Below are 56,274 nucleotides of genomic sequence, written 5' to 3'. Positions count from 1 at the left end.
GGAGCACGTCCTCTACGTCTGGATCGACGCGCTGCTGAACTACGTGACGGCGGCCGGCTACGGCACCGACCCGGAGCGGTTCGAGGAGCTGTGGCCGGTCGACGTGCACCTGGTCGGCAAGGACATCCTCCGGTTCCACGCGGTGATCTGGCCGGCGATGCTGATGGCCGCCGAGGTCGCGACGCCGAAGCAGGTCTTCGCGCACGGCTGGCTGCTGGTCGGCGGCGAGAAGATGAGCAAGTCGAAGCTGACCGCGATCCCGCCGCACGAGATCACCGACCACTTCGGTTCGGACGCCTTCCGCTACTACTTCCTGCGGACGATCCAGTTCGGCTCGGACGGCTCCTTCTCCTGGGAGCACCTGAGCGCGGTCTACACCTCCGAGCTGGCGAACGGCCTGGGCAACCTGGCCAGCCGGATCGCGGCCATGGTCGGCAAGTACTTCGACGGCGCGCTGCCGGAGGCCACGGACCACGGACCGGCCGAGCAGGCTCTGGCAGACAAGCTGGCCCAGACGGTCGCCACGGCTGAGCAGGCGATCGAGACCCTCGCGTTCCAGGACGCGCTGGCCGCGATCAACGAGCTGGTCGGCGCTGTGAACGGCTACGTCTCCGAGCAGGAGCCGTGGAAGGTGGCCAAGGACGACTCCCAGCGGGAGCGCCTGGCCACGATCCTGTACTCGGCCGCCGAGGTGCTGCGGGCGGTCGCCGTACTGCACAACCCGACGATGCCGAAGGCTGCCGCCAAGCTCTGGGAGCTGCTCGGGGCCGAGGCCAAGCTCGGCTCGCTCACCGACCAGCGCATCCAGGACGCCGGCACCTGGGGCCAGCTCCCGGCCGGCGCCGTCCTGGTGAAGGGCGACGCGCTGTTCCCGCGGCTGGCCGAGGTCGAGGCGTAAGTTTTTTCGGCAACCGGGAATACCCCGCTGGGCGAGACGGTTGATGCTTCAAGTACCACAAACTTGAAGCATCAACTCAATTGTCGGTGGAGGTTGTCATGCAGGCGGTCGTGTACGAAGAGTTCGGTGGTCCCGAGGTTCTGCAGGTGCGCGAGTTCGACGAGCCGCACGCGGGGCCGGGCGAGGTCCGGATCGCGGTGCGCGCGGCCGGCGTGAACCCGTTCGACTTCAAGGTGCGCCGGGGTTACATGCAGCCGAACCTGCCCGCGGCGCTCCCCGCCGTACCGGGTTATGAGGTTGCCGGTGTCGTGGACGAGGTCGGCGAGGGTGTCACGGACTTCGTCGTCGGTGACGAGGTCGTCGGCTGGTCGAAGACCGGCGGGTACGCCGCGCACGCGGTGGCCGGTGCGATCGCCAAGAAGCCGGCCGAGGTGTCCTTCGAAGAGGCCGTGACGCTGCCCGTCGCCGGTGAGACTTCGGTTCGGGCGCTCCGCGAGCTCGGCCTGAAGGAAGGCGAGACGCTCCTCGTCCACGGTGCCGCTGGTGGGGTCGGCGTAGTCGGCGTCCAGCTGGCCGTCGCCCTTGGCGCGACCGTGATCGGCACCGCCTCCGAGGCGAACCACGAGTACCTCCGCTCCCTCGGCGTCATCCCGGTCCTGTACGGCGAAGGCCTCGTCGACCGCGTCCGCGCAGTCGCACCGCAGGGCATCGACGCCGTCTACGACGTCGCGGGCAAGGGTGCGCTGCCGGACTCCATCGAGCTCCGCGGCGGCACCGACCGCGTCCTCACCGTCGCCGACCCGACTGCGGCCGACCATGGGATCCCGTTCTCCATGGGCACCGGCGACCCCGTCGAGCAGGCCGCGGACCTCCGCGCCCAGCTCCAGCTCGCCGCCGAAGGCAAGCTCCAGCTGAAGGTCGCCGAGACCTTCGCCCTCACCGACGTCGTCAAGGCGGTCGAGATCTCCGAGGGCGGCCACGTCTCCGGCAAGCTCGTCCTGAAGCCGTAGGCCTGTACCTGCCGGCAATACTTCCACCAGCGATAGTATCTCTGGTGGAAGTATTGGTTGGCGGCGTGGTGAAATCCCATCGCTCGCGGCAGTCCTGACGATTTACAGTCAGCCGCATGACCAATGTTCTGTCTGCTGTTGCCTGGCCGTATGCGAACGGCCCTCGGCATATCGGCCATGTCTCCGGGTTCGGTGTGCCCTCCGACGTGTTCAGCCGGTACTCGCGGATGGCCGGTCACGACGTACTGATGGTGTCCGGGACGGACGAGCACGGTACGCCGATTCTGGTGCAGGCGGAGCAGGAGGGCGTGAGCCCGCAGGAGCTCGCGGATCGGTACAACCGGATCATCGTGGAGGACCTGCAGGGGCTCGGGTTGTCGTACGACCTGTTCACCCGGACGACCACTCGCAACCACTATGCCGTTGCCCAGGAACTGTTCAAAGTCGTTCACCGCAACGGATATCTCGTTCCGCGGACCACGCAGGGCGCCATCTCACCGTCTACCGGACGTACGTTGCCGGACCGGTATATCGAGGGCACCTGCCCGATTTGCGGGTACGACGGCGCACGGGGTGACCAGTGCGACAACTGCGGCAATCAGCTGGATGCGATTGACCTGCGCAATCCGCGGAGCCGGATCAATGGCGAGACGCCGGTGTTCGTGGAGACCGAGCATCTGTTCCTGGATCTGCCGGCATTGGCTGATCAGCTGGGCGGCTGGTTGCAGACTCGGAGCGGCTGGCGGCCGAACGTACTGAAGTTCGCCTTGAACCTGCTGGACGACGTCCGGCCGCGGGCGATGACTCGCGACATCGACTGGGGGATCCCGGTGCCGCTGCCGGGGTGGGACGGCAAGCGGTTGTACGTCTGGTTCGATGCGGTCATCGGGTATCTGTCGGCCAGCATCGAGTGGGCCCGGCGGACCGGTGATCCGGATGCCTGGCGGCGCTGGTGGTGCGATCCGGCGGCCGAGTCCTACTACTTCATGGGCAAGGAGAACATCACCTTCCACGCCCAGATCTGGCCGGCCGAGCTGCTTGCTCACAACGCGGCTCCCGGGGCGTACGGCGTACTGAATCTGCCGACCGAGGTGGTCAGCAGCGAGTTCCTCACGCAGGAGGGGCGGAAGTTCTCGTCGTCGCGGTCGGTGGTGATCTACGTCCGCGATGTGCTGGAGCGGTATGGGCCGGACGCGCTGCGCTACTTCCTGTCGGTGGCCGGTCCGGAGACTCAGGACACGGATTTCACGTGGTCCGAGTTCGTCCGCCGCAACAACGACGAGCTGGTCGGCACCTGGGGCAACCTGGTGAACCGCACGGCCTCGATGATCAACCGCAACTTCGGCGCCCTTCCGCCGGCTGTTTCGTTGCTGGATGCCGACCGGGATTTGCTTGCCAAGAGCAACCAGGCGTTCGGTGCCGTCGGCGAGCTGCTCCGGCAGCATCGGGTGAAGCAGGCGCTCGGTACGGCGATGGGCAACGCGGCCGACGCCAACCAGTACCTCTCCCAACAGGCCCCGTGGAAGGAAACGGACCTGGCTCGTCGTGGAACCGTCCTGCACGTGGCAGCCCAGGTGGTCGCCGACACCAACCGCCTCCTCGCGCCGTTCCTTCCGCACTCGGCGGAACGTGTCCACCAGACGCTGGGCGGGGTCGGCGCCTTCGCGCCCAGCCCCGAGATCCGCGAGGTGGACGACCTGGACGGCGGGTCGCCGTACCCGATCATCACCGGCGACTACGGCACCCAGCCCAGCTGGGCCTCGGTGCCGATCGTCCCCGGTACGCCGATCGCCCCGCCCACCCCGATCTTCACCAAGCTCGCTCCTTCGGTCGTCGACGAGGAGCTGGCCCGGCTGCAAAGCGTCGCCAAGGACACGTAGTAGTCACCAGCTCGGCCGGGCTCGGGCGTGGCTTTGGCTCCGCCCGAGCGCGAGGGGGCGACTACTACGTGTTCTTACCGACGCAGTTGACGCGTTTGTACAAGCGTGATGGGGACGGCAGGCCTACGGTCGGGGGATGGCTGACTATCTGGCGAGTGCTGAGATCGACATCGAGGCGACCCCCGAGCAGGTGTGGGAGGTGCTGACCAACCCGCCTGCGGAGTTGTGGTTCGGGGCGGAGGTCTCGAGCGACTGGCGGGTGGGCAGCCCGATCACCTGGAACGGCGAGTGGGAGGGCAAGCCGTATGAGGACAAGGGCGAGGTCCTTGAGATCGACCCCGGGCGGCTGCTGCGGTTCACCCACTTCAGCCCGCTGACCGGCAAGGACGACGTACCGGAGAACTACCACACACTGACCTGGACCTTGTCCGGGTCGACGCATCTGACGCTGACACAGGACAACAACGCAAGCGCCGAAGAGGCCGAGCACTCGACCGGCATGTGGACCCAACTGCTCGGCAAGGTGAAGAGCGCCGCCGAAGTAATCTAGACGCCATGGGTTCTGAGGGTGTCGAGGTCGAACGGCCGACGCGGGAGCGGGCTGCGATTGGCGAGGACGGGCGGTCGCGGGACCGGACCAGGCCGGTGGTGCCGGATCCGTTGCCGATGAGCGTGGTCGACGCGCACTGCCATCTGGATATCGCCGATGGTGAGGACGGGGCTTGGTTGAGCCCGGCCGAGGCGATCAAGCTCGCCGCGTCGGTGGGTGTCACGCGGATCGTGCAGATCGGTTGTGACCTGCCGGGGTCGGCGTGGGCTGTTGAAGCGGCCACCCAGTACCCGAATCTGATCGCCGGCGTATCGCTGCACCCGAACGAGGCTCCGAAGCTCAAGGCGGCGGGGGAGCTCGACAGTGCGCTGGCCGAGATCGAGCGGCTGGCGCAGAGCTCACCGAAGGTCCGGGTGATCGGTGAGACCGGTCTCGACTACTTCCGCACCGGCGAGGACGGCCGCGACGCGCAGCACGAATCGTTCGCCGCGCACATCGAACTGGCCAAGCGTCTCGACAAGACGCTGATGATCCACGACCGCGACGCGCACGACGACATTCTCAAGATCCTCGACCGCGAAGGTGTCCCGGATCGCCTTGTCATGCACTGCTTTTCGGGTGATACCGAGTTCGCGCGCGAGTGTGTCAACCGCGGTGCGTTCCTCAGTTTCGCCGGTGTGATCACCTTCAAGAACGCCAACTCGCTGCGCAACGCGCTCGCCGTCACACCGCTCGACCGCGTGCTCGTCGAGACCGATGCGCCGTACCTGACGCCGTCTCCGCATCGCGGGCAGCCGAACGCGTCGTACCTGATCCCGCACACGGTCCGGAAGATGGCCGGCACCCTGAACATCTCGGTCGCCGAGCTGTGCGAGGCCCTCAACCGGAACGCCGATCGGGCGTTCGGAGGGACCTGGTAGATGGAGTTCGGTGAGGTTGTCCGCAAGCGCCGGATGGTCCGCAACTACGACCCCGACCGGCCGATCCCCGACGAAATCCGGGAACGGATCCTGGAAAACGGTCTCCGAGCGCCTTCCGGCGGGTTCACGCAGGGCTGGGCGTTCCTGACGCTGGAGGGCTCCGACCGCGAGCGGTACTGGGAAATCGCGGCCGCGGACCCCGATCCGAAGTATGTGGAATGGATCACAGGGCTGCGCCGGGCGCCGCTGCTGATTCTGGCCTTCGCGCACAAGGCCGCGTACCTCGATCGGTACACCGAATCCGACAAGGGCTGGACCGACCGCGACGAGGCGCGCTGGACCGCGCCGTACTGGTACGTCGACACCGGGATGGCGTCGCTGCTGATGCTGCAGACGGTGGTCGACGAAGGCTTGGGAGCCTGCTTTTTCGGGCCGCCGGCGGACAAAGTGCCGGCCCTGCTGGCCGAGTTCGGCGTACCGGCCGGGTTCGACCTGATCGGCCTGATGTCGGTCGGCTACCGGGCCCCGGACAAGCGGTCGCCGTCGCTGCGAAGAGGGCGTCGTACGACGGCCGAGGTGGTGCATCGGGGGCAGTGGGGGAATCACCAGGTGTAGTTGGTCCACTACACCTTTTTGCGACTCGCCGACTAGAGGATTGGCGCTAGCGCGACTTCTTCGTTATGGTCCCGTGATGTTGGCCGGGATCGGGGAAGATCACGGACAGCACGCCCCTCGGCGCCGATCTTGGTCGCCGGACCACCGGTCCGGAGATTGTGACCGCTGCCAGTGCTGTCCCACCTCGTGCCCGGGTAGACCTACCTGGGAGCTTTAGTGCGTAAGTCCATCATCGCCGCTGTCGGTCTGACAGCCGCGATCGCCGTCGTGGGTGGCTCCGTGGCCTACGCCACGAAGAGCAAGACGGTCAGCCTCTCCATCGACGGCCAGGTGCAGAAGGTCCACACCTTCGGCTCCACCGTCTCCGACGCCCTCAAGGCCGAGAAGGTTCAGGTCGGTGACCACGACGTGGTCGCACCGGCGCTGGACTCGAAGCTGCAGGACAACCAGGAGATCGCGGTGCAGTACGGCCGCCAGCTGACCGTGAACGCCGACGGCGTCAAGAAGGCCTTCTGGACCACGGCCGACACCGTGTCCGAGGCGCTCGCCGATCTTGGTCTGCGGTACGACAGCTCGGCGTTCTTCTCCACCAGCCGGAGTGCACCCCTCGGGCGCGAAGGGCTGGACCTCACGGTCAAGACCCCGAAGACGGTCTCGATCGTCCGGCAGGGCAAGGCCGTCACCTCCAAGCTGATGGTCACGACCGTCGGTGAGGCCCTGACCGCCGCGAAGATCGCGTGGGACAAGGACGACAAGATCACCCCGGCGCCGGCCACCGTGCTGAAGACGGGCGTGAACACGATCGGCTTCGTCAAGGTCGACCTCAAGGAGGTCACCCGGACCGAGAAGGTTGCCCACGGCACCGACAAGACCGAGTCGGCCGTGCTGACCGAAGGCACCAAGAACGTCACCGCCCCGGGCAAGGACGGATCCAAGTCCGTCACCTACCTGTACACGTACCTCGACGGCAAGCTCAGCACCACCAAGGTCGTGACCACCAAGGTCCTGACCGAGGCTGTCGACGAGGAGGTCACGGTCGGCACCAAGCCGAAGCCCGAGGCCCCGGAGCCGCCCGCGAGCGGTAACACCGGCGCCTGGGACCGGATCGCCGCCTGTGAGTCGGGCGGTAACTGGGCGGCCAACACCCGCAACGGGTACTACGGCGGCCTGCAGTTCAGCAGCGGCACCTGGGCCGCCAACGGTGGCCGGGCGTACGCGCCCAACGCCCACCAGGCGACCAAGGCCCAGCAGATCGCGATCGCCGAGAAGGTTCGCGCGGCCCGCGGCAGCTACGCCGACTGGCCGGTCTGCGGCAAGAAGGCCTGAGCTGCAACACTGACGAGGTGACCTCGTCTGATTCATCCACTTCAGCCGGACCGAGACTCCTCGGTCCGGCTGAAGTGCGTTCACTGGCCGCCGCGCTCGGCGTCCGCCCGACCAAGCAGCGCGGCCAGAACTTCGTGATCGACCCGAACACGGTACGGCGGATCGTCCGGGCCGCCGAGCTGTCCGACGACGGCGAGACCGTGCTCGAGGTCGGGCCGGGGCTCGGGTCGCTGACGCTGGCATTGCTTGCCGAGGGCCACCGGGTGACCGCGGTCGAGATCGACCCCGTGCTGGCCGGCGCGCTGCCGGACACGATCGCGACGTACGCGCCTGGTCAGGCTGCCGCCTTCACCGTGGTGGAGGCGGACGCGATGACGGTCACGCCGGCCGACATCGGCGAGCCGACCGCGTGTGTGGCCAACCTGCCGTACAACGTCGCCGTACCGGTCCTCCTGCACCTCCTGCGGGTGTCGCCGTCGCTGCGGCACGGGCTGGTGATGGTCCAGTCCGAGGTCGCCGACCGGCTCGCGGCCGGTCCCGGTTCGCGGACGTACGGCGTACCGTCCGCCAAAGCCGCCTGGTACGCCGACGTGCGGCGCGCCGGACCGGTCGGGCGGAACGTGTTCTGGCCGGCACCGAACGTCGACTCCGGGCTGGTCGCCTTCTCGCGCCGGGAGCCACCGGCCACCGAAGCCACCCGCGAAGAGGTGTTCGCGGTCATCGAGGGCGCCTTCTCCCAGCGCCGCAAGACCGTCCGCTCGGCCCTGGCCCGCTGGATGCCGGACCGCGCCCAGCTCGACGAGGTGTTCCGGATCACAGGCATCGACCCGGGCCTGCGGGGCGAGATGCTGGGAATCGCCGAGTTCGCCGCCCTCGCAGGCGCAGCCCACTCCGTATCGCCTGCCTGATGCCCTAGCCTGTGCCCGTGTCCCCTTCTGCTGAGGTCACGGTGCGGGCGCCGGCCAAGATCAACCTGGGTCTGTCGGTCGGTCCGCCGTTGCCGGACGGCTTCCACCCGGTGGCCACGGTCTACCAGGCCGTGGCGCTGTACGACGACGTGACCGCCGTACTGCGGGAGGACGACGCCACGATCTCGGTCGAGGTGCTCGGCGACTTCGCGGCCGAGGTACCGACCGACGACACCAACCTCGCGGTCCGGGCGGCCCGCCTGCTGCAGGCGGAGTACGACGTCGAGGAAGGCGTCGACCTCACCATCCGCAAGACCATCCCGGTCGCGGGCGGCATGGCCGGCGGCTCGACCGACGCTGCGGCGACGCTCGTCGCGTGCAACCGGTTGTGGGGTCTGCAGCTGTCCCAGACCGAGCTGCAGGGCCTCGCGGCCGAGCTCGGCAGCGACGTACCGTTCTGCCTGGTCGGCCACACCGCCCTCGGCCGCGGCCGCGGCGAGCAGGTCACCGAGGTGATGTCCCGCGGCGTCTTCCACTGGGTCTTCGCGATCGCCGACGGCGGCCTGTCCACCCCCGCCGTCTATCAGGAGCTCGACCGCCTCCGCCCGCTCCGCCGCGTCGAACCCCCGCAGGTCCGCCCCGAGCTGATGTCCGCCCTGCTCTCCGGCCGCCCCGAAGCACTCGCCATTGCCGTCAGCAACGACCTCCAGGCCGCCGCCCTGTCGCTGCGCCCCGAGCTCGGCGACACCCTCCAGTTCGGCCTCGACCAGGGCGCCCTCGCCGCGATGATCTCCGGCTCCGGCCCCACCTGCCTCTTCCTCGCCGCCGACTCCCGCTCAGCCGTCGACCTCGCCGTGGAACTCGCCGAGTCCGGCCTCTGCCGCATGGTCCGCCAAGCCGAGGCCCCCGTCCCCGGCGCCCGAATCCTCCCCGCCTCCGTCTCCCGGTAGTACACTTAGCTAATCGGACTAAGGAGGGGTGATGGGCGAACCTGCGCAGTACAACATCCACGAGGCGAAGACCCAGTTGTCTCGCATCATCGAGCGGGTGGAGCACGGCGAGGAAGTGATCCTCAGTAGGGCCGGCCATCCCGTCGCCAAGGTTGTTCCACTCTCGGCGCACCGTGCCCGGCGGACCGGAGGCGGGTCGTTGGCCGGCCGGATCGACTGGTCGGACGGATGGGATTCACCGGAACTCAATGAGGAGATCGCAGACGACTTCGGTATTCCGTCGTGACCAATGTTCGTGGAGTGGCACGCCTTCTGTTGGACACTCATGTCCTGATCTGGTGGTTGCAGGGCAGCTCTGAATTGTCAGGAGAGCTCAAGGAACGCATCGAGACCGAGCTTGAGGTGTACGTCAGCGCCGCGTCCGTCTGGGAGCTTTCGATCAAGATGGCATCGGGGAAACTGCCTGCGCCGGACGACCTTCTCGAGTGGGTGCGCCGCAGTGGTGTCAGCGAATTGCCGATCAGCTTGGAGCACGGAGATGTTGCCGGGCGGCTGCCTGCGATCCATCGTGATCCGTTTGACCGGATGCTGATCGCGCAGGCCCTGGTCGAGCGGTTGACCCTCGTGACACGCGACGGCTTCATCCAGCAGTACGACGTACCGGTCCTGAAGGCCTGACCGGAAAATCGGTCGCCTGAGGTTGGCCGCGGTGTTACATTGCGAATGATCCATCGGACGGAGAAGGAGAACGGGATGCGGTGCTCAGTGATCTGCCTGACCAGGACTGATCACTTCGAAGCATTCGCGAGGACCGTTGAACTCTTTGACGATGGGTATTGTGGCGCATGTCGACGCCGGTAAGACCAGCCTGACCGAGCGGCTGCTGTATGCCGCCGGCATCATCGACCACGTCGGCCGGGTCGACGACGGGGACACCCAGACCGATTCCATGGAGCTGGAACGCCGCCGCGGCATCACGATCCGCTCGGCCGTGGTCTCGTTCGCCCTGGGCGACCTGCCGGTCAACCTGATCGACACCCCGGGACACTCGGACTTCATCGCCGAGGTCGAACGGGCGCTGTCCGTGCTGGACGGCGCCGTACTGGTGCTGTCCGCGGTCGAGGGCGTCCAGGCGCAGACCCGCCTGCTGATGCGGACGCTGACCCGGCTGCGCATTCCGACACTGCTGTTCGTAAACAAGATCGACCGCGTCGGTGCTCGTTACGACTCACTCCTTGCCGACATCCGGCGGCTGCTGACGCCGGATGCGCTGCCGATGAGTGTGGTGGAGGGCCTGGGTACTCGCGCGGCCGTTGTCGGGAGCCTCGTCGACTTCGGCGAGTTCCTTGCTGAGCGCAACGATGTCTTCTTGCGGCGCTACCTCGAGGATGAGCTTCTCGACTACTCGCATGAGCTTCGCGAGCAGGTCGCCGCGGGGCGCGCTCACCCCGTGTACTTCGGTTCCGCGATGACGGGGATCGGCGTACCGGAATTGATCGCCGGGATTCGTGCTTGGTTGCCTGTTGCAACCTCGTCTCCTGAGAAGCCCTTGCAGGCCAAGGTTTTCAAGGTCGAACGCGGTGCTGCTGGTCAAAAGGTCGCCTCCGCGCGGATCTTCGACGGCACCCTCACCGCCCGCGCGTACGTCGACGTGCACCCCGCCGGCGGACCGCCGTACCAGGTCCGTCCGAGCGCGATCGACCTGTACGACGCCGGCTCTCGTCGTACCGTCTCGTCCGCGGAGGCCGGGCAGATCGTGGCGCTGCGCGGGTTGAAGGACATCCGGATCGGCGACCAGCTCGGCGTGCCGTCCGTTGCCGTCGGCCAGCTCTTCGCCCGCCCCACCTTGGAAACCGTCGTCACTGCCCGCGACCGCGTCAAACTCTTCCAGGCCCTCACCCAGCTCGCCGAACAGGACCCGCTCATCCAGGTCCACCAGGCTGCCGACATCACGGTCCGCCTGTACGGCGAGGTGCAGAAGGAAGTCATCGCGTCGTTGCTGGAGTCCGAGTACGGGCTCGACGTGACCTTCAGTGAGACCAGCCCGATCTACATCGAACGCCTCAACGGCACCGGTACCGCCCACCGCGAGATCAGTGCCCCCGGCAACCATTGGACCGCCGGCCTGGGCTTCCGCGTCTCGCCGTACGAGGAAGGCATCCTCTACCACCTGGACGTCGAACTAGGCGGCCTCCCCAGAGCCTTCCACACCGCCATCGAAGAAGCAGTCCGCCAAACCCTCCACCAAGGCCTCTACGGCTGGGAGATCCCCAACATTCGTGTAGACCTCACCCACACCGCCTACTTCAGCCCCGTCACAGTCGCCGCCGACTTCCGCCGACTCGTCCCACCCCTGTTGCTCCAGGCAATCGCCGAGGCGGGCACCACAGTCCTGGAGCCCATCAACCACTTCGACCTCGACATTCCACCAGACACCCTCTCCCGAGTCCTGGCCCTCCTCTCCGAACACCAAGGCACCCTCACCTCCACAACCCTCGGTTCAACCTCTGCCCATCTGACCGGCACCCTCCCCGCCGCCACCACCCACACCTTCGAGTCCCACCTCCCCACCCACACCCACGGCGAGGCCCTCCTCACCACGACCTCCACCACGCACGCACCCACGTCGCCCCCTTACCCCGCCCGCCTCCGCACCGACGGCAACCCCCTCAACGAGAACGAGTACCTGACCCACCTGAACGGAGCCCGATGACCACCGGCTGGACGCAGGAGTGGCCGTACCACGTCTTCACCGACCCTGCCTTCGTCCTCAGCCTCCTCCTGGATCCTGACGAGCCCCTCGACCAGGTCTGCAACTGCGACGCCTTCCTCGACATCCCCGGCGAAGGCCGTTGGACCGCGACGATCTTCTCCGTCGACGAAGTACGCCGCCTGCTGGACCGCTGGCGCATCACCGGCGAAAGCTCGTACTTCACGGGCGTCGACAACGTCATCGTCCGCGAACCGGGGATCGATTCGATCGCCACCGCCGTACGGGAGCTTGTGGAGGACGGCTCGTACGACCTCGTCCTGGTCAAGTGCGATGACGACGACTCCCCGGATCCCCTGGAAACACTGGCCGAATTCGCCGAGATGCCGGGGGCGGAGATCACCGACGAGCACGTCCGCTGGGCGATCTATCAACATGCCATTCAGAACCCCGAGGTCCACCGCGAACTGCGCATCGCCGTCACCAAGGAACCGGTGCACAGCCTGGCAGCCGCTGTCGTCACCGCCCTCTTCGACCACGTCCCACCGAGCGACCGTCCGTCCTGGATCCGCGCCTTGCCCCGCCGCATGCGTGGCTTCCCAACCCGCAGGGCCGAGGAGATGGCTGTAGTCGAGGCCCACATCTCCGGACCGCCACCTATCGACATCTCCACCTGGTCCGACTGGCTCCTCCGCCGGGTAGCCGAATCCACCGCAACAGAAGCAACCCTCACCAAACTAACCACCGAAGCCCGCACCAAACGCTCCCGCAACCTAGCCACCCAACGCCTAACCACCCTCCGCCAACCACCCTCCTGACGATCTGGTTGAGGCAAACGCGGATCCCCGGCGGTCCGCGATCTCCACCTTCTTCGTCGGCGGGTGGCCGACGACGGCTGCTCACGACAAGATGGAGCAATGGCTGGGGAGACTTTGTGGTTGTGGGCAGTCAATCGACGGGGCGCACCAAAATGTGCGGTTCACGTTGCCGGATCCGGTGCTGGAGCTGCCGGCCGCCGAGGCGACGCCGGGGACCTGGATGAGCCACGGGACGGCGCGGGAGTCGGTGATGATGCAAGTGCCTGGCGCTGGGCCGTTTGTCCGGGTGTTGCTGCCGATCCAGCTGGATCAGGGACACACGCTCACCTATGGCGTTTGGCTGGCGGTGAGCCCGGACGACCTGCAGCGGACGTTCGCCACGTGGTGGGAACCCGAGTACGCCGACCTCCGGCTCAACGGCCTGCTGGCAAACTCGATCCACCCCTGGGACCTCCTCTACACCCCAGCAACCGCCACAGTCCGCAACCCCAACGAAACGCCATACCTGACCACCTCCCCAGACCCGTCGCTGACCACTGTGCTGACAACCACCTGGCCCCACGAGAAGACCCTGCGGTGACGGTCCGCCGAACCTGGCTGATCGACCAGCTGGATGCGCGCCCGACGATGGTCGGCGTTGACGGGACGTTCGCCGCCTACTCCGCCTTCTTCCGCGGTTGGCAGTACGGCGGGGGAGCGGAGTGGCTGCAGTCGTTCCAGGGCTGGTTGGCGGACGGGATGGACACGGGCTGGAATCTGGGCTGGGAAGGGCTGATTCTGCGGCTCGCACTCCCGGATCGGCCGGGGACCTGGTCGGTTTCGGCTGAACGTAGCCGCGAAGACGAGGCTGTGGTCCGACCTGTCTGGAAAATGAGGGGATCTCCCCTCAACTCGCTGGTTCTCCCCTCAATATTTGACCAGAGAAGGGCCCATTTGAAGGGATATCCGGTCAAATAGCGCAGGCCGGCAGACCCCGGAACGCAGTCCTTCGCCGTCGCGACGGGTCAGCCGCCAGGCCTCCTGATCGTCGGGAGCAAGCACAGCCCGTCAGCCATAGGCGAGGGAATCGCGGTCACCGACCGAACCGTCCGGCCCAGCTGAAGACCGCGCCAGCCACACTGCTTCAGTAGAACCGGCCGCGGCGGCGAGGCCACTGCGTACCTCGCCGGCCGGATCCGGGCGCTCGGATGGGACGGGCGCCTTCGGGGCGGAGGGGTTACTGGTCAGGCGAAGTGCCCAGCCACGGCGTACGCCGCCCGAATCCGACCTGCGGGACCACCGGCGACGCGCCACAACCTGGGGGTGTGAACAAGAACCGGTGGGCTTGAACAAGGTATGACCTGTTCACAGCCCCCACGGGGTATGCGAACCCCCGGGAGGTGGCGGGATCGGAATGTGCTTGTCGGCCGACCACTACCCGTCCTTCGGTACGGCTTGCCGTGGCGGTCGGTTAGGCTAAGGCGGTTATGGCTGCCGCTAATTTGGTCAACTTGGAAGCTGTGTCTAAGGGCTTCGGGACTCGTGTGTTGCTGGATGCCGTGAGTCTGGGGGTGGGGCGGGGCGACCGGGTTGGGGTGGTGGGGCGCAACGGGGACGGGAAGTCGACGTTGCTGTCGGTGCTGGCTCGGCGTGAGGAGCCGGACAGCGGGCGGATCACGCATATGCGGGATCTGCGGCTGGGGTATCTGGGGCAGACGGACGAGCTGGACCCGGACGAGACGGTGCTGCACGCGGTGCTGGGGGATGTGGAGACCTATACGTGGGCCGCGGATCCGCGGGCACGGTCGGTGATGAAGCACTTGCTGGGTGAGGTCGATCTCGAGGCCAAGATCGGCACGTTGTCCGGTGGGGAGCGGCGGCGGGCTTCGCTGGCGAAGCTGCTGATGACCGAGGTCGATCTGCTGGTGCTGGACGAGCCGACGAACCACCTGGACATCGAGGCGGTCAACTGGCTGGCCCAGCATGTGGTCGACCGGGCGGGTGCGCTGATCGTGGTGACCCACGACCGGTGGTTCCTCGACGAGGTGTGCACCAATACCTGGGAGGTCCAGGGCGGGAACATCGCCTCGTACGAGGGCGGGTACGCCGCTTACGTCCTCGCCAAGGCCGAACGCTCGCGGAGCGCCCAGGTCAGTGAGGTCAAGCGGCAGAACCTCCTGAAGAAGGAGCTGGCCTGGTTGCGGCGCGGTGCGCCCGCGCGGACGAGCAAGCCGAAGTTCCGGATCGACGCGGCGAACGCCCTGATCGAGAACGAGCCCGAGCCGCGGGACAAGCTGGCGTTGTCGAAGCTGGCGACCGCGCGGCTGGGCAAGGACGTGTTCGACGCCGAGGACGTGAGCCTGAAGTTCGGTGATCGGGTGATGCTCGATCACGTGACGTTCCGGCTCGGCCCGGCGGATCGGATCGGGCTGCTGGGGCCGAACGGCGCCGGCAAGACGACGTTCCTCAAGGTGCTGACCGGCCTGTTGCCGCCGGACCACGGCCTGGTCAAGCAGGGCAAGACGGTTCGCGTCGCCAACCTGTCGCAGCATCTCGAAGAGGTCGACGGGTCGGTGACGGTCCTCGACCACATCAGTGCCATCAAGAATACGGCGGCGCTCGCGGGGCACGGCGGTGAGATGACCTCGTCGCAGCTGCTGGAGCGCTTCGGGTTCACCGGCGACCGGTTGACGACGCGCATCTCGGATCTGTCCGGTGGTGAGCGCCGGCGGTTGCAGCTGCTGCGGATCCTGCTCGACGAGCCGAACGTGCTGATCCTCGACGAGCCGACCAACGATCTGGACGTCGAGACGCTGACGGTGCTGGAGGACTTCCTCGACAGCTGGCCGGGCGTCGTCGTCACCGTGACCCACGACCGGTACTTCCTGGAGCGGGTCAGCGACATGGTCTACGCGATCATGGGCGACGGCCGGGTCCGGCATCTGCCGCGCGGCGTCGACCAGTACATCGAAGACCTCGACGCGGGCGTCACCCGCCGTACGGATCCCAAGCCGGTCGAGACCGCGGAGCCGGTGCAGCTGGAGGCGCCGGTGGACGCGGCCGCGGTCCGGGCGGCGAAGAAGGACCTGAACCGGCTCGAGCGGCAGATCGCGAAGCTCACCCAGTCCGAGACGAAGCTGCACGACCAGATCGCCACGAACGCGAGCAACTACGAGCGCCTCGCCGAACTGGACGCGGAACTGCGCAAACTCGGGGACGAGCGCGCCGAGCTGGAAACGCTGTGGTTCGAAGCCGCCGAACGGGCCGAATAAACCCCGCGCAATAAATTCCGATCTGATCAAATCCATAGAGCTTGATCAAATCCGGAGCGCCGAGGAATGAGGCGGCGCGCCCTCCGATCCCCTGTGATTCGGAGGGCACGCCACCAAGGGTGAGCGGGCCCCGTGCCGGTCGTCGTTGTCCGGGCCCCGAGCCCCGGACACCAGCCGACCGCTTTCGGCGAACCACCTCTAGCCGCCGAAGTCACCGTGTATCTCAACGTTGTGTAGTCGATTCACCACCGACAGTAAGGACCCTAGTGGTCTCGGTCACTCAGTGTCGATAGTGCTCGGCTACAGCAGCCTCTCGATCTCGTTGCAACTAGCAACGATTCGGGAGATGCGAAGTGACGGGGTGTGATTGTGCAGAATGGCGACGCAATTCTGCGGAATGTGTATACAAAAAGTCAGTGCTTTTCCAGATCGAACGGCCGGACGAGTTCGCGCAGCAACTGCGCGATCCGCGCCTGGTCCCGGACGCTGATCGATCCGAGCAGTTCCCGCTCGTGGATCAGCAAATCGGCCATCGCCGCATCGACCGCGTCGCGCCCGGCGTCGGTCAGCTGAACCAGCACCCCGCGCCGGTCGGCCGGATCCGGAAGGCGCTCGACCAGCCCGCGCGCAGTGAGCCGATCGACCCGGTTCGTCATCGTCCCCGATGTCACCAGGGTCTCCTTTAGTAGCTTCCCGGGAGACAGCTGGTACGGCGATCCCGCCCGCCGCAGGGCCGCGAGTACGTCGAACTCCCACGACTCGAGCCCGTGGGTCTCGAAGGCCTGGCTGCGGGCCCGGTCCAGGTGCCGCGCGAGCCGGCTGACCCGCGACAGGACCTCCATCGGGGTCACGTCGAGGTCCGGACGCTCCCGGCGCCACGCTTCCAGCAGCCGGTCGACCTCGTCTTCCATGCCAGCGAGCGTACGCCATCAAGAGTCTTGACATCAAGAGATCTCCGATGCTTAATGTATCTCGACGTCAAGATAAATCCCCGAGCTGAGCAGAGGTGCAGCATGCGAGCGTCCCCCGTCTGGAGTCCGGAGCAGTACGGCACGTACGCCGACGAGCGCGGTCGCCCGTTCGCCGATCTGGTCCGCCGGATCCAGGCCGATGACGTCAAGACCGTCGTCGACCTGGGCTGCGGACCCGGCGCGCTGACCGCGACCCTGCGCGAAACGTGGCCGACGGCAACCATCGTCGGCCTGGACAGTTCGCCGCAGATGCTCGAGACCGCCACGCAGTACGCCGATGACCACCTCAGCTTCGAGTTGGCCGACGTACGGGAGTGGCAGGCCCCCGAGGGCAGCCTCGATGTGATCGTCACGAACGCCACCCTGCAGTGGGTCCCCGAGCAGCTCGACCTGCTGCCCGGCTTCGTCAAGGCGCTCCGCCCCGGCGGCTCGCTCGCGATCCAGATCCCCGGCAACGGCAACGCGCCGTCGCACGCGATCCTCCGCGAGCTCGCAGCCAAGGACCCGTACGCCGAATTCGCGCGCGACATGTCCTTGCGCCCCGATGTCCCCGGGCCGGCCGACTATGTCGACGTACTGAGTGCTGAAGGTTGTGTCGTGGACGCGTGGGAGACCACGTACTTCCACCTGCTGGAAGGCGACAACGCCGTACTGGAGTGGGTCAAAGGCACGGGCGCGCGGCCGGTGCTGCAGTCGCTTCCGGACGAGCTGCGTAAGGAGTTCGAGGCCGAGTACGGCGCTCGCCTGGCGGAGGCCTATCCGCAGCACGACTACGGCACGTTGCTCCCGTTCCGCCGCATCTTCGCCGTGGCGCGTAAGCGATGAGGCTCGATCACGTGCAGGTCTCCTGCCCGCCCGGCGGCGAGGATGTCGCCCGGGCGTTCTACCGCGATGCGCTCGGCATGACCGAGGTCGAGAAGCCCGAGCTGCTCAAACCCCGCGGTGGTTGCTGGTTCCGCCTGGGTGACGCCGAGCTGCACGTCGGGGTCGAGCAGGATTTCCGCCCGGCCAAGAAGGCCCACCCGGCCTTCCAGATCGACGATCTCGACGCGCTCGCCACGCAGCTCGAGGAGCGCGGCTTTCCAGTTGCCTGGGACAACGAAACGATCCCGGGCCGAAGGCGCTTTCACACCGCCGACGGCCACGGGAACCGGATCGAATTCGTCTGAAACACAGCGGCTCGCCCAGCCCCCTCAAGCCGGGCGAGCCGCTAGCTCTTTACTCCGTCGCCAGCGCTCCGGCCGGCGCGACCTTGGCTGCCCGGCGAGCGGGCAGGACCGAGGCGAGCAGACCGGCCACGGCGGCGATCGCCGCGATCGCGACCAGCAGTCCGACCGGTACGGCGTACTCGACCTTGCCGTCGATGGTCTGACCGCCCATCAGCGCACTGGTACCGGTCCAGCCGTAGATCAGCCCGAGCGCGATCCCGAGGCCGGCGGCAACCAATGCCATCAGCAACGATTCGATCGCGAGCATGCTGCGCAGCTGGCGCCGGGTCAGACCCATTGCCCGCAGCAACGCGTTCTCCCGGGTCCGTTCCAGGACCGACAGGCTGAGCGTGTTACCCACGCCGACCAGCGCGATCAGCACCGAGACCCCGAGCAGACCGATACCGACAGCCAGCAGGACATCGAAGATCTGCGTGTACGTCGACCGCTTGGCCAGGCCGCCGCTGACATCGAGCTCCTTCACCGACGGAAGCGATTGGCTCACCTCGTCGATGACCTTCGAGCCGTCCGCCTTCGGATCCGAGGCCAGCCAGTAGCCGGTGATCGGCGCGGCCGGTGCCAGTTGGGCGAGATCCGTCGACGTCAGGTTGAACGGATCCAGTCCGAGGCCGAGCTGCAGCGTCACCGTGAGCGTGTTCTTCCCGGAGACGATGGTGACCTTCGAACCCTCCTTCAGCTGCAGCCGGTCGAGCGTGTTGTAGTCGACCAGCGCCGTACCGGACTGCAGCTTGCCGACCAGCTCGGGGTTGTGGATGACCGACCCGGCGGTGGCCTGGTCGATGCCCGTGACCGAGTACTCCTCGCCCTTGGACTTCACGACGACCTTGTGGATCGGAACCACCTGCGTGATGCCCTTGATGGCCTTCAACTGCTCGTCGGCGCCGGCCGGCATCTTCTCGTTGTAGGTCATCACCGTCAGGTCGACCGGGTACTGGCCATCCATCGACACGTCGAACGTCTTGCGGACGGAGGCGATCCCGACACAGGTCAGGCTGATCAGCGTCACGCCGATCAGGAGCGCCGCGGTGGTGGCCGCCGTCCGCTTCGGGTTCCGGACCGCGTTCGCAACCGCGATGCGGGACGGAACGCCGGCCCGCGCCGGCAGTGCGCCGAGCACCCGGATCAGCGCCGGGACCAGGAGCGTGCCGATCGCCAGGACCCCGAGGAACGAGATCACGCCACCGCCGACACCGATGATCACCTGGTGCTTGGTTGCTGCGAGCGCCAGCAGCGCACCGCCACCGGCCAGCAGCAGGAAGCCGACGACCAGCCGGAACACGCCACGCTTCGACGCGGCCGCCGGTGCGACGTCCGGTCGCAGCGCGGCCAGCGGCGCGACCTTGGTGGCCCGACGAGCCGGTACGACGGCTGCCGCGATCGTGGCGATCGTGCCGAGCAGCAGCGGCAGGAAGATCGACAGCAGGTCGAGGTGCAGCGAGACCGGCGGGATTCCCCAGTCGAACTCGCGGGACAGCGCCAGTGCCAGCGCGGACAGTGCGATCCCGAAGACCACGCCGATCGCGGAGGCGACCACACCGACCACGGTCGCCTCGGCGAGCACCGAGGAGAACACCTGGCGTTTGGAGGCGCCGACACAGCGCAGCAGCGCCATCTCGCGGGTCCGCTGGGCGATCACGATCGTGAAGGTGTTGCTGATCACCAGGCAGGCGACGAAGAGCGCGATCACGGCGAACATGCCGAACACGCCACCCAGGACGTCGATCCCGTTGGTGTAGTTCTTGACCTCGTGCTCGATCCAGGCCGCGCCGGTGAAGGCCTGCAGGCCGGCCGGCAGCTGCGCCTGGACGGCGTCGGCCAGCGCCTGCGGATCGGTGCCGGGCTTCCCGGCGATCTTGATCCCCTGGATGTAGCCTTCCGGCTCGAACGTCTTCACCGCGGCCGGGGTCGCGACGGCGGCCCCCTGGCCGAACGCGCTCTGGTCGTCGATCAGGCCGACGACCTTCACGGTCCAGGTCTTCTTGTCGTACGACGTGAGCCGCAGCGACTGGCCCAGCGTCACGTTGTGCTTGGCCGCGAGCTTGTTCGGCAGCGCGATCTCATCCGTTGCGCTCGGCAACTTGCCGGACGAGGTCCCGGGTGAGGTGATCTGAGTGGTCTGCTGCAGGGCGTCGATGGGCAGCGACACCGGCCGGACCAGGCCCGGGAGGCTGACCTCCAGGTAGGCGGTCGACATCGGGACCATCTCCGCGACCTGCGGAAGTGCCTTCACCTTGGCGACGACAGCCGCGGTGATCGACTCGCGATCGGGATAGACATAGGCGTCGACACCCTTGTACTGCGCGCCGATCGTCTCGTCGATGCCATGTGACGCGGAGCTGTGCGCGGTCAGCGCCAGGGCGCCGAAGCCGACCCCCAGCACGATCGCCAGACAAGCGGCGACCAAGCGGCCCATGTGGGCGCGCAACGAGGAAAGGAGCGAACGTCGCACGTCAGGCCCCCAGCCGGCGCAGCGCGTCGAGAACGGTCTCCGGCTTCGGGTCGTACAGCTCGCCGGCCAGCTTGCCGTCGGCAAGCATCACGACGCGGTCGGCGTACGACGCGGCCAGCGGGTCGTGGGTCACCATCACCACGGTCTGACCGAACTCGCGCACCGAACGCCGCAGGAAGCCGAGGACCTCCGCGCCGGACCGTGAGTCCAGGTTGCCGGTCGGCTCGTCGGCGAAGACGACCTCCGGCCGCCCGACCAGCGCCCGTGCCACGGCGACGCGCTGCTGCTGACCACCGGACAGCTCCGACGGGCGGTGCGTGAGGCGGTCCTGCAGACCCAGTACGTCGACCAGCGTGGCCAGCCACTCCTGGTCGGGCTTGCGGCTGCCGAGCTCGAGCGGGAGCAGGATGTTGTCCTTCGCGGACAGCATCGGCAGCAGGTTGAAGGACTGGAAGACGAATCCGATCCGGTCCCGGCGGATCTTGGTCAGCTCCGAGTCCGGGAGCTTGGTCAGCTCGGTCTCGCCGAGCAGCACCTGCCCGCCGGTCGGAGTGTCCAGACCGGCCAGGCAGTGCATCAGCGTCGACTTGCCCGAGCCGGACGGGCCCATGATCGCGGTGAAGTGGCCGACCGCGAAGTCGACCGACACGCCGTCCAGAGCGGCAACAGCCGTGTCGCCCTGGCCGTACACCTTCCGCAGCTCGTGTGCGCGGATCGCCGTACGCGGCGTCCCGTCCTGCGGCAGCCGCCCTGCCGCAAGCTCACCGGTCTGCAAACTCATGTCACTCCCTGATTCCATCGACAGGCCCGCCCTGTCATGTCATCAAGGTAGTGAGAATCACCGCCCGGTACGTCGTCCTACGGAACGTCTTTGACGTAGTACCTGAGTATTACTTGGCCGCGCGGACGAGCCCGGTCTCGTACCCGAGAACGACCAGCGCGACCCGGTCCCGCAGGCCGGTCTTGGCCAGGATGCGGCCGATGTGCGTCTTCACTGTTGCCTCGGACAACGTGAAGAGCTTGGCGATCTCGGTGTTCGACAGGCCGCGCGCTACCTCGACCAGCACTTCGCGTTCGCGGGCGGTCAGCTGAGCCAGATCGGGACGCTCGACCCCCGAATCGGGCAGGGAGCCGGCGAAATGCTCGAGCAGACGCCTCGTCGTACTGGGGGAGACCACGGCGTCGCCGGAGTGCACCTGACGGATCGCCGACAGCAGGTCGGCCGGCGGGGTATTCTTGAGCAGGAAGCCCGCGGCGCCGGCCTTGATGGCAGCGAAGGCGTACTCGTCCAGGTCGAAGGTGGTCAGCACGATCACCTTCGGGGCCTGCGGCAACGACTGGAGCTGGGCGGTCGCCTGGACACCATCCAGACGCGGCATCCGGACGTCCATCAGGACGACGTCGCACGCGGTCACCGAGATCTTCTCGACCGCCTCGCCACCGTCACCAGCCTGCCCGACCACCCGCATGTCCGGCTGGGAGTCCACGAGCATCGTGAAGCCGGCCCGGACCAGCTCCTGGTCGTCCACCAGAAAGACCCGGATCACTTCATCGGTCACTGCACGCCTCCGTTGGGCAGGTTGTACGGGAGCTTGGCGATCACCTCGTAACCGCCGCCCGCCTTCGGTCCCGCGCTCACCGTACCGCCCGACACCGAGGCGCGTTGATGCATCCCCACCAGGCCGTGACCCGGCTCCGTACTCGGGGCGACGCCACCGCCGCGGCCGTCATCGGTGACCACCACGGTCAGCATCTCGCGCCCGAAGTCCATCGTGACGGACGTGCGCGCTCCCGGCCCGGCGTGTTTCAGCGTGTTCGTCAGCCCCTCCTGCACGATCCGGTACGCCGTCAGTCCGAGCAGCGCGGGCAGATCCCGCGGGGCGCCGGTGACCTGGTAGTCGACCGACAGGCCGGCGGAGCGGACGTTCTCGATCAGCTCGGGGAGGCTGGAGACACCCGGCTGGGGGCGTGGCTGGTTCGGATCGAGTTCGCGCTGCTCGTCGGCCTTGAGCAGGCCGAGCATCTTGCGCATCTCGGTCAGGCTCGCGCGGCCGGTGTCGCCGATCGTGGCGAGTGCCTTCTTCGCGGCCTCGGGGGACTGGTCGGCGGCGTACAGACCGCCGTCGGCCTGGACGATCATGATCGACAGGCCGTGCGCGACCACGTCGTGGATCTCGCGGGCGATCCGGGTCCGCTCGGCCGAGACGGCCAGTTTGGACTCGCGATCGCGGGTGCGCTCCGCCTGGACAGCACGTTCCTCGAGTTGAGCGACGTACAGGCCTCTGGTCCGGCGGCGTTCGCCGAGCGCCCAGACGCCGAAGACGAGCGCGCCGAGGGCGATCATCATGGTCACCTGCTGGCGCCAGTCGTCGTTCGCCCAGTAGCGGGAGGTCGCCATCAGGACGCCGAGGCCGCCGACGCCGAGCGCGATCCGGCTGTAGCGGACGTCGCCGTACACGGAGATCGCGTAGAGGGCGACCAGCAGGCCGATGTTGCCCGGCTGCAGTTCGATGTTGGCGAGCCACTGCAGGACGGCGATCCCGGAGACGGCGAAGAAGACCGCCTCGGGGTGCGTGCGGCGCCAGATCAGCGGGCCGATCATCGCGAGACCGACGATGCCGCCCCAGTTGGCCTGCGCCAGGCCGAGGAAGCCGGCCGACACACCCAGGGCGCCCGCGAACAGCAGGTCGAACGCCTTGCTGCGCGCAGGCAGCGGCCGCGCGGTCAGAAACCCCGTCATGCGGGCCAGCGTACGGCGGGCAGGTGGGGTTGCGGGTCAGCCCACGGTCGGACATCGCCGTACGACCGTGGTCGGCGGACCCCAGCCACTCACCAACTCCGCCGGCAGCCTCCGGCGCACGCTCAGCGCCGGTCTCACCGAGGCGATTTTCCGAGGTTGGTGAGTCGGGGCGGTCCGCTATTTGTGCGGTCGGGTCGACAACACCGGTTTCGCCTCCAGCCCCGACAACCCGTTCCAGGCGAGGTTGACGAGGTGGGCGGCGACGTCCTGCTTGCGGGGGCGGCGCGCGTCGAGCCACCACTGGCCGGTGAGCGCGACCATGCCGACCAGCATCTGGGCGTACATCGGGGCGTTCTTCGGATCCAGGCCGCGGCGCTTGAAGTTCTCGGCCAGGATGTGTTCGACCCGGGTGCCGACATCGCTCAGGATCGAGATGAACGATCCCGTCGCGGACCCGACCGGCGAGTCCCGGACCAGGATCCGGAAGCCGTCGGAGTTGTTCTCGATGTAGTCGAGCAGCGCCAGCGCCGCCTGCTCGACCAGCTCGTGCGCCCGGCCCGCGGTGAGCGACTGGGTGACACCGTCGAGCAGAGCGCGGACCTCGCGGTCCACGACCACGGCGTACAGGCCTTCCTTGCCGCCGAAGTGTTCGTAGACGACCGGCTTGGAGACCTCGGAGCGGGCCGCGATCTCCTCGACCGAGGTCGCTTCGTACCCCCGCTCGGCGAACAGGCCGCGGGCGACGTTGATGAGCTGCTCGCGACGCTCGGCACTGGTCATCCGGATCCGGCCGGACCGGCGCGGTTTGGGTTCAGTCACGTCGAGATCACGTCAGCATCATGCCGTACTTCGGGTGTTGCCGGTGGGAGTTTTACGGTCAGGCCGCTTTCAAGGTACGGCGTGCGTCGTCCACGCGGCGGGCTTCCAGGCGTTCCTTGACCGGCCAGCGCACGTCGCTCACCCAGCCCGCCTTCTCGAAGACCCAGATCATCCGGGCCGAGGTGTCGAGCTGTCCCTTCAGGACGCCGTGGCGGGCGCAGGTCGGGTCCGAGTGGTGCAGGTTGTGCCACGACTCGCCTTGGCTCAGGATCGCCAGCCACCACACGTTGCCGGACTTGTCCCGGCTCTTGAACGGCCGGTCGCCGATGGTGTGGCAGATCGAGTTGATCGACCAGGTCACGTGGTGCAGCAGCGCGATCCGGACCAGGCTGGCCCAGAAGAACGCGGTGAGCGCGCCCTCCCACGACCAGGACCACAGGCCACCGATCACGGCCGGCAGCAGCAGCGAGGCCGTCACCAGCAGCGGGAATATCCGGGACACCCGGACGATGTCCTTGTCCTTCAGCAGATCCGGCGCGTACTGCCGCTGCGGAGTCTGCTCGGTGTCGAACAACCAGCCCACGTGTGCGTGGAAGAAGCCCTTGGTCAGCGCGCCGAGGGTGTTGCCGTACTTCCACGGGCTGTGCGGGTCGCCGTCGCGGTCGGAGAACTTGTGGTGCTTGCGGTGGTCGGCCACCCAGCGGACCACCGGGCCCTCGATCGCCAGCGAACCGGCGATCGCCAGCGCGTACTTCAGCGGGCGGTTCGGCTTGAAGGACTTGTGCGTGAAGAAGCGGTGGAAACCGATCGAGATCCCGTGTCCCGAGATCGTGTAGAACACCACGGCGATGACGATGTCGCGCCAGCCCAGAAAGCCACCCCATGCGAGCGGCACCGCGGCGAGCACGGCCAGGAACGGAATCCCGATGAACAGCGCCAGCGCGACCTGCTCCCAGACCTGCTTCTGCTCACCCCCGAGCGTCCCGGTGTCGACGTCGAGTTCGGCGTCCTGCGCGGCACGGGCCGGCGCCTCCGGCGCGGCAACGGCGGGTGGAGTCATCGCTGTATTCCCTCGGTCGGAGGACGGCTTACCTACGCAACCGTAACCTACGGAGCCGTAGGTAAGGAACCCCTCAGCTTGTGGCCGCCCCCACTCATGGCAGACTGTCCGGGCAACCACGATCCCCCGTGGGGTAATCGGCAGCCCGCGAGACTTTGAATCTCGAAGACCAGGATCGAAACCTGGTGGGGGAGCAACCAGAACCCCCAGGTCAGAGCGCTTCTGAACTGGGGGTTCTGTCATTCCTGGGGGGAGACGGATGGACGCAGAGACCGAGGGCATGCTCGATGTCGGTGACGGACACAGCGTCTACTGGCGGGTGAGCGGCAACCCGAACGGCAAGCCGGCGCTGTATGTCCACGGCGGCCCTGGCTCGGGATGCGGCACGCATCCCCCCGGCCAGTTCGACCCCGCGCTCTACCGTGTGGTCTCGTTCGACCAGCGCAACTGCGGCCGGAGTACTCCGCATGCCAGCGAGCCCGTGATCGACCTGTCCACCAACACCACCGATCACCTGATCGCCGACATGGAGCAACTGCGCGAGCATCTGGGAATCGACAAGTGGCTGTTGTTCGGCGTCTCCTGGGGCTCGGTGCTCTCGCTGACCTACGCGTTGCGCCACCCCGAACGCGTCTCGGAGATGATCGTCACCGCGGTCGCCACCGGCCGGCATTGCGAAATCGACTGGCTGATCCGCGGCTTCCGCAGCTTGGCCCCCGAGGCCTATGAACGATTCGTCGCCGGGGTCCCCGATCCCGGCGACGACATCTCGGCCGCCTACCACCGCCTGCTCATGGACCCCGACCCCGCCGTACACAACAAAGCGGCAGCCGACTGGTGCGCCTGGGAGGACGCCATCGCCACGGTCCCGCCCGGCCGGGACGTCGAGCACGAGCCGTGGGAACCCCGCTTCCAGCTAGCCTTCGCGCGCCTCGTCACCCACTACTTCAGCAACCGCTGCTGGCTTGCCGACGACCAGCTGGCCCGCCGCGGCCATGTGCTGAAGGACATCCCTGGCGTGATCGTGCACGGACAACTCGACCTCGGCGCCCTCACCGGCAAACCCTGGGTCCTACACCACGCCTGGCCAGGCTCCGACCTGGTCATCGTCGAACAAGGCACGCACGGCACCGGAACAACAGAGGCAGTCATTGCCGCCACCAACCGCTTCGCCAACGCCCGGCACGGGAGTCTCTGAGACAGGGTTTTGTTGTCGGGGTCGGGTGGTTAGGATCGCGGCGTGACAGCGACAGCGTCTGGGGTGTTTCGCCGTACTCCGATCGAGCGGTCGGATCAGCGGGTCTCGTGGGAGCGTACGGATCAGGCGTTCTTCTCGAGTGGTGCGTGCCATGTGCTGGCCTGGGTGTGCCGGGACTTCTATCCCGAGCAGGAGCTCGGCTTGGCGTCGCTCTACCTGCGTGACGAAGAGCATCCGCTGCACACGGTCGCGACGTGGGGCGAGTGGGCGTTCGATGCGTCGGGTTGGAACCTCGTGTCCGAGCTCGTGCAGGTCAACAGCGAGTTCGAGGGGCGGCCCGTCGTACGGGTGGAGACGGTCACGACTGAACTTCGCGAATTCTGCGAGGCGCATGTGCATCGGCAACCGCATCAGTACTGGGCGGACCCAACCGAACGTGCGCGGGCCTACGTGGCGCGCTACGACCCGCCCTGGCTTTAGTCCGCCGGCGAACCCGCGAACACCCGAAGCACATGCCCGTCCGGGTCGGTGACACGAAACTCACCTTCATCGCCCGCATAAGGCATCACGATGTCGGCTCCGCCGGCGACCAGTCGCTCGTACAGCGCACCCGGCTCGCTGACGAACAACGCAAGCCACGTCCCCGGCTTCCCCTGGCCGTTCACGCACAGATAGATCTCATGCTCGCCCCACCGAATGATCCCGAAGTCAGCCGGCTCCCCGAACAACCCAAGCACCTCGAACCCGAGAAGCTCTGTATAGAACGCGATGCTCGCCTGAAGATCCGACACATTCAGGATCGGGTTGATATGAACCAAGGTCCCACCTGTAGAACCCGCCACGATCTCTCCTTCAGGATCGTTCGAAGTACGAACGAAGTCGGTCGGCGTAGGGCCCACGCTCGGCCCGAGTAGCCGGCGTCGGTAGGTGCCGGGTGTTGTAGAGATTGTCGCCGGGGTAACGCGGAAACACATGCACGTGGTGATGCCACGCGTCCTGGTAGCCGGCCGGCTCGTTGTGCTGACGAGTGGACACGCCTTCACACCCGTAGGTGCTGCGGATCGCGATGGCGATCTCGCGAACGGCGTCGTGGACCGCATGCCCGTCCGCCACGGGTAGGTCGTACAGGTTCTCATGGTGGGCATTCGGTACGACGAGCACGTGGCCGACGTTGTTCGGCCACCACCGCGATGCGACAAACGCGGTCGCTCGCTCACTCCGCAGCACAACATCCTCCTGGCTGGTCACCTCGTCCTCACCACCCCCAACAACCAAACACAACGGACACGCGTATCCCACCGGCTCATGATTGAACACAGCGCGCCTCAGCTGTTGCGGACGAAGCCGAGTTGGTTGCCGTCGGGGTCGGCGATGGTGAATTTGCGGGTGCCGTAGGGGGTGTCGAAGAGGGGCTCGATGATGGTGGCTTGGTGTTTGAGGGTGGCCCAGAGGGTGTCGGGGTCGTCTACGGTGAAGTTGAAGCGGCCGCCTCGGCCTTCGGCTTCCATGAGGGCGAAGGTGGCGCCGGAGTGGGTGACGAAGTGGACGTAGTTCGGGGATTCTGGTGGCCAGTAGGACTCGACTTCGAAGCCCAGGACCGTGGTGTACCAGTGGACGGCGTCGGCGAGGTTGGTGACGTTTGCTCTGACGTGCTCGAGTCTGGTCCCCTGCATTTCGCAAGACTGCCACAGGAATCGCGCCTACGCTGGGGAAATGCGTTATTGCGAGGTTGAGCCGCGGGAGGTCTACCGGCGGGTGGTGGCTGAGGGGCGGTCGCAGTGGAACGAGGTTTTTGAGGGTGGGAGCGGGTTTGGGGACTTTCCCAATCGGGAGTTTCTCGAGGGGGTCATGCCCGAGCTGCGGGCTGGCGGGTCGGTGCTGGAGTACGGGTGTGGGACCGGGCCAGCTGCGTGCTTCCTTGCGGGGCAGGGGTTTCGGGTCGATGCGGTTGACCTGATCGCCGAGGCTGTTGAGCTGGGGAGACGGTTTGCGGCTGAGCTCGGCGTGCACGTCAACTTCGGCGTACAGGATGTTTGTCGGTGGCCGGCGACTGTGGAGGAGCAGTATGACGTGGTCGTGGACAGCTTCTGCCTGCAGAACATCGTGCTGGACGAGGATCGCGCGGCGCTCTTTCACGGGGTGCGGGCTCGGTTGGCGCCGGGTGGGCGGTATCTGATCTCGACGGCCTTGTACACCGAGGATCGCGAGTACGCCGACGAGTTCCGGTACGACGCGAGCACCGGGATCTGCTATCGCGGCGAATTGCCCTATCGCCGCCAACTCACGCCGTCGGCGTTGCGCGCGGAGTTGACCGGGGCGGGATTCGAGCTGCTGTCGTTCAGCGGAAATAACCTGGTGTGCGGGCTGTCCTAAGACCGATACCCTGCCGGGATGTCTGCCCTTCTGCCGCGTTCGACGCCGGCCGCTTCGGGAATGTCGTCCCGCGCGATCATCGCGCTGCTCGACCACATCGAAGCGGAGTCCATCGAGCTGCACTCGATCATGGTCGTACGGCGCGGACACGTCGTAGCGGAAGGCTGGTGGGCGCCGTACTCGGCCGATCGACCGCACCTGCTCTACTCGCTGACCAAGTCGTTCACCTCGACCGCCGTCGGGCTGGTGATCGCCGATGGGCTGCTGTCGTTGGACGATCGCTTGGTAGATGTGTTGCCCGAGCATGTGCCGGATGACGTGTCGGAGCAGGGGCGACGGATCACCGTGCATCACTTGCTGTCGATGACGGTCGGGCATGCCGAGGACAGCCTCGGTCCGGCATGGGAGCTGGAGCCGGCCGACCTGGTGAAGGGCTTCCTGCGCGTACCGTTCACCGAACCCGAGGGCACCCGGCACATCTACGACAACGCGACCACCTTCATCCTGGCGCGGATGGTCGAACGCGTCACCGGCCGCGGGCTGCCGGAGTTCCTCGACGAGCGGCTGTTCCGGCCGATGGGTATCGAGCACGCCGAGTGGGATCGAGTGGCGAGCGGTCTCGCGTTCGGGTTCCACGGTCTGCACCTGAGGACCGAGGCTGTCGCCGCGTTCGGTGAACTGCTGCTGCGCGGGGGCCGGTGGGGTGACCGGCAGCTCGTTCCGCGGGACTGGGTTGAGCTCGCGACCAGTCAGCACATCGAGACGCTGCCGGTCGAGGACGCGTGGGCGTCCTCGGACTTTCTCTGCGGGTACGGCTACCAGTTCTGGCGGTCGCGGCACGGCTACTTCGGGAACGGCGCGTTCGGCCAGCAATGCATCGTCGTACCGGAGCACGACCTGATCATCGCCGTCACCTCCGCCCTCGACGAACGCCAACCGATCCCCGGCATCTTCTGGGACTTCGTGCTGCCGGGGATCGACGAGGCAACCCCCGAGTACGACGCTGTCCTCGCCGACCGGCTGCGGAAGCTGTCGCTCGCGCCGGTGTCCGGCGAGGGCCTGACGCGCTCAGCCAAAGCGACCATCGACGCATCCGTTGAGAACTCAGCACTGCCGTCCGGTACGACGGTTGTCGTCGACCCCGTCGATGGTGGCTGGCGGTTGACGGTCGGCTCGTGGCCGGCGATCGAGGTAGGCCATGTCGAATGGCGCGAAAGCTCTCCCCTCGGCCGTCCCGTCGTGGCGACCGGCGGCTGGCAGGGCGATACCTTCCGAGCCGACCTCTACGTGATCACGACACCGCACCACGTCCGGCTGATCGTCAACGCCACAACGGCAACCGCCACTTGGAACGGCGTACCCCTGACCGGCCCCAACCTCCAGCTGCTCCTGCAATCCCCCCTCATGACCCGCCCCGACGTCTCGTAACCAACCCAAAGAGCAGCCGGTCCACCTTTGGGCGCGCGCTGCATCTTTGTGTACCTACCAACCATTCGTGGACCGCGGAAGCGGTTGGTGGGTGCTCAAAGTTGGCGGGCGTGTACAAGGAGAAGGCGGCCCACCTTGGGGGCGGGCGGCGTCTCGTAATCAGCCCAAGGAGCAGCCGGCCCACCTTTGGGCGCGCGCCGCATCTTTGTGTACCTACCAACCATTCGTGGACCGCGGAAACGGTTGGTGGGTGCTCAAAGTTGGCGGGCGTGTACAAGGAGAAGGCGGCCCACCTTGGGGGCGGGCGGCGTCTCGTGGTCAGCCCAAGGAGCAGCCGGTCCACCTTTGGGCGCGCGCTGCATCTTTGTGTACCTACCAACCATTCGTGGACCGCGGAAACGGTTGGTGGGTGCTCAAAGTTGGCGGGCGTGCACAAGGAGAAGGCGGCCCACCTTTGGGGCGGAGGAAGGGGCGGTCGGCGGGTCGTGACTAGGTGAGGAGGCGTAGGGCGGGGTGGGGAACGGGGCGGTCCGCGGAGAAGACCACGTTGAAGGTTCCGCGGGTGATGCCGTCGTCGCCGAGTTCGGTCTCGAAGGCGAGCGCGATCATGTCGTCCATCTGGATGGGGTCGTCGGCGGCCAAGGTCTTGGCGACGTGGCGGGAGAGCGCGGTGAGGGACTGGTCCTCGGCGTCTGTTGGCAGGCCGATCGAGAAGTGCCGCGCGGGGAAACCCGTGGTCATGGACAGATGGTCGCACCGAGCGCCGTACGGCGTCATGGGGTTTGTGGGGGACCCTATGGCCGGTGAGCCAAGGCGAGTCGGGTTGCTGTCAGGCGCTAACGTCCGAAGGCCCGCGGTACGTGGTTGGGCGTTTTTTCGGACGTTGTGCTGTGGGGGTTGGCCGGTACGGCGGGGGTGCGCTGGGATGCGGCCGGTGGGGTCGGTTCGTGGTTGTTCGCCGTTGCGGCCGGTTGGCAGGGGTGGGTGGGTTGCGAGGTTGCTGGCGGTGTTGGGTCGTGGTGGGCTGGGGGCTTTGTCTGGGCAGGAACCCCGCCTTCCTGAATGTGCTCGTCCCGTCCGTTCGCTCGGATTCGGCCGGGGGCGTCGGCGGTGGCTGGTCGCCGCTGCGGCCGGATCTACTGAGACGGGTGGCTGGGGTGGTCTTCGGTTGAGGGGGATGGCGAGGCCGGTGACCGCGGTTCTGGTTGCTTGTGGTTAGCGGGCTACGGTTGCGGCCGGTCGCGAGGAGGCCTGACAGCTGACCCGCCGCGGTGGTTCTTCACTGGCCACCAGTGCCCGCCAGGGCGGTCGCTCGCTGTTCACCTCAGGCAACGGTCACTGTCATCGCGGCCCGTTCAGGTGCCTCAGCCATAGCCCGTCAGCCGTAGGCGACGAAGAGCCGCGGTCACCGGCCTCGCCATCCCCCTCAGCCACAGACTCGCCGTACTGGGCGCTTCAGTGGCCGCCGGAGGTGGGCGTATCGCGTCTTTGTGGAACCAAATAGGCGCCCAGCGACCATGAGACTCCACAAAGACGAGCAGAACCAAGTCCCGCCAGCGATTCGCGGCGCGCGACGGCCCGGCCGCCGTCCAGCGGGGCGAACTGCCCCGTGGATGCAGCTTTGCGGGGTTCTGCTGTCATCCAGCGGCAGCAGATCCCCGTGAACCGGGCAAACCTGCAGTCGCTGGGGTTAACGTCCGAAGATACGAAGACCAGGTACTGCGGTCGTTCGGACGTTAGGCGCGACGCGGTCACAACGTCCGAAAGACACGCTGATGACGTACTGCGATCGTTCGGACGTTGGGCGGGTGAAGCGACACCGTTAGGTAATCGGACTTGGGGGGACCCAGCAGAGGCAGAAGGGGTGGCCGGCGGGGTCGGCGTAGACGTTGGTGCCTCGGGTGGCGGTGGGGTCGCCGGACTTGAGGACGCGGGCGCCCAGGGTGAGGGCTTTGTTGTGGGCCTCGGCGTGAGCGGCTTGGCCTTCGAAGTAGAGGTCGAGGTGGATCTGCTGGAGCCGGGTGGGGTCCGGCCAGGTGGGTGGTTGGTGTTCCGGGGAGTGCTGGACGCCGAGCGCCCAGTCGCCGTCGACCCAGATCGCGTGCCAGCGGTCGTTCCACTTCTCGACCGTGCCGTCCAGGAACCCTGCCCAGAACGTGCTCTCGGCGTCCAGGTCCGCGGCGTCCAAGACGATCATCCGGTGCTTGATGTCCATGGGACACAGTCTTACCGGACAATGGCGGGGTGGAGTATCCGATTGCGCAGGACGATCTGGTTCAGGTGGAGCTGCGTCGTTCCGGGTTCGTGGACTGGAACTACCTGGCGGGTGGGGCCGACGGGCTGATCGAGCTCGCCGTCGCCCTGGTCGCCTGGCTGATCAACTGGTTCGTGCACTGCGTGGTGTTCTGGGGCGGCTGGACGCTGCGCGTGTGGGAGGTCGGGGACGACGACATGGTCCGGCTGATCCACAAGCAGCGCTACCGCCGGAAGCGGCATGCGCTGGCCGATGTGGACCGCCAACTCCGCGAAGGCCGAGCCTCGCTCGGCGAGCCAGAGGTCAGCTAAGGAAAGTGTTCAGGTGGTTGGCCCAGAGGGTGGGGTGTTCGAAGTGGCACATGTGGGCGGCGTTGGGGACGAGTGCCAGTTGCGAGTTGGGTACGGCGGCGTGTAGGCGCTCGGCTAGTTGCACCGGGAAGCCCATGTCCTTCTCGCCGTGCAGGATGAGGATGGGCTTGGCGAGGTCGCGCAGGATCGTTTCGGCATCGCCGGTGAACCACGGGTGGTAGAGGCCGGCCATGGCGCGTTCCCAGCTCCAGTCGCCTTCATCGGTACCGAGGCTCTCCAGGAGTTCGAGGTACGCCGGTGCCTTGGCGAGGTCCCAGACGAAGATCGTCGAGTTGCGTTCCTCGGGTTTCGCCACGCGCTCGCGTCGCTGGTATTCATCCCAGTTGGCCAGATACTTCTCCGCAGCACGACCGTCGTACGCCGAGGTCGAGGCCAGCACGAGTCGCCGTACGAGCTCGGGGTGTTTGTCCACGAACTGGATCGCAGCCCGACCGCCGGTCGAGAAGCCGAGCAGGTCCACCTGCCCCAGCCCGAGCTCCTGGATCAGCCGCCGGGTGTCCTCCACGACGTACTCCGGTTGCAGCCGGTCGGCAGGCAGCCCACGGGAACTGCGCCCGCATCCCCGGAAGTCGAACAGCACCACGTGCCGTTTGACCTCGGCGAAGCCCGGCACCAGGTAGCCGTGCCCCACATCCGGCCCGCCATGGATCACCACCAGGGACGGCTCGTCGGTCCGCTCGCCCAACTCGCGCACGAACAACTCGACCTCGCCGACATCCACCATCCGCTCCACCCCAGCAGCCTGCCAGGCAGCTCCGACAGTTCGGCTAGGCGGTGATGGGGATGCCGACGTCTTGGCACTCGCGGATCTCGCAAGGGGACGGGAGGAGCTTGGTGAGGTTGGCGGCGGTGGTCTGGTCGGGGAGATCGACGAGGTAGGCGCCGTGGAGGTCGGTGGGTGGTTCGGTGGGGAGGAGCGGCAGTACGGCGTGCAGCGTGCCGTGGGCGCGGACGGCGGTGGTGAAGGTGGCGAGGTCCGCCAGGTAGGCGTCGCGGGTGGTCTCGTCGGCGGCGTTCCACTGGGCGTAGTGGTCGGGCTCGCTCATCAGGATCAGGTACTTCGTCATCGGGGTCCTCGTCTCTGATCGGGGTGCTTGTCCCGGACTTGACGGATGGGAAGGGCCGGAATCGACAGCGGATCAGGTTTCGATCAGGCAGAAGAGGATGCCGTCGGGTGCTTCCATGACGGTGAAGTCCGCGTCTTCCGGGTAGGTCCAGTCCTCGACCAGGCGAGCGCCCAGGCCCTCCATGCGCGCGACCTCGGCGGCGACCGTGGTGTCGGCGCTCACCCACAGATCCAGGTGCGTGCGGTCGCTCGAGTCGAGATGCAGCCGCGTCGACGCCCCGGCCGGCGGGATCAGGAAGTCATGGTTGCCGGCCTGTTGCGTGTAACCGAGCGCCTGACTCCAGAACGCGGAGGCCGAGGTCGTGTCGGGCACGTTGAACACAATCGCGCCAAGCGTGAGTCCCATAGTTCCTCCAGGTGCACAAGAGATTTCGCCTGTCCCGCATTGTCGCGCGCTCAACCCCCATTTCGCGCCGATCGCAGTCCGTCAGCCGCACCGATGGCGAGCTTGCTACGCCAACCGCCGACCGCCGACCGCGCCTGCCCGCACCCGACCGCCACTCGGCGAACCCCCCAACTCCGTGGATATCCCTCCCTCCGGGGGGTTGCCCCCTGAAAGTACGGACAGGCAACCCGTCCCAAGGAGGGGCAACCCCTCCTTGGGACGGGCGGGCCCCCCTTTCGGTGGGCAACCCCTCAGTGCGATGGGTAGCCGTTGGTTTGGGGGGTTGCCTGCTGGAAGGACGAGGGGGCAACCCCTCGTTTGAAGGGGCAACAGTCGGGCGGAGAGCGGGGGGAGAAGGGCGCGGCGGGGGAGGCGGGGAGAGGGGAGGCTGGGGGAGGGGAGGAGGGGGCGAGGTCAGTCGGTGAGTTGGTCGGGGTGGACGTCGAAGTCCGCGGTGCCGTCGGAGGTGAGGACGCCGTGCGGGAGGTCGATCGTGATGCGGACCCGGTCCGGGGTGCGGGTGAGAACTTCGCATTCGAGGAGGATCTCGGTGGGGAGGACGGTGTCGAGGGAGAGCTCGGGGCCGCCGAAGATCGGTTCCTTGTCGACGATCGATCGCCGTACGCCGTCCGCGTCGGTGACCTCGGTCTCGAGGACGAACGGGAACTGGTCGGTGTCGGCCCATCGGATGGCCAGGACTCGGAGGTTGGGCATGGGGCGAGTATGGGGCGCGGGCGGGTACGGAGAGTCACGGGGTGTGGGATCGGTCACCGTGGGTCTGGTGGGGAGCGGGGGCCGGGATGGGGGGATGCGGGATCCCCGGAAAGAAGAAGTAGGCTTGCGCGGGCACTGAATCGGGTGCCTGTGCAGATACTTGTTCCAGAAACTCGCAGGGAACTCGAGGAGAAGACCGCGTGACTTCCCATCGCCCCGCGGCGGTCGTGATCATGGCCGCCGGGCTCGGAACCCGGATGAAATCGTCGACCCCGAAGGTGCTGCACGAGATCGGCGGGCGCAGCCTTGTCGGTCACGCGGTGGTGACCGCGCGGGCGTTGACGCCCGAGCACCTGGTGGTCGTGGTCGGCAACGGCCGGGAGCTGGTCGAGGCTCATCTGACCGCGCTGGACCCGGACGTGAAGACCGCCGTCCAGGAGCAGCAGCTCGGGACGGGCGACGCCGTGCGCTCCGGACTGACCGCCGTACCGGCTGCTTTCGAGGGCTCGATCGTGGTCACGTCGGGTGACGTGCCACTGCTGGAGTCCGAGACGCTGCACGAGCTGGTCGCCGAGCACGACAAGCAGGGGAACGCCGTCACCGTGCTGACCGCGCGGGTCGCCGACCCGACCGGGTACGGGCGGATCGTCGCGGGCGAGGACGGCACGGTCGCCGCGATCGTCGAGCACAAGGACGCGACCGCTGAGCAGCGTCAGATCGACGAGATCAACGCCGGCATCTACGTCTTCGACGCGGCCACGCTGCGCGACGGCCTGAGCCGGCTGACCACCGACAACGCGCAGGGCGAGCTGTATCTGACCGACGTCCTGTCGATCGCCCGCAACGACGGCAAGCGCGTCGGCGCCTACGTCACCGACGACGCGATGCAGACCGAGGGCGTGAACGACCGCGTCCAGCTGGCCACGCTCCGCGCCGAGCTGAACCGCCGGACGCTCGACAAGCTGATGCGCGGCGGCGTCACGATCGTCGACCCGAACACGACCTGGGTGGACAGCACCGTCGTGCTCGCCCAGGACGTCACCCTGCTGCCGAACACGCAGCTGCACGGCGCCACCACGGCCGGCAGCGGTACGACGATCGGCCCGGACACCACGCTCACCGACGTCGAGATCGGGGCGAACGCGAGCATCATCCGCGCCCACGGTTCCAGCTCGGTGCTCGGTGACGGCGCGAGTGTCGGCCCGTTCGCCTACCTGCGGCCGGGCACGAAGGTCGGCGTGAAGGGCAAGATCGGCACCTTCGTCGAGACCAAGAACACGAGCATCGGTGACGGCGCCAAGGTGCCGCACCTGACGTACGCCGGGGACGCGACGATCGGCGAGGGCGCGAACATCGGCGCCGGCACGATCTTCGCGAACTACGACGGCGTGAAGAAGTACCCGACGTTCATCGGCAAGTACTCCTTCATCGGGAGCAACTCGGTGATCGTCGCCCCGCGGACGGTCGCGGACGGCGCCTACCTGGCCGCCGGCACCGCGCTGACCGAGGACGTCGGTCCGGGCGAGATCGCCGTGGCCCGGGGCCGGCAACGCAACATCAAGGGCTGGGTCGCGCGCAAGCGCGCCGGAACGAAGACCGCTCAGGCGGCCGCGGACGCACTCGCGCAGAGTGCGGACGCGACAACGCCGAGCGACACTGGCGAGAAAGCGTAACGGGAGGCCGGCCATGAGCGGGATGAAGCGAACCACCGAGAAGAACCTGATGGTGTTCTCCGGCAGAGCCCATCCCGGGCTGGCCAACGAGGTCGCCGAGCAGCTGGGCTCCGGCCTGGTGCCGACCTCCGCCTACGATTTCGCGAACGGCGAGATCTACGTCCGCTTCGAGGAGTCGGTGCGCGGCAGCGACGCCTTCGTGATCCAGAGCCACACCTCGCCGATCAACGAGTGGATCATGGAGCAGCTGATCATGGTCGACGCGCTGAAGCGCGCCTCGGCCAAGCGGATCACGGTCGTGCTCCCGTTCTACGGCTACGCCCGGCAGGACAAGAAGCACCGCGGCCGGGAGCCGATCTCGGCCCGCCTGATGGCCGACCTGTTCAAGACCGCGGGCGCGAACCGGCTGATCTGCGTGGACCTGCACACCTCGCAGATCCAGGGCTTCTTCGACGGTCCCGTCGACCACCTGATGGCGCTGCCGATCCTGAGCGACTACGTCCGGGAGAAGTACGGCGACCAGCAGCTGGCCGTGGTCTCCCCGGACGCCGGCCGGATCAAGGTGGCCGAGCAGTGGTCCGCGCGGCTGAACAACGCGCCGCTGGCCTTCATCCACAAGACCCGCGACATCGACCGGCCGAACGAGACGGTCGCGAACCGGGTCGTCGGTGAGGTCAAGGGCCGGGTCTGCATCCTGGTCGACGACATGATCGACACCGGCGGCACGATCACCAAGGCGGCCGACGCGCTGATGGCCGAGGGCGCCGCGGGTGTGGTGATCGCCGCGACCCACGCGATTCTGTCCGGTCCCGCGGTCGACCGGCTGAAGAACTGCCAGGCCAGCGAGGTGATCGTCACCAACACGCTGCCGATCTCCGAGGACCGCCGCTTCGACAAGCTGACCGAGCTGTCGATCGCGCCGCTGATCAGCCGGGCCATCCGCGAGGTCTTCGAGGACGGCTCGGTGACCAGCCTCTTCGAGGGCCGCGCCTAAGCCGTACGGCGGTAGGCGCGGTAGGCGTAGTACGCCGTTCCGAGGCTGGCCGCGGTCATCGGAACGGCGGTGACGAGCCCGGCGACGCCGTTCCCGGGAACGATGAAGGTGGCGATGATGGTCAGCCACAGGATCGGGATCCAGCGCGGAACGGCACCGGACCGCCACAGGCCGACGGCCTGGATAACGGTGCCGAGGGCAACCAATAGCGAACCCGGCATCAGCACACCGAAGACGTGGGCGAAGTCGTCGTTGATCCGGTCGATGACTGACGGGTCGACGCCGGCTGCGGTCGCGAAGTAGTAGGCGGCTGCCCAGCCACCTACGCCCACGGCGTACAGGGCGGTGCCGATCCACATCATGACGCCGCCGACGGTGGCCCAGGCGGCGCCGCGGGCGCGCACCAGCAGAACGGTGAGCAGGGCCTGGGCGGGCACGTTGATGATCAGGTTCGCGGCCAGCGCCACGAGCAGTCCCCACCAGAGCGCGCGATGCGGCTGGATGTCGGCGTACGCGTAGGTCTCGCCGCCTCCTGACGGTTCGGGCCAGAGCAGCCCGCCGGGGAGTGCGGCCAGGGCGGTGGCCGCCAGCGCGAGGGCGACGAAGCCGACCCGGCGCCGGGTGGTCGGGGTGCTGCGGACGAGGGTTTCGGTTGACATGACGGGTACCTCCTGAACGGGACGGTCTGACCACTTCAGGGAACCGCCGCGGACCGGTCCGGCACATCGGAGTCAGCGCGGAGATGGATCTCCGTGCTGACTCGGAAGCCTGGCTGAAGATTCGGTCCTAACCTGACGGCATGTGGTGGCCGCGATGGGCGACACTCGGCACCTTCCTGCTCGTTCCGGCGCTGGCCGTGGGCAGTGGCTGGCTGCTGCTCACTGGCGCCGCCGGTCCGCACACGGTGCGCAACTTCGCCGCTCTCGGCACAGTCAGTACGGCGATCGCCGTACTCGGCCTGCTGATCGCCCGGAAGGTCCCGGGGAACCTGGTCGGCCCGCTGCTGACCTGGGTCGGGGCGACCGCGATGTACCTGGCGTCGCGGGACGTCTACTACGCCGCAGTGGTCGCCGAGCCGGGCAGACTGCCGCTGGACAGCCGCGTGGTCGCGTTGCTCGACGAGAGCGGCTGGTGGCTCTTCATCGCTGTCGCTCTGATGCTGCTGCACTTCCCGGACGGTCAACTGCCGAGTCCGCGCTGGCGAGTGCCTGCTGCGCTGCTCGTGGTCTGCGGTGTCGCCCAGCAAGGGTTCGGTGCCGTGGCGACGGTCCCCTTCCTCGCACCGCTCCAGGACCTGCCACGCCCCTTCGCACCACCACCGCTCGCCGTCCGGGTGCTCAGCGAGGCCGTCTTCGTACTCCTGCTCGCGTTGCTCCTGGCCGCAGCAGTCTCGCTAGTGGTGCGCTTCCGCCGCTCGACCGGACGTGTGCGTGCGCAGCTGAAGTGGCTGTCGCTGGCCGGACTGGCGGTCGCGGTCTACCCATTCGTCTGCCTGACCGAGCTACTGATCGCAGGCAAGACCGGACTGGTCTCAACAGTCTTCGGCATTGCCACTCTGATCGCGCTGCCCACCTCAGTGGCCGTTGCGATGCTCCGCCACGACCTGTACGACGTGGACCGCGTCATAGCCGACACAGTCACCTACGCGATCGTCGTGGTCGGTCTACTGGGCACGTACGCCGTGACTGCGCTGACACTCGGGCTCTTTCTGGGGAAGGGATCGGCGACTGCGGCTGCGGTCGCTACTGCGGCCTGTGCGCTCGTGCTGAGCCCACTCCGAGTCCGACTGCAACGACTGGTCGACCGGCGGCTGTATCCGCCGCGCAGGGCCGCGTTGGCCGCGATCGAAGACCTGCAGCGGCGCATCCACACCGAGCAGGCCGATCCGGAGGACCTGGAGAAGTCCCTGCAGACCGCACTCCGGGATCCCGCTCTGCGCGTCGGTCTGCTGGTGCCGGGAGCCTCCGGGTTCATCGACGCCGGTGGTCGGCCAGTGGGGATCGAAGGCGGCGTACCGGTGATGCTTGGCGGCGTACAGATCGGTCTGCTTGCGGGGGCGAGCGGTCCGGCGGTACTGAAGGCTGTGGCGACCGGTGCGGCCAGTCTCGTCGAGGTGAGCAGACTACGGGCGGAGCTGGCCCGGGCGCTGCGGGACGTCGAGGCCAGTCGGGCCCGGCTTGTCCAGGCGGGTGATCAGGAACGCCGGCGGCTGGAGCGCGACCTGCATGACGGCGCGCAGCAGCGGCTGGTGTCTCTGGGCATGGCGCTGCGGTTGGCGCAGCGACACCTGGCCGATGGAACAGTCGATGTGAACGGTCTGCTGGACCAGGGGGTGGCTGAGCTGTCGACTGCGATCGCTGAGCTGCGGCAGATCGCGCACGGGCTCCGGCCGACCAGTCTCGACGACGGACTGCACGCGGCGCTCACCGCGATCACTCGCACGCTGCCGATTCCGGTCCGGCTGGACATCGGTCCCGGGGAACTGCCTGAGGAGCTGGCGACGACGGCGTACTTCGTGACGGCCGAGGCGGTCACCAATGCGGCGAAGTACTCGCGGGCGACCGCCATCGCGGTCCGGGTGGAGCAGTCGGCCGCAGACGTGCGGATCCGGGTCGAGGACGACGGCTGCGGTGGGGCGGAACCGCGACCGGGCTCCGGGCTGAGCGGTCTGCTGGATCGCGTCGCAGCGATCGGTGGATCGTTGTCGATGCACAGCCCGGCCGGACGCGGTACGACGATCGAGGTGGTGCTGCCATGCGGATTGTGATCGGTGAGGACTCGGCGCTGTTCCGCGAGGGACTGGCGCGGTTGCTCGCTGACGCTGGGCACGAGGTGGTCGGCCGGGCAGCCGATGCGGTCAGCCTGCTGACGGTGGTGGCGGAGACGCGGCCGGATCTGGCCGTGATCGACATCCGGATGCCACCGGACCACACCGATGACGGTGTGCGGGCCGCTCGGCAGTTGAAGGAGAGCTATCCGGCGATGGGGATCGTCCTGCTCTCACAGCACATCGAGACCCGGCACTCGATCGAGCTGGTCAGTTCCGGTGGGTTCGGCTACCTGCTGAAGGACCGGGTGTTGGATGTCGATCAGTTCCTGGATGCACTGACCAGAGTGGCGTCCGGTGGATCGGCATTGGACCCGGAGGTCGTCGCGAGGCTACTCGGGCGGCCGGAGCGGCTCCGCGCACTGACACCGCGGGAGTGGGAGGTGCTGGCGCTGATGGCGGAGGGATGCACCAACGCCGGCATCAGCCGCCGGCTGTGGCTGAACGAGCGCACGGTCGAGACCCACGTCGGCAGCATCATGGCCAAGCTCGGACTGATCTCGAACGCCGAGGACCACCGGCGCGTGCTCGCGGTACTGGCATATCTCGGCCAGAGCTGATCTGCTCGGGCCATGCGGATTACCGTCTTTCACCCGGGTGCCATGGGATCGCGGCTTGCCGGGGAGCTGGTCAGTGCTGGGCATGTGGTGAGTTGGGTGCCGGAGGGGCGTAGCGGGGCGTCTGTTGAGCGAGCTGAGGCGGCTGGACTGGTCGGGCAGTCGTTTGATGAGGCGATTGCTAGCGCTGAGGTGGTGCTGTGCTCCTGTGCACCGCAGGGTGCGGTGGACATCGCTCGGGAGGTAGGGCGGGCTGGATTCACCGGCCTGTACGTCGAGGCGAACCCGCTGTCCCCGATGTCCCTGCGGGAGGCGCAGTCCGCCGTACCGGAGGCGACGTTCGTGGACGCTGGGGTAGTGGGACCGCCACCGAGTGGTGGGGCGAGTCCGACGCACCTGATGCTGTCGGGAGCTGCGGCTGAGCAGGCTGCCGCGTTGTGGGCCGGTACGGCGGTGACTCCGCGCGTGGTTGGGACGGAGCCAGGCGCAGCCAGCGCGGCGAAGTCGGCGTACGCGTTGTACAACAAGGGCAAGGCGGCGCTGGCGGTGCTGGCGTTCCAGCTGGCCGAGAAGCATGGCGTGACGGACGCACTGGTCGCGCAGCAGGTGCGGGCGGACGCAGGCTCCCTCCGCGACCCACAACTGCCGGAGCAGCTGCGGGCCGTGGCGTGGCGCTGGGGGCCGGAGTTCGACGAGCTGGCCGACACTCTGGACGACGCCGGGCTGGAAGGCGATGCGGCCCGGGCGCTGCGGCAGGTCTGGACCAAGCTGACCTAGACCGTGCCGAAGTCCTGCACCCAGTAGTGGTCGTAGGTGGAACTGGTGTTGTAGCCGTAGCCGACGCCGATCGAGCGGTAGCTGCAGTTCAGGATGTTGGCGCGATGTCCGGCTGAATTCATCCAGCTCGTCACGACCGCCGCCGGTGTGGTCTGGCCGGCGGCGATGTTCTCTGCCCGACCGCTGTTGCTGGGGTAGCCAGCCTGTGCGATCCGGTCCCACGGGGTCCGGCCGTCCAGACTGTTGTGGCTGAAGTAGTTCCGGTTGGCCATGTCGGCGGCGTGGCCCTGGGCGGCGTTGTCGAGCGCGCCGTTGCGGTTCAGCGCCGGACAGCCCACCTTCGCGCGCTCGGCGTTGGTGCGGGACACGACCTCCGAGCGGAAGTCCTGCGGAGTCATGGTGGCGGCAGCGGGGCTGGTGAACGAGATCATCGCGGTCAGGAGCCCGGCAAGCGCCAGACCTCCTCGGACACGTGTGCGCATGGTGCACTCCTCGTCGGTGTGGGGGCGGTCAAACCAGACGGTGCAGTTCAGAACGTACTCTGCCCAACCGTCACCACCCTGGCCACCTCTGCCGAGAAACCCTGTGGGGTCAGTCTGTGGTCGGCTTGCCGTAGTCGGTGAGCACGAACGGCGGAATGCGCTGGACGATCCCGTCGAAGGCGTAGAGGACGTCGGCGAGACCCGGATACGTCCAGTAGCCGACACCCCAGGCGATCAGCAGGCGCCCCTCGATCCGCCACTGCAGCGACCGGTAGTCGTCCACCAGCCAGAGCATCAGCTGCGGGTTGATGATCGCGCTCGCGTAGCGCGAGTCGGCGCAGTCGACCGAGAACTGCTTGTTGAACTGCTCGCTCTCGAACTCCTGCCCCGGCAGCAACGGGTTCTTCCGCAGTACGGCGATCGGCGGCAACGCCACCGGCAGTTCGTACGTGATCACGTGACACTTCGCGGCGGTCGCCGTACTGGTGGTGTCGTAGGTGTAGTCGAACGCCCGCACCAAGGTCTCCTGCACGCCGTGCGGCCCCGCAACCAGGTGCTCGGCTTCACCGCGCGCTCCGAAGCTCCGAGCCGCGGTCTCCACCAGCCAAGGCTCAACCGGCGCCGGCTCGAGCCCGACCTTCGCAGCCGCTGCTAGCCGTCGTGCGAAGATCCGCCGCCGCTCAGCCCGCGAATGCAGCCACAAGAGCCCACACCCCACGGCAAGCACTGCCAGTACGACGAACGTCGTGATCATGCGCCGTAGTCCCGGAGCACGAACGGCGGAATGCGGTCGATCACCCCGGTCATGGCCTCGAGGCGAGCCAGTACGTCGGGAACACTGAAGCCGCCGGCGGAGAAGGAGACGATGGCGTTGCCGGCCAGCTGCCATTGCAGGCCGGGGTTGTACAGCATCCACTCCATCATCCGTGGGTGCAGTACGGCGGAAGCGAAGCGTTCGTCCTGGCAGGTAATACGGAACTGGTCGTTGAACGCCTGGCTCTCCAGCTCGAAGTCGCGCCCCGCGAGCATGCGGGTGATGCCGGACTCCGCGGTCAGCGTCAGCGGTGGCAGTGCGACGGGCAGGTTGAGGGCGACCAGATGCACGAGGTGCGTGGAGGTGGTTTTGCCGTTGCTGGTCGTGTACGTGTACTCCAGCACGCACATACCGCGGCCGTGGTAGTCGCCAGCGAACATCTCGCCCGGCCGGCCGCGTGTCCACAGCCCAGCGGCCACCTCGGCCAGCCACGCATTCGCAGGTGCGAGATACCACCCGTACTGCGCCATGGCATGCGCGCGCTGCCGCAGGGCCTCGTTACGGCGCTTGGTGAACGCGATGAACCACAGAGTGCCGCCCACGACCAGGGCGGTCCCAACCACCAGCACAACGAGCATCAACGCGGTCACCCCGGCAACTTAACGGTCCGGAGGTGCAGGGGGCCCGGCGCCGAGCCCCCTGCCTGTCTCGGTGCTGTTACGGCTGGACGGTGAAGGTGTAGGTCTTCTGTCCGGTGGTGATGGCGGTGCCGCCGGTGGTGCTGGCGGTCACCTCGAAGACTGCGGTGTAGGTGCCGGCGGCTTCGAAGGCCCAGTTGGCGTGGGCATGCGTGTTGATCGGGATGGACCGGGTGTCCGGCAGGCCGTTGCCGCTGTCGAACCAGACCGTCGGCGTACCGAGCGAGTTGGTCGTGTAGACGGCGACCGCGTCCGGTCCGCTGACCGAGACCAGCTTTACGGAGACGGTGTTGCCGGAGAGGACGCCGCTGGGGACGCCCTCGGTGCTGAAGCCCGGCCAGAGGATGTTGGTGGCCTGCGTCTGCGGGAGGATCCAGACCGGGTCACCAGGCGAGCCCAGGAACGAGTACGCCGAGCTGGACGGCACAGTGGTCTTGCTGGCCGACACAGCGTTCAGTACGACGTCAGCCGGGGCGCGGTCGACAGTCGGGGAGACGGTGCCGTCCTTGATGTCCAGCGTCAGAGCGGAGCCGGTCCAGTCGACGTCGATGGCGTCGACGTGACCCGACGAGATCGTGGTGGCGGCGAACGCCGGACCGACCGTCAGGACAGTGGCGGCGAAACCGGCGATCAGGGCGCCGGCGACCCCACGGGCCTTCACGCCTGCACCTTGAAGGTGTAGGTCGCGACGGCCGAGGTGACCTTCTTGCCGGTGGCGGCGAGCGTGCCACCGACCTTGAACTTCAGCTTGTACGTACCGGCCGCCTCGAAGGCCCAGTTGGCGTGCAGGTGACCGCCGGCCGTCGTGTTGATGGTGTCCGGCAGTCCGTCTCCGCTGTCCGCCAGCCGCGTCGGCGCACCGAACGCGTCGGTGGTGAAGATGCTGAAGTCGGCCGGTCCGCTGACACCGACCAGGGTGACCTTCAGAGCGTCGTTGGTGAACACACCAGCGGCGATCTCCTCAGCTCCGATCCCGGGCCAGAGCAGCTCGGGGTCCTGGACCTGGGGGAGCACCCACGCGGCGCTGCCCGCCGTACCGAGGAAGCTGTAGGCAGGGTCTGCCGGTACGGCGATCTTCGAACCAGGCTTGGCGACGAGCTGCACCTCGGCCGGGGTGTACTCGACGCCGTGCTCCTCGTCGTGGACGTGCAGGTTGAACGCGTTGTCCTCCCAGGCGATGCCGACGACGTCGACATGGCCCTGGTCGAGAACTACGCAGGAGGTGGCGTTGGCTGGGACTGCCAGGCCGGTGAGCGCGAGAACTGTCGTTGCCGACAGCATCAAGCGTGTGGTGACACGCATTGTGGTTCCTTTCAGGGGTTGGCGGAAACCAGGACCGCCGTACGTGAGGTACGGCGGGAGAGCAGGCCGTGCCGGGGTGCGAACACCCAGCACGCGATGAACACCGCGGTGGCGGTGAGCACGATCAACCCGCCGGCGGCGAGGTTGAAGGCATAGGAAAGGTAGAGACCGGTCAGGCCGGAGAAGGCGCCGATCACCGGCGCGATCGCCATCATCACGCCGATCCGGTCGGTCAGCAGGCGCGCACACGCGGCCGGGGTGATCAGCAACGCCAGCACGAGAATGTTGCCGACGGCCTGGATCGAGATCACGATCGAGACCGTCACCATCGCGTACATGGCCAGATCCAGCCAGAAGATCGGCAGCCCGACCGACCGCGCGGTCTCCCGGTCCAGGCCGACCGTGACGAACTCCTTGTGCAGCGCCCCGGTGATCACCAGCAGTACGGCGCCCGCGATCGCGACCGTGATCACGTCGGCGTTGCCGATCCCGAGCACCGATCCGAACAGGAACGACTCCAGCGAACCGCCGTACCCGGGTGCCGTGCTCATCACCACGATGCCCAGGCCGAACGCGGCCGCGAAGAAGACGCCGATCACGGTGTCCTCCTTGAGCCGCCGGTTCTGCGAGAAGACGGCCACCGAGAGCGCGGTGATCAGGCCGGCGACGATGCCGCCGAGGACCAGGCTGGTCTTCAGGACGAACGCGATCGCGATCCCGGGGAAGACCGAGTGCGCCACCGCGTCGCCGATGAACGCCATTCCTCGCAGAGCGACGTGCGTACCGATCACGCCGCAGACCACGCCGGACATCAGTACGACGAGGAACGCGCGCTGCATGAACACGTGCGTCCACGGCTCGGTGAAGAACTCGATCATCGGGTCACTCCCAGGCTGTGCAAGAGCTGCTCGGACCCTGCGACCCCGAAGGCGCGCAACCAGATCGCCGGATCGCGCAGCTCGTCCGGCGAGCCGTCGGCGACGACCGTTCCGTTCAGCAGGCAGAGCCGGTGACAGGTGTCGGCGGCGGCCGGAAGGTCGTGGGTGGTCATCAGGATCGCGGTGTCCTCGGCGGTCAGCTCTTTGAACAGCCGCGTGAGAATCTCCTGCGTCGGTACGTCGAGGCCGGTGAACGGCTCGTCCAGCAACAGCAGGCTCGGCTTGAGCGCCAGCGCTCGGGCCACGAGAACTCGTTGCCGTTGGCCACCAGACAGCTCACCGATCGGTCTCGTCGCCAGGTCGGTCAGATCGACGCGTTCCAGAGCCTCCTGTACGGCGTCGCGGTCGATCTGCCCGGGCCTACGCAGCCAGCCGATCCGGTGCGTGCGCCCGGTCATCACCGCGGTCCGGACCTGGACCGGGTAGTCCCAAACGAACTCATGGCGCTGCGGGACGTACCCGATCGAACCGCGAGCCTCGTTCGGCGTCTTGCCGCCGATGGTGATGCTCCCGGCCGTGATCGGCAGCAGACCGAGCAAGGCGCGGAGCAGGGTCGTCTTGCCGGCGCCGTTCGGGCCGATCAGCCCGACGTGTTCGCGCGCGGCGATGCTGAGGGAGACGTCGTTGAGGACCTCGCGGCCGCCCAGCTCGACGGCGACTCCGGTGACGGTCAGAACGGTCATGCGCGTCTCCTGACCACGATGAAGCCGGTGGTGACGAGGACGAGCACGGCCGCGCCGGCGATGAACCACCACAGTTCGATCCGCTGGCCCTCCTCCGGCACAGTCGCCGGTACGGCGGTTGGGGTCGGCGTGGCGAACGCCGTACGGGCGTCTCCGTCTCCGGCGTAGACGCGAAGGGTGCGGCGGTCGGTGACGGAACTGCCGTCGGTGAGCTTGGCCGTCATCGCGACGTCCAGCAGGTAGGTGCCTTGGGCATCGAAGGTCCAGTTGCCGTGGACATGCGTGTTGACGTCGATCCCGGTCTGCTGCGGGAACGGTTTGCGGCTGTCGAAGACCGGTTGCGGTTTGCCGAAGTCCGAGTTGAGGAAGAGCGTGAACGCGCCCGGTCCGCGGACGCCTTCCAGCGACCAGGTGACCTCGCGGTCGACCCGGGTCGCGACCTCGGTGTCTTGCGTGTTCCAGCCCGGCCAGACGATGCCGTCCTGCTGCACCTGCGGGATCACCCAGATCGACTGGCCCGGCTTGCCCAGGAACTGGTACGCCGGATCAGTCGGTACGGCGATCTTCGCCTTCCCGCTCGCTTGCAGGACGACCGTGTCCAGGTCCCGCCAGGTCGCCGGGTCGGTGGTGTCGTCGCGGAGCTGGACAATCCAGCGGCCGTGGACGAACTTCGGGCCGAGGTCGACGTGACCGTTGCCAATGACAACTGGTTCGGCTGTTGGCGCGAGTGGGGCAACGGCGAGCAGGAGTGCGGCGAGGAGTTTCATCGGTGGTCCCCCAGGCAGCGCTTCAGCTCGTCGGCGTTGTGGCGCATCATGTCGACATAGGTCCTTGCGTGGTCGTCGAACGCGTCGCCGTACAGCGAACAGACCTGGACGCCCTGGTCGCGGGCGACCTGGATCAGGACGGACGCGCGCTGGGCGAGGTTCGGCTCGGTGAAGACGGCGGGGACGTGCAGGTTGCGGATGGTGTCGGACAGCTTGCGGACCTGCTCGACACTCGGTTCCTGCGCCGGGTTCGGCACGACGAATCCGGCCACGGTCATCTCGTACGCCGAGGCGAGGTACCCGAACGCGTCATGCGTGGTGATGAGCTGGCGGCGATCGGGCGGGATGGTGGCGAGCGTCGTCCGGAGGTATTCGTCGAGCTCGTCGAGTTTGCGCAGGTAGGCCGTGGTGTTGGTTTCGTAGGTCTGCTTGCCGTCGGGGTCCTGCGAGATCAGGGTGTCGCGCATCAGCTGGACGTAGGCCTTGGCGTTCGCGACGTCCTCCCACAGGTGCGGGTCGATCTCGCCGTGCACGTGCTTGCCGAGGACCGCTTGCGGGAGCTGGTGGATCTGCGTGCCGGGCTTGCCGAGGAAGGCGAACCTCGGGTCGTCGGGGATGGGGACGAGGGCCTTGTTCGGTACGTCGATCACGACGTTCCCGGCGGGGACCTGGGACTGGGCGGCGCCGACCTTCTTCGCGTCGGAGTAGGCGTAGACCTGGCCGGAATCGAGGTCGACGGTCAGGTCGGTGTGACCGTCGTCCAGGACTGTCGCCGGGCCGCCGCTGGCTGGTTTGACGGCGTGGGGTTCGACGCCGACCGCGAACGTGAAGGTGCCTTGGCCGAGCGGCTGGAGCTTGCCGTCGTTGTTGTCGAGGCTGCCTTGGAGGGTCAGGTGGTAGATGCCGGGTTTGGTGAAGGCCCAGTTGAGGTGCGTGTGGGCGGCCGGCGGGAGCGTCGTACTGTCCGATTTGTCGAGGCCGTTGGTGGAGTCGAAGTAGCGGTCCGGCTGGCCGAGCGACTCGGTCAGGTAGGCGACCAGTTGGCCGGGGCCGTCGAGTTTGGTGGCTGCCAGCTGGACGGACGAGGTGCGGGTGGCTCCGCGTTGCTTGCCGGTGCCGCGGACGCGCAGGCCGAGCCAGAGGACGTCCAGGCCGATGTTCTCGACGAGCGGGATGACATGGGCGCCGTACGACTCGGCCGCTTCCGCGAGGGAGACGTTGGGGGCGTTCTTGTCGGCGTTCGCGTCGATGGTCTTGATCAGGCTCTGGGGTTCGAGCAGCAGGTGGTTCGTGAACGTGACGTCCGCTTTGGCCACGCGCTTGGCGTCAGCGGGGGTCGGTTCGTAGGAGTGCGGGTCGCCGCCCGGCGGTACCAAGCTCGAAGCGCTCACCCGGTCCCCACCGATCTGCTGGACGAGGTCAGCCAGGATCTCCGTCGTGGTGACGACATTCAGCTTCCCGTCGGAGCTGGCCGTCGTACCGGCGCATCCGGCGAGCAGCGTCAGGCACACGGCCGCCGCGATCGCCCGCCTCACTTGGCGCTCCGTCGGGTCGCCACGAGCAGTACGCCGCCCAGCAGGATGAACAACCCCGCCGCGACGAACCAACCAACCGGTACGTCGGCCCCCGTCGCAGCCAACCTGCACCCCGACACATCCCCGGCCGCCCCTTGAGCACCGTTCGACCATTTTTCGGGGGTGGATGTGGTTGAACCGTGCTCAAGGGAGTTGGCGCCGCCGGTGGGGGCGACGACGACTCGCAGGGTGGAGGTGGAGTGGGTGGTGGGGGTGCTGTGGGTGAAGGTGAGGTTGTAGGTGCCGGGTTTGGTGAAGGACCAGTTGCCGTGGGCGTGGGTGCCGATGGGGATCTGGTAGGTGTCGGGGAGGCCGTCGGCGGAGTTGAAGATGATCTGCGGCTGGCCGAAGGAGTTGAACTCGAAGACGGAGACGCGGCCGGGGCCGGCGACCTTGTCCAGGCGCCAGGTGACGGTGTTGCCGGGGACCTGGCCGGGCTTGAGCTCTTCGGTGTTCCAGCCGAGCCAGACGACGCCTTCCTTCTGCGTCTGCGGGATCTGCCAGACCGGGGTGCCCTTGGGGCCGAGGAAGCCGAACGCTCCGCCGGGGGAGGTGGTGCCTGCTGCTGAGGTGAGGCGGATGGTGACGGTGGCCGGGTCACGCCAGACCGGCGTACCGGGTTTGGTGCCGTCCTTGATGCGGGACTGCAGTGCACCGGCCACTAGTCGTACGGCGTAGTCGGCGTGACCGTTCGACAGCGTGGTGTTCGCTGGCTGGGTGGTCGACGGCGGGGGCGGCGCGATCGGCGTACTGGCGGGAGAGGTGGTCGGCGGGGGTGTGGTGATGCAGGGCTTGCTGGACGCCGGCGTGGTGGTGGGTGTGGTTCCGGAGCGCTCGGCCGGGGAGGTAGCGCGGGTGGTGGGTGCGCCGGGGGATGGCTTGCTGGGTTGTGGTCCGGATGAGGTGGGGGACGAGGTGGATGGTGAGGTTGGGGTCGCGGTGGGTGGGTTGCTGGGGCAGAGGGGCTTGAGGTCGTTGCCTACTACTACCGGGAGGGTGGCGGTGTCGGTGAGGTGCTGGCCGGTCTTCGTGGTGGCGGAGTAGGTGAAGGTGAGCTTGTAGAGGCCCAGCTTGGTGAAGGCCCAGTTGCCGTGGGCGTGCGTGGGGGCGGCCAGGGCGATCGACTGGGGGAGCTGCTTGCCGCTGTCGAAGGAGATGAGCGGGGCACCGAACTGGTCGAACTGGAAGACGGCGAGCTTGCCGGGACCCTGCACCTTGTCGAGTGACCAGTGGACCGGGCCGGACAGCTTGCTGTAGTCGACGGCCTCGGTGTTCCAGCCCGCCCAGAGCAGGTTCTCCGCCTGGGTCTGCGGAATCTGCCAGATGGTGGAGCCGGGAGTGCCGAGGAACCGGTACGCCGGGTCGGCGGGAACGATCTCGTCGCCCTCGGGCTTCACCTGGAACGCGACGGTTGCCGGATCACGCCATACCGGAGTGGTGCCGCGGGTGCCGTCCTTGACCTGGAACCGCAGCCGGTCGCCGACAGTACGAGCCGCCACATCCACGTGCCCAACGGACAGCACGGTGGTCACGCAGGACGGCGTACTGGGCGACGGAGTGGTCGGGGGCGGGGTCGACGGACGCGGAGTGGTCGACGGAGTACTGGAGGGTGTCGTCGTTGGCGTCGGAGTCGGCTCCGTCACAGGCTCGTAGGGGCCGACTACCCAGGTGTAGGTGATGAGGCCTGAGGTGACTGCCGTGCCAGCCGCTGTGACAGCGGAGGCCTCGAAGGTCAGGTGGTAGGTGCCTTGGGCGGCGAAGGACCAGTTGGCGTGGACATGCCGACCAGTGGGCTGATGCAGCGTCTTGTACGCCGGATCCGCCGAACTGAAGATGCGCGGAACGACCCCGGTGAACTCGTCGTAGTTGGCGAACACCTCGACCGCACCCGGGCCCTCGGCGTTCAGCAGGGTCAGATCGACCGTGTCGTCACGCAGTGCGCCCGCAGGGATCGTCTCGGTGTCCCAGCCGGGCCAGATCAGCTCGGGGTCCTGGGATTCGGGCGCCATCCAGACCGTGCTGCCCGGCGTACCCAGGAAGGAAAAGGCCGGGAGGTCGGGAAGTTCGACGCGGGCCGAGCCGGCGTCCTCCAGGTTGAAGATCAGACCGGCCGGATCGGCTTCCCGGTACGTGCCGGTGCCGACCCGGGTGGCGAGCTTGAGCGCGGTCCCGTCGTACGTCGTGTGCAGGACGTCGGTGTGGACGGCGCGCAGCACCTCAGGCGCGGGAGCAGCACCCGCTGTCCAGGGGACGAGCAGGCACAGCGCACCGAGAACGAGGCTCAGGAGGGCAGACAGCAGGGCAGGACGGGAGTGCGTGGCGGTCACAGCCGCGGACTTTATCTGAATCGACAATCATTTTCAGTAGGGTCCGCCGATTCGCGCCCGGATGACGCCCAAAAGTCGTCGTCGCGGGCCCGGGTGACCTGATTTCTCCTCTGGCCGCCCTCGTGAGTAGACTGTTGAGGTTGCCTCGGCGAGGGACGCCCCCCGAGAACTGATGGGCGCGGCTCCGTGATCGACGCGGTGGTTCGTTGCTTGATGCCTTCTCGGTGTCAGCAGGCGCCCGCTGAGGCCGCAGCCTAGTTTCAGCCAGTCAACAGATCACCGCAACGCATCTGAGGAGTTTTCTCGTGGCCGAGGTCAAGATCCAAGCCGAATCGCGTACGGAGTTCGGCAAGGGTGCTGCCCGCCGAATCCGCCGGGACAGCAAGGTGCCCGCCGTTCTTTACGGCCACGGCACCGACCCGGTCCACATCACCCTGCCTGGTCACGACACCATGCTGGCGCTGAAGACCGCCAACGCCCTGCTGCTGATCGAGGTGTCCGGCAGCGAGAGCCTGCTGGCGCTGCCGAAGCAGGTCCAGCGCGACCCGATCCGGGGCACCATCGAGCACGTCGACCTGGTCATCGTGAAGCGCGGTGAGAAGGTCGAGGTCGACATCGCCATCCACGTCGAGGGCGAGGCCATCTCCGGCACCCTGGTGGTCCTGGAGAACGCGTCGATCCTGGTCGAGGCCGAGGCGACCCACATCCCCGACGGCGTCACCGTCTCCGTCGAGGGCCTCGAGGCCGGTACGGCGATCCACGCCTCCGACCTGAAGCTCCCCGCCGGCACCACGCTGGCCGTCGAGCCGGACACCCTGATCGTGAACATCACCGCCGGCACCACCGCCGCCGAGCTCGAGGCCGACCTGGCCGCCGCTCCGGGCGCCGACAACGTCACCGCTTCCGCGACCGCGGTGGCCGCGGTCGCCGAGTAGGCTGCACCGCCGTACCGACAGTCTCGTTGTAGAAGGCACTGCAGGAGGGCCGGGATCCGTGGCGGACGACGTGTGGTTGGTCGTCGGACTGGGGAATCCCGGCCCTTCGTATGCCCGGACCCGGCACAACATCGGCCAGCTGGTGGCCGACGAGCTGGCCGCCCGGACGGGCAGCACGTTCAAGCAGCACAAGCAGGTCAAGGCCGAGGTGATCGAGACCCGGATCAGCGGTCTCCGCACCATCCTGGCCAAGCCCCGGTCGTACATGAACGAGTCCGGCGGCCCGGTCTCCGGCCTGCTGAAGTTCTTCAAGGTCGACCCGGCGAATCTGATCGCCGTGCACGACGAGCTGGACATCGATTTCGGCGTCCTGCGCTGCAAGTTCGGCGGCGGCGACAACGGGCACAACGGACTCAAGTCGCTGCGGAAATCCCTTGGCACCGGTGAGTACTATCGAGTTCGGTTCGGTGTGGGTCGTCCACCGGGCCGGCAGAGCCCCGCCGACTTCGTCCTCAACGAGTTCTCCTCGGTCGAACGCAAGGACCTTCCGTTCGCCGTGGACCGGACGGCCGATGCCGTGGAATCACTGATGACAGCGGGGCTGGATGCAACCCAAGGGCTCTACAACTCCTGACTGAGATGGGCAAACCCTCGTGAAACTGAGCGGTCTGATCGACACCCTGGTCACCGATCCGGTGGTGGCCGAGGCCGTCCGTGACGCCCGCGGGGACGTGGTCACCGCCCTCGACCTGTCGGCGCCCGGCCCGATCCGGCCGGTTCTGCTGGCCGCGCTCGCGGCCGAGCGGGGTGCCGATCGGCCGGTGCTGGCGGTCACGGCGACGTTCCGCGAGGCCGAGGAGCTGACCGAGGCCCTGCAGTGTCTCGTCGAGCCCGGTTCGGTCGCCTACTATCCGGCCTGGGAGACGCTGCCGCACGAGCGCCTGTCGCCGCGGTCGGACACAGTCGGCCGCCGCCTCGCCGTGCTGCGGCGTCTAGCGCACCCGGATCCGTCCGACGAGACGACCGGGCCGATCAAGATCCTGGTCGCGCCGGTGCGGTCGGTCCTGCAGCCGCAGGTCGCCGGGCTGGCCGACCTCAAGCCCGTGCAACTGCATGTTGGCGACACCGTCGAGCTCGAGGACGTCACCGAGCGGCTGGCCGGCGCAGCGTACAACCGGGTCGACCTGGTCGAGCGGCGCGGCGAGTTCGCGGTCCGCGGCGGCATCATCGACGTGTTCCCGCCGACCGAGGAGCACCCGCTGCGGGTGGACTTCTTCGGTGACGACGTCGAAGAGATCCGGTACTTCGCAGTCGCCGACCAGCGTTCCCTGGAGATCGCCCAGCACGGGCTGTGGGCTCCGCCGTGCCGCGAGCTGCTGCTGACCGATGAGGTCCGCGCGCGCGCCGCCGTACTGGCCAAGGAGCACCCGGAGCTGGCTGAGCTGTTCGACAAGCTCGCCGAGGGGCATGCGGTCGAGGGCATGGAGTCGCTGGCTCCGGTGCTCGTCGACGACATGGAGCTGCTGGTCGACCTGATGCCGGCCGGCACGCATGTCGTGGTGAGCGATCCGGAGCGAGTCCGGGCACGCGCGCACGACCTGGTGGCGACGAGCCAGGAGTTCCTGGAGGCGTCCTGGGCGGCGGCTGCCGGTGGTGGCGAAGCGCCGATCGATCTGGGCGCAGCGGCGTATGTGTCGCTTGGTGACGTCCGGTCGCATGCCCTGAGCAAGGGGCTGGCCTGGTGGAGCATGTCGCCGTTCGCGGCGGCGCCGACCGATGCGCCCGAGCTGCGCGACTCGATGGGTGCGCGGGTCTCCTTCGACATCGACACCGAGGCGGGCGCGGTCCGCAGCCGGGCGATCGCGGCGCACGAGGTCGACCCTTATCGCGGTGAGACGGCGGCCGCGGTCGAGCACATCCGGGGCTGGCTGCGCGACGGCTGGCGGGTCGTCTGCGTGACCGAGGGCCAGGGCCCGGCGCAGCGGTTGGCCGAGCTGCTATCCGAGGCCGAGGTCCCGGCGCGCGCCGTCGAAGGGATCGACACGATCCCCGAGCCCGGCGTCGTACTGATCTCGCAGGGCGCGCTCGATCACGGGTTCATTGCCGAGGGCATCAAGTTCGCCGTACTGACCGAGAATGACCTGGCCGGTCAGCGCTCGGCGGCCGAACGCCGTTCCCAGCAACGGATGCCGAGCCGCCGGAAGAAGGCCGTCGACCCGCTGGAGCTGCAGCCCGGCGACTTCGTCGTGCACGAACAGCACGGCGTCGGCCGGTACGTCGAGATGATGCAGCGGACCGTCGGGACGGGCACGCAGAAGGCCACCCGCGAGTACGTCGTGATCGAGTTCGCGCCGAGCAAGCGTGGTCAACCGGGCGACCGGCTGTATGTGCCGACCGACCAGCTCGACCAGGTCACGCGGTATGTCGGCGGTGAGCAGCCGAGCCTGGACAAGATGGGCGGCGGCGACTGGGCCAAGCGCAAGGGCCGGGCCCGCAAGGCGGTCAAGCAGATCGCCGGTGAGCTCATCAAGCTGTATGCCGCTCGCCAGGCGACCAAGGGCCATGCGTTCTCGAAGGACACCCCGTGGCAGCGTGAGCTGGAGGACGCGTTCCCGTTCGTGGAGACGCCCGACCAGCTCGCCACGATCGACGATGTGAAGCGCGACATGGAGCGCGTCATGCCGATGGACCGGATCGTCTGTGGCGACGTCGGTTACGGCAAGACCGAGATCGCCGTCCGGGCCGCGTTCAAGGCGGTGCAGGACGGCAAGCAGGTCGCCGTCCTGGTGCCGACCACGCTGCTCGTGCAGCAGCACTACGCGACCTTCGCCGAGCGGTATGCCGCCTTCCCGGTCAACGTGGCGCCGCTGTCGCGGTTCCAGACCGACAAGGAGGCCAAGGGCACGCTCGACGGGCTGGCCGACGGGTCGATCGATGTCGTGATCGGGACCCACCGGCTGCTGTCGGGCGAGGTCGCGTTCAAGGACCTCGGGCTGGTGATCGTCGACGAGGAGCAGCGGTTCGGGGTCGAGGCCAAGGAGCAGCTCAAGCGGTTGCGGACGGCGGTCGACGTACTGACGATGTCCGCGACGCCGATCCCGCGCACGCTCGAGATGTCGATCACCGGGATCCGGGAGATGTCGACGATCGCGACGCCGCCCGAGGAGCGGCACCCGGTGCTGACCTTCGTCGGCGCCTACGAGGAGGGCCAGGTGACCGCGGCGATCCGGCGCGAGCTGCTGCGTGAGGGCCAGGTGTTCGTCGTACACAACCGGGTGAACACGATCGAGAAGGCGGCCGCGCGGATCCGGCAGCTCGTGCCTGAGGCGCGGGTGACCGTGGCGCACGGCCAGATGAACGAGCACGCCCTCGAACAGGTCATCCAGGGGTTCTGGGAGAAGCAGTCCGACGTCATCGTCTGTACGACGATCGTCGAGTCCGGCATCGACATCTCGAACGCGAACACGATGATCGTCGAGCGGTCCGACCTGCTCGGGCTGTCGCAGCTGCACCAGCTGCGCGGTCGTGTCGGTCGTGGCCGCGAGCGGGCGTACGCGTACTTCTTCTTCCCGCCGGAGAAGCCGCTGACCGAGACCGCCCACGACCGGCTGGCCACGATCGCGCAGCACGCCGATCTCGGTGGCGGTATGGCGGTGGCGATGAAGGACCTCGAGATCCGCGGCGCCGGCAATCTGCTCGGCGGTGAGCAGTCCGGGCACATCGCGGATGTCGGCTTCGACCTGTACGTGCGGCTGGTCGGCGAGGCCGTGGCGGAGTACAAGGGCGACACTCCCGCGGAGGAGCCCGAGGTCAAGATCGAGCTGCCGATCGACGCGCACCTTCCGCACGACTACGTCCCGTCGCAGCGGCTGCGACTCGAGATGTACCAGCGTCTGGCCGCCGTGCGGGATGCTGCCGGGATCGCGGAGCTGGTCGAAGAGCTGCACGACCGGTACGGCGAGATCCCGCAGCCGGTGCTGAACCTGATCGAGGTGGCGAAGTTCCGCAACCACGCCCGGCAGGCGGGGTTGCA

The 56,274-nt window shown here is 67.7% G+C and carries 58 protein-coding genes and 1 tRNA gene (2 of these 59 running past the window's edge); 32 read left to right on the top strand and 27 right to left on the bottom strand.

Going from position 1 to position 56,274, the window contains the following annotated elements; genetic code table 11:
* The 16 genes from metG (OG474_RS08280) to OG474_RS08205 all read left to right on the top strand — a co-directional run.
* A protein-coding gene (metG, locus tag OG474_RS08280) for a methionine--tRNA ligase (RefSeq protein ID WP_405061633.1) crosses the window boundary here: on the top strand, positions 1-898 show its 3' portion. 674 nt of this gene lie to the left of the window's left edge; the window shows 898 of its 1,572 coding nt (coding positions 675-1,572); its start codon lies beyond the left edge, outside the window; the stop codon is at positions 896-898.
* A gap of 98 nt (positions 899-996) precedes the next feature.
* Entirely contained in the window at positions 997-1,908 is a 912-nt protein-coding gene (locus tag OG474_RS08275) for an NADP-dependent oxidoreductase (RefSeq protein ID WP_405061632.1), read from the top strand.
* A 116-nt stretch (positions 1,909-2,024) separates the two neighbouring features.
* Entirely contained in the window at positions 2,025-3,788 is a 1,764-nt protein-coding gene (gene metG / locus OG474_RS08270) for a methionine--tRNA ligase (protein ID WP_405061631.1), read from the top strand.
* 136 nt (positions 3,789-3,924) lie between these two features.
* Complete coding sequence (locus tag OG474_RS08265) at positions 3,925-4,338, top strand: SRPBCC domain-containing protein (protein WP_405061630.1); 414 nt, start codon at positions 3,925-3,927, stop codon at positions 4,336-4,338.
* 5 nt (positions 4,339-4,343) lie between these two features.
* Complete coding sequence (locus OG474_RS08260) at positions 4,344-5,258, top strand: TatD family hydrolase (RefSeq protein ID WP_405061629.1); 915 nt, start codon at positions 4,344-4,346, stop codon at positions 5,256-5,258.
* Positions 5,259-5,873, top strand: coding sequence for a nitroreductase family protein (locus OG474_RS08255; RefSeq protein ID WP_405061628.1), 615 nt, complete (start codon positions 5,259-5,261; stop codon positions 5,871-5,873). It begins immediately after the preceding gene.
* Positions 5,874-6,089: 216 nt separating this feature from the next.
* A complete protein-coding gene (locus OG474_RS08250) occupies positions 6,090-7,199 on the top strand; it encodes a ubiquitin-like domain-containing protein (RefSeq protein WP_405061627.1) in 1,110 nt (369 codons plus the stop codon).
* Positions 7,200-7,273: 74 nt separating this feature from the next.
* Entirely contained in the window at positions 7,274-8,107 is an 834-nt protein-coding gene (rsmA, locus tag OG474_RS08245; RefSeq protein WP_405061626.1) for a 16S rRNA (adenine(1518)-N(6)/adenine(1519)-N(6))-dimethyltransferase RsmA, read from the top strand.
* A gap of 11 nt (positions 8,108-8,118) precedes the next feature.
* Positions 8,119-9,057 (top strand): 4-(cytidine 5'-diphospho)-2-C-methyl-D-erythritol kinase, encoded by a 939-nt coding sequence (locus tag OG474_RS08240; RefSeq protein ID WP_405061625.1) that lies wholly within the window; start codon positions 8,119-8,121, stop codon positions 9,055-9,057.
* A 31-nt stretch (positions 9,058-9,088) separates the two neighbouring features.
* Positions 9,089-9,343, top strand: coding sequence for a type II toxin-antitoxin system Phd/YefM family antitoxin (locus OG474_RS08235; protein WP_405061624.1), 255 nt, complete (start codon positions 9,089-9,091; stop codon positions 9,341-9,343).
* A 14-nt stretch (positions 9,344-9,357) separates the two neighbouring features.
* A complete protein-coding gene (locus OG474_RS08230) occupies positions 9,358-9,735 on the top strand; it encodes a type II toxin-antitoxin system VapC family toxin (protein ID WP_405061623.1) in 378 nt (125 codons plus the stop codon).
* A 151-nt stretch (positions 9,736-9,886) separates the two neighbouring features.
* Positions 9,887-11,770, top strand: a complete 1,884-nt coding sequence (locus OG474_RS08225; RefSeq protein ID WP_405061622.1) for a GTP-binding protein — start codon at positions 9,887-9,889, stop codon at positions 11,768-11,770.
* On the top strand, positions 11,767-12,585 hold the full coding sequence (locus OG474_RS08220; RefSeq protein WP_405061621.1) for a hypothetical protein: 819 nt from the start codon (positions 11,767-11,769) through the stop codon (positions 12,583-12,585). The genes OG474_RS08225 and OG474_RS08220 overlap by 4 nt, the downstream gene beginning before the upstream one ends.
* 91 nt (positions 12,586-12,676) lie before the next feature.
* Entirely contained in the window at positions 12,677-13,165 is a 489-nt protein-coding gene (locus tag OG474_RS08215) for a DUF2199 domain-containing protein (RefSeq protein WP_405061620.1), read from the top strand.
* On the top strand, positions 13,162-13,542 hold the full coding sequence (locus OG474_RS08210; RefSeq protein WP_405061619.1) for a hypothetical protein: 381 nt from the start codon (positions 13,162-13,164) through the stop codon (positions 13,540-13,542). The genes OG474_RS08215 and OG474_RS08210 overlap by 4 nt, the downstream gene beginning before the upstream one ends.
* A 509-nt stretch (positions 13,543-14,051) precedes the next feature.
* Positions 14,052-15,836, top strand: a complete 1,785-nt coding sequence (locus OG474_RS08205; RefSeq protein ID WP_405061618.1) for an ABC-F family ATP-binding cassette domain-containing protein — start codon at positions 14,052-14,054, stop codon at positions 15,834-15,836.
* Between the two features lie 413 nt (positions 15,837-16,249).
* Here OG474_RS08205 and OG474_RS08200 read toward each other — a convergent pair whose 3' ends face one another.
* Positions 16,250-16,747 (bottom strand): MarR family winged helix-turn-helix transcriptional regulator, encoded by a 498-nt coding sequence (locus OG474_RS08200; protein ID WP_405061617.1) that lies wholly within the window; start codon positions 16,745-16,747, stop codon positions 16,250-16,252.
* A 102-nt stretch (positions 16,748-16,849) separates the two neighbouring features.
* Here OG474_RS08200 and OG474_RS08195 point away from each other — a divergent pair, with 102 nt between their 5' ends.
* Both OG474_RS08195 and OG474_RS08190 read left to right on the top strand, forming a co-directional pair.
* Positions 16,850-17,632, top strand: coding sequence for a methyltransferase domain-containing protein (locus OG474_RS08195; protein WP_405061616.1), 783 nt, complete (start codon positions 16,850-16,852; stop codon positions 17,630-17,632).
* A complete protein-coding gene (locus tag OG474_RS08190) occupies positions 17,629-17,976 on the top strand; it encodes a VOC family protein (protein ID WP_405061615.1) in 348 nt (115 codons plus the stop codon). Before OG474_RS08195 ends, OG474_RS08190 begins: the two co-directional genes overlap by 4 nt.
* 49 nt (positions 17,977-18,025) lie before the next feature.
* Here the strand turns inward: OG474_RS08190 and OG474_RS08185 are convergent, their stop codons facing one another.
* From OG474_RS08185 to OG474_RS08160, 6 genes are all read right to left on the bottom strand, one after another.
* Positions 18,026-20,485, bottom strand: coding sequence for an ABC transporter permease (locus OG474_RS08185; RefSeq protein WP_405061614.1), 2,460 nt, complete (start codon positions 20,483-20,485; stop codon positions 18,026-18,028).
* A gap of 1 nt (position 20,486) precedes the next feature.
* The gene (locus OG474_RS08180) at positions 20,487-21,266 is read right to left on the bottom strand and encodes an ABC transporter ATP-binding protein (RefSeq protein ID WP_405061613.1); all 780 of its coding nucleotides are present in this window, start codon (positions 21,264-21,266) and stop codon (positions 20,487-20,489) included.
* A 109-nt stretch (positions 21,267-21,375) separates the two neighbouring features.
* Positions 21,376-22,044 carry a response regulator transcription factor gene (locus OG474_RS08175; RefSeq protein WP_405061612.1) on the bottom strand — a complete coding sequence of 223 codons (669 nt, stop codon included), beginning with the start codon at positions 22,042-22,044 and terminating at the stop codon, positions 21,376-21,378.
* On the bottom strand, positions 22,041-23,225 hold the full coding sequence (locus OG474_RS08170) for a histidine kinase (RefSeq protein WP_405061610.1): 1,185 nt from the start codon (positions 23,223-23,225) through the stop codon (positions 22,041-22,043). The genes OG474_RS08175 and OG474_RS08170 overlap by 4 nt, the downstream gene beginning before the upstream one ends.
* A gap of 177 nt (positions 23,226-23,402) precedes the next feature.
* Positions 23,403-24,044, bottom strand: coding sequence for a TetR/AcrR family transcriptional regulator (locus OG474_RS08165; protein ID WP_405061609.1), 642 nt, complete (start codon positions 24,042-24,044; stop codon positions 23,403-23,405).
* 58 nt (positions 24,045-24,102) lie between these two features.
* A complete protein-coding gene (locus OG474_RS08160; RefSeq protein WP_405061608.1) occupies positions 24,103-25,104 on the bottom strand; it encodes an acyl-CoA desaturase in 1,002 nt (333 codons plus the stop codon).
* Positions 25,105-25,226: 122 nt separating this feature from the next.
* Here OG474_RS08160 and OG474_RS08155 point away from each other — a divergent pair.
* The 3 genes from OG474_RS08155 to OG474_RS08145 all read left to right on the top strand — a co-directional run bounded on the left by OG474_RS08155 (position 25,227) and on the right by OG474_RS08145 (position 26,782).
* A tRNA-Gln gene (locus OG474_RS08155) sits at positions 25,227-25,298 on the top strand.
* A 65-nt stretch (positions 25,299-25,363) separates the two neighbouring features.
* Positions 25,364-26,302 (top strand): prolyl aminopeptidase, encoded by a 939-nt coding sequence (gene pip / locus OG474_RS08150; RefSeq protein WP_405061607.1) that lies wholly within the window; start codon positions 25,364-25,366, stop codon positions 26,300-26,302.
* 42 nt (positions 26,303-26,344) lie between these two features.
* On the top strand, positions 26,345-26,782 hold the full coding sequence (locus OG474_RS08145; RefSeq protein WP_405061606.1) for a hypothetical protein: 438 nt from the start codon (positions 26,345-26,347) through the stop codon (positions 26,780-26,782).
* On the opposite strand, the gene OG474_RS08140 is transcribed toward OG474_RS08145, so the two are convergent.
* The 3 genes from OG474_RS08140 to OG474_RS08130 form a co-directional block, all read right to left on the bottom strand.
* The gene (locus OG474_RS08140) at positions 26,779-27,144 is read right to left on the bottom strand and encodes a VOC family protein (RefSeq protein WP_405061605.1); all 366 of its coding nucleotides are present in this window, start codon (positions 27,142-27,144) and stop codon (positions 26,779-26,781) included. The two genes, OG474_RS08145 and OG474_RS08140, sit on opposite strands and share 4 nt — an antisense overlap.
* Positions 27,145-27,154: 10 nt before the next feature.
* Positions 27,155-27,550 carry an HIT family protein gene (locus OG474_RS08135; RefSeq protein ID WP_405061604.1) on the bottom strand — a complete coding sequence of 132 codons (396 nt, stop codon included), beginning with the start codon at positions 27,548-27,550 and terminating at the stop codon, positions 27,155-27,157.
* 77 nt (positions 27,551-27,627) lie between these two features.
* Positions 27,628-27,975, bottom strand: a complete 348-nt coding sequence (locus tag OG474_RS08130) for a VOC family protein (RefSeq protein WP_405061603.1) — start codon at positions 27,973-27,975, stop codon at positions 27,628-27,630.
* Positions 27,976-28,015: 40 nt separating this feature from the next.
* Between OG474_RS08130 and OG474_RS08125 the strand changes: the two genes are divergently transcribed.
* Positions 28,016-28,675: a class I SAM-dependent methyltransferase gene (locus tag OG474_RS08125; RefSeq protein WP_405061602.1), complete on the top strand. Its 660-nt coding sequence runs from the start codon at positions 28,016-28,018 to the stop codon at positions 28,673-28,675.
* Between the two features lie 18 nt (positions 28,676-28,693).
* A complete protein-coding gene (locus OG474_RS08120; RefSeq protein ID WP_405061601.1) occupies positions 28,694-30,103 on the top strand; it encodes a serine hydrolase domain-containing protein in 1,410 nt (469 codons plus the stop codon).
* Between the two features lie 489 nt (positions 30,104-30,592).
* Here the strand turns inward: OG474_RS08120 and OG474_RS08115 are convergent, their stop codons facing one another.
* Together OG474_RS08115 and OG474_RS08110 are read right to left on the bottom strand one after the other, a co-directional pair.
* Positions 30,593-30,844, bottom strand: coding sequence for a hypothetical protein (locus OG474_RS08115; protein ID WP_405061600.1), 252 nt, complete (start codon positions 30,842-30,844; stop codon positions 30,593-30,595).
* Positions 30,845-31,925: 1,081 nt separating this feature from the next.
* Positions 31,926-32,318 (bottom strand): VOC family protein, encoded by a 393-nt coding sequence (locus tag OG474_RS08110; protein ID WP_405061599.1) that lies wholly within the window; start codon positions 32,316-32,318, stop codon positions 31,926-31,928.
* Positions 32,319-32,347: 29 nt separating this feature from the next.
* On the opposite strand from OG474_RS08110, the gene OG474_RS08105 reads away from it, so the two are divergent.
* A complete protein-coding gene (locus OG474_RS08105) occupies positions 32,348-32,668 on the top strand; it encodes a hypothetical protein (protein ID WP_405061598.1) in 321 nt (106 codons plus the stop codon).
* Here the strand turns inward: OG474_RS08105 and OG474_RS08100 are convergent.
* From OG474_RS08100 to OG474_RS08085, 4 genes are all read right to left on the bottom strand, one after another.
* Entirely contained in the window at positions 32,661-33,452 is a 792-nt protein-coding gene (locus OG474_RS08100; protein WP_405064552.1) for an alpha/beta fold hydrolase, read from the bottom strand. The two genes, OG474_RS08105 and OG474_RS08100, sit on opposite strands and share 8 nt — an antisense overlap.
* Before the next feature lie 43 nt (positions 33,453-33,495).
* Positions 33,496-33,795, bottom strand: coding sequence for a hypothetical protein (locus tag OG474_RS08095; RefSeq protein ID WP_405061597.1), 300 nt, complete (start codon positions 33,793-33,795; stop codon positions 33,496-33,498).
* Between the two features lie 72 nt (positions 33,796-33,867).
* Entirely contained in the window at positions 33,868-34,200 is a 333-nt protein-coding gene (locus OG474_RS08090) for a VOC family protein (RefSeq protein ID WP_405061596.1), read from the bottom strand.
* A 453-nt stretch (positions 34,201-34,653) separates the two neighbouring features.
* Positions 34,654-34,953: a hypothetical protein gene (locus OG474_RS08085; protein ID WP_405061595.1), complete on the bottom strand. Its 300-nt coding sequence runs from the start codon at positions 34,951-34,953 to the stop codon at positions 34,654-34,656.
* A 200-nt stretch (positions 34,954-35,153) separates the two neighbouring features.
* On the opposite strand from OG474_RS08085, the gene glmU reads away from it, so the two are divergent.
* Entirely contained in the window at positions 35,154-36,626 is a 1,473-nt protein-coding gene (glmU, locus tag OG474_RS08080) for a bifunctional UDP-N-acetylglucosamine diphosphorylase/glucosamine-1-phosphate N-acetyltransferase GlmU (RefSeq protein ID WP_405061594.1), read from the top strand.
* 13 nt (positions 36,627-36,639) lie between these two features.
* A complete protein-coding gene (locus tag OG474_RS08075; RefSeq protein ID WP_405061593.1) occupies positions 36,640-37,620 on the top strand; it encodes a ribose-phosphate diphosphokinase in 981 nt (326 codons plus the stop codon).
* Here OG474_RS08075 and OG474_RS08070 read toward each other — a convergent pair.
* Entirely contained in the window at positions 37,617-38,279 is a 663-nt protein-coding gene (locus OG474_RS08070; protein WP_405061592.1) for a hypothetical protein, read from the bottom strand. The two genes, OG474_RS08075 and OG474_RS08070, sit on opposite strands and share 4 nt — an antisense overlap.
* 140 nt (positions 38,280-38,419) lie before the next feature.
* On the opposite strand from OG474_RS08070, the gene OG474_RS08065 reads away from it, so the two are divergent.
* The 3 genes from OG474_RS08065 (at position 38,420) to OG474_RS08055 (ending at position 41,781) form a co-directional block, all read left to right on the top strand.
* On the top strand, positions 38,420-40,387 hold the full coding sequence (locus OG474_RS08065; RefSeq protein WP_405061591.1) for a sensor histidine kinase: 1,968 nt from the start codon (positions 38,420-38,422) through the stop codon (positions 40,385-40,387).
* The gene (locus OG474_RS08060; protein ID WP_405061590.1) at positions 40,375-41,007 is read left to right on the top strand and encodes a response regulator; all 633 of its coding nucleotides are present in this window, start codon (positions 40,375-40,377) and stop codon (positions 41,005-41,007) included. The genes OG474_RS08065 and OG474_RS08060 overlap by 13 nt, the downstream gene beginning before the upstream one ends.
* Positions 41,008-41,229: 222 nt before the next feature.
* On the top strand, positions 41,230-41,781 hold the full coding sequence (locus OG474_RS08055; protein WP_405061589.1) for a DUF1932 domain-containing protein: 552 nt from the start codon (positions 41,230-41,232) through the stop codon (positions 41,779-41,781).
* Here OG474_RS08055 and OG474_RS08050 read toward each other — a convergent pair.
* From OG474_RS08050 to OG474_RS08005, 10 genes are all read right to left on the bottom strand, one after another.
* The gene (locus tag OG474_RS08050) at positions 41,778-42,263 is read right to left on the bottom strand and encodes a CAP domain-containing protein (protein ID WP_405061588.1); all 486 of its coding nucleotides are present in this window, start codon (positions 42,261-42,263) and stop codon (positions 41,778-41,780) included. The two genes, OG474_RS08055 and OG474_RS08050, sit on opposite strands and share 4 nt — an antisense overlap.
* 109 nt (positions 42,264-42,372) lie before the next feature.
* The gene (locus OG474_RS08045; RefSeq protein ID WP_405061587.1) at positions 42,373-43,017 is read right to left on the bottom strand and encodes a hypothetical protein; all 645 of its coding nucleotides are present in this window, start codon (positions 43,015-43,017) and stop codon (positions 42,373-42,375) included.
* The gene (locus tag OG474_RS08040; RefSeq protein ID WP_405061586.1) at positions 43,014-43,667 is read right to left on the bottom strand and encodes a hypothetical protein; all 654 of its coding nucleotides are present in this window, start codon (positions 43,665-43,667) and stop codon (positions 43,014-43,016) included. The genes OG474_RS08045 and OG474_RS08040 overlap by 4 nt, the downstream gene beginning before the upstream one ends.
* 67 nt (positions 43,668-43,734) lie before the next feature.
* Positions 43,735-44,376 (bottom strand): choice-of-anchor M domain-containing protein, encoded by a 642-nt coding sequence (locus OG474_RS08035; RefSeq protein ID WP_405061585.1) that lies wholly within the window; start codon positions 44,374-44,376, stop codon positions 43,735-43,737.
* Positions 44,373-45,017 carry a choice-of-anchor M domain-containing protein gene (locus tag OG474_RS08030; RefSeq protein WP_405061584.1) on the bottom strand — a complete coding sequence of 215 codons (645 nt, stop codon included), beginning with the start codon at positions 45,015-45,017 and terminating at the stop codon, positions 44,373-44,375. The genes OG474_RS08035 and OG474_RS08030 overlap by 4 nt, the downstream gene beginning before the upstream one ends.
* A gap of 11 nt (positions 45,018-45,028) precedes the next feature.
* Positions 45,029-45,895: an anchored repeat-type ABC transporter permease subunit gene (locus OG474_RS08025; protein WP_405061583.1), complete on the bottom strand. Its 867-nt coding sequence runs from the start codon at positions 45,893-45,895 to the stop codon at positions 45,029-45,031.
* The gene (locus OG474_RS08020; RefSeq protein ID WP_405061582.1) at positions 45,892-46,638 is read right to left on the bottom strand and encodes an anchored repeat-type ABC transporter ATP-binding subunit; all 747 of its coding nucleotides are present in this window, start codon (positions 46,636-46,638) and stop codon (positions 45,892-45,894) included. The genes OG474_RS08025 and OG474_RS08020 overlap by 4 nt, the downstream gene beginning before the upstream one ends.
* Positions 46,635-47,405: a choice-of-anchor M domain-containing protein gene (locus OG474_RS08015; RefSeq protein ID WP_405061581.1), complete on the bottom strand. Its 771-nt coding sequence runs from the start codon at positions 47,403-47,405 to the stop codon at positions 46,635-46,637. Before OG474_RS08015 ends, OG474_RS08020 begins: the two co-directional genes overlap by 4 nt.
* On the bottom strand, positions 47,402-48,940 hold the full coding sequence (locus tag OG474_RS08010; RefSeq protein ID WP_405061580.1) for an anchored repeat ABC transporter, substrate-binding protein: 1,539 nt from the start codon (positions 48,938-48,940) through the stop codon (positions 47,402-47,404). The genes OG474_RS08015 and OG474_RS08010 overlap by 4 nt, the downstream gene beginning before the upstream one ends.
* A complete protein-coding gene (locus OG474_RS08005; RefSeq protein ID WP_405061579.1) occupies positions 48,937-51,306 on the bottom strand; it encodes a choice-of-anchor M domain-containing protein in 2,370 nt (789 codons plus the stop codon). The genes OG474_RS08010 and OG474_RS08005 overlap by 4 nt, the downstream gene beginning before the upstream one ends.
* Before the next feature lie 305 nt (positions 51,307-51,611).
* On the opposite strand from OG474_RS08005, the gene OG474_RS08000 reads away from it, so the two are divergent.
* The 3 genes in view from OG474_RS08000 to mfd are tightly spaced (at most 58 nt apart) and all read left to right on the top strand, a layout consistent with a single transcriptional unit that may run on beyond the window.
* The gene (locus OG474_RS08000) at positions 51,612-52,241 is read left to right on the top strand and encodes a 50S ribosomal protein L25/general stress protein Ctc (RefSeq protein WP_405061578.1); all 630 of its coding nucleotides are present in this window, start codon (positions 51,612-51,614) and stop codon (positions 52,239-52,241) included.
* A 58-nt stretch (positions 52,242-52,299) separates the two neighbouring features.
* On the top strand, positions 52,300-52,875 hold the full coding sequence (gene pth / locus OG474_RS07995; protein ID WP_405061577.1) for an aminoacyl-tRNA hydrolase: 576 nt from the start codon (positions 52,300-52,302) through the stop codon (positions 52,873-52,875).
* Positions 52,876-52,894: 19 nt separating this feature from the next.
* Positions 52,895-56,274, top strand: the 5' portion of a protein-coding gene (mfd, locus tag OG474_RS07990) for a transcription-repair coupling factor (protein ID WP_405061576.1). The gene runs 244 nt beyond the window's last position; 3,380 of the gene's 3,624 nt are visible here — the first part of the coding sequence; the start codon lies at positions 52,895-52,897; its stop codon lies beyond the right edge, outside the window.

Source organism: Kribbella sp. NBC_01505 (assembly GCF_045040285.1).
Lineage (GTDB): Bacteria > Actinomycetota > Actinomycetes > Propionibacteriales > Kribbellaceae > Kribbella.
This window is presented reverse-complemented; position numbering and strand designations above follow the sequence as displayed.

Bases quoted from the DNA above. Each gene is read 5' to 3' on its own strand.
- OG474_RS08025 (WP_405061583.1), bottom strand. From the start codon at position 45,895: ATGATCGAGTTCTTCACCGAGCCGTGGACGCACGTGTTCATGCAGCGC.
- OG474_RS08075 (WP_405061593.1), top strand. From the start codon at position 36,640: ATGAGCGGGATGAAGCGAACCACCGAGAAGAACCTGATGGTGTTCTCC.
- OG474_RS08050 (WP_405061588.1), bottom strand. From the start codon at position 42,263: ATGCGCACACGTGTCCGAGGAGGTCTGGCGCTTGCCGGGCTCCTGACC.
- OG474_RS08235 (WP_405061624.1), top strand. From the start codon at position 9,089: ATGGGCGAACCTGCGCAGTACAACATCCACGAGGCGAAGACCCAGTTG.
- OG474_RS08120 (WP_405061601.1), top strand. From the start codon at position 28,694: ATGTCTGCCCTTCTGCCGCGTTCGACGCCGGCCGCTTCGGGAATGTCG.
- OG474_RS08190 (WP_405061615.1), top strand. From the start codon at position 17,629: ATGAGGCTCGATCACGTGCAGGTCTCCTGCCCGCCCGGCGGCGAGGAT.
- OG474_RS08070 (WP_405061592.1), bottom strand. From the start codon at position 38,279: ATGTCAACCGAAACCCTCGTCCGCAGCACCCCGACCACCCGGCGCCGG.
- OG474_RS08015 (WP_405061581.1), bottom strand. From the start codon at position 47,405: ATGAAACTCCTCGCCGCACTCCTGCTCGCCGTTGCCCCACTCGCGCCA.
- OG474_RS08200 (WP_405061617.1), bottom strand. From the start codon at position 16,747: ATGGAAGACGAGGTCGACCGGCTGCTGGAAGCGTGGCGCCGGGAGCGT.
- metG (WP_405061631.1), top strand. From the start codon at position 2,025: ATGACCAATGTTCTGTCTGCTGTTGCCTGGCCGTATGCGAACGGCCCT.
- OG474_RS08255 (WP_405061628.1), top strand. From the start codon at position 5,259: ATGGAGTTCGGTGAGGTTGTCCGCAAGCGCCGGATGGTCCGCAACTAC.
- OG474_RS08215 (WP_405061620.1), top strand. From the start codon at position 12,677: ATGGAGCAATGGCTGGGGAGACTTTGTGGTTGTGGGCAGTCAATCGAC.
- OG474_RS08125 (WP_405061602.1), top strand. From the start codon at position 28,016: ATGCGTTATTGCGAGGTTGAGCCGCGGGAGGTCTACCGGCGGGTGGTG.
- OG474_RS08225 (WP_405061622.1), top strand. From the start codon at position 9,887: ATGGGTATTGTGGCGCATGTCGACGCCGGTAAGACCAGCCTGACCGAG.
- OG474_RS08100 (WP_405064552.1), bottom strand. From the start codon at position 33,452: ATGGTGGATGTCGGCGAGGTCGAGTTGTTCGTGCGCGAGTTGGGCGAG.
- pip (WP_405061607.1), top strand. From the start codon at position 25,364: ATGGACGCAGAGACCGAGGGCATGCTCGATGTCGGTGACGGACACAGC.
- OG474_RS08160 (WP_405061608.1), bottom strand. From the start codon at position 25,104: ATGACTCCACCCGCCGTTGCCGCGCCGGAGGCGCCGGCCCGTGCCGCG.
- OG474_RS08110 (WP_405061599.1), bottom strand. From the start codon at position 32,318: ATGGACATCAAGCACCGGATGATCGTCTTGGACGCCGCGGACCTGGAC.
- OG474_RS08115 (WP_405061600.1), bottom strand. From the start codon at position 30,844: ATGACCACGGGTTTCCCCGCGCGGCACTTCTCGATCGGCCTGCCAACA.
- OG474_RS08205 (WP_405061618.1), top strand. From the start codon at position 14,052: ATGGCTGCCGCTAATTTGGTCAACTTGGAAGCTGTGTCTAAGGGCTTC.
- OG474_RS08265 (WP_405061630.1), top strand. From the start codon at position 3,925: ATGGCTGACTATCTGGCGAGTGCTGAGATCGACATCGAGGCGACCCCC.
- OG474_RS08090 (WP_405061596.1), bottom strand. From the start codon at position 34,200: ATGGGACTCACGCTTGGCGCGATTGTGTTCAACGTGCCCGACACGACC.
- OG474_RS08030 (WP_405061584.1), bottom strand. From the start codon at position 45,017: ATGCGTGTCACCACACGCTTGATGCTGTCGGCAACGACAGTTCTCGCG.
- OG474_RS08275 (WP_405061632.1), top strand. From the start codon at position 997: ATGCAGGCGGTCGTGTACGAAGAGTTCGGTGGTCCCGAGGTTCTGCAG.
- OG474_RS08195 (WP_405061616.1), top strand. From the start codon at position 16,850: ATGCGAGCGTCCCCCGTCTGGAGTCCGGAGCAGTACGGCACGTACGCC.
- OG474_RS08130 (WP_405061603.1), bottom strand. From the start codon at position 27,975: ATGCAGGGGACCAGACTCGAGCACGTCAGAGCAAACGTCACCAACCTC.
- OG474_RS08095 (WP_405061597.1), bottom strand. From the start codon at position 33,795: ATGACGAAGTACCTGATCCTGATGAGCGAGCCCGACCACTACGCCCAG.
- OG474_RS08220 (WP_405061621.1), top strand. From the start codon at position 11,767: ATGACCACCGGCTGGACGCAGGAGTGGCCGTACCACGTCTTCACCGAC.
- OG474_RS08045 (WP_405061587.1), bottom strand. From the start codon at position 43,017: ATGATCACGACGTTCGTCGTACTGGCAGTGCTTGCCGTGGGGTGTGGG.
- OG474_RS08085 (WP_405061595.1), bottom strand. From the start codon at position 34,953: ATGCCCAACCTCCGAGTCCTGGCCATCCGATGGGCCGACACCGACCAG.
- OG474_RS08260 (WP_405061629.1), top strand. From the start codon at position 4,344: ATGGGTTCTGAGGGTGTCGAGGTCGAACGGCCGACGCGGGAGCGGGCT.
- OG474_RS08065 (WP_405061591.1), top strand. From the start codon at position 38,420: ATGTGGTGGCCGCGATGGGCGACACTCGGCACCTTCCTGCTCGTTCCG.
- OG474_RS08170 (WP_405061610.1), bottom strand. From the start codon at position 23,225: ATGACGGGGTTTCTGACCGCGCGGCCGCTGCCTGCGCGCAGCAAGGCG.
- OG474_RS08020 (WP_405061582.1), bottom strand. From the start codon at position 46,638: ATGACCGTTCTGACCGTCACCGGAGTCGCCGTCGAGCTGGGCGGCCGC.
- OG474_RS08180 (WP_405061613.1), bottom strand. From the start codon at position 21,266: ATGAGTTTGCAGACCGGTGAGCTTGCGGCAGGGCGGCTGCCGCAGGAC.
- OG474_RS08060 (WP_405061590.1), top strand. From the start codon at position 40,375: ATGCGGATTGTGATCGGTGAGGACTCGGCGCTGTTCCGCGAGGGACTG.